Genomic DNA, 56102 nt, shown 5'->3' with positions numbered 1-56102 from the left:
GCATCTTCGTCGGCGGCGAGAGCCCGGCGGTGCCGATCGCTCAGCATATCAACCGGCTCGCGACCTGGGGCTTCGTGATGTTCGGGGCGACCATGGTGCTGTTCGGCGTCGTCCGCGCGAACGGGGCGGTGTGGGGGCCGCTGGTCATCCTGTTCGTGTCGATGTTCCCTATCCGCCTCGGGCTGGCGGTCGGGCTCCAGCCCTGGCTGGGGCAGGACGCCTTGTGGTGGAGCTTTCCGATCGGATCGGCGGCGAACCTGATCGGGGCCGCGCTCTATTATCGCTACGGCCCGTGGCGTGGGTCCGGCGCGGCGCTGCCGAGCCGTGGCGAATGCGAGCAGCGCGCCAACAGCGTCGCCGAGCCGACGGGGACGCTGCGCCCCGCCACCTAGGGCGCGGGCGCCATCACCCGGATGATCCCCGCCGCGATCTTCGCGGTCACCGGCGTATGCGCCAGCACCTCGCCGTCGATCGAGATGGGCAGGCGCGGCACCGTGTCGAGCCGGAGCGACCGCCCCCGGAATTCGCGCACCTCGTCATGGCGCGACGAGTGGCGGAACGTGCCCGCGACCCAATTGTGGATCAGCCGCCGCTTCACATGGCCGAGCACCGCCTGGACGACAATCTCGCCCGAATCGACGCTGGCCGACTCCACCAGCTCGGTGCCGCCATGATAGGAGCCGTTGGAGATGCGCACCTCGACGACGCGCAGCCGCTCCGCCGTGGCGCCCTCGCCGACGATCAGCGTGAAGGGCCGGAAGCGCAGGAACTGCCACGCCGCCCAGCCCAGATAGCCCGCGCGGCCCAGCAGCTTCTTGAGGTTGTGCGGCACCGTCTCCGCGATCTGCGGCGACAGGCCCATGGCGGCGCAATTGGCGTAATAATCCTTGTCGATCATCCCCAGGTCGATGCGGCGCTGATGCCCCCGCGCGATCACCTGCACCGCGCCTGGCACGTCGAGCGGGATGCCCAGCGAGCGCGCGAAGCTGTTGGCGGTGCCCAGCGGCAGCACGCCCAGCGCGACGTCGTGCCCGACCATCAGGTCGACGAGCCCGCTGATCGTGCCGTCGCCCCCGCCCAGGATCAGCAGGTCGGGCTTCTTGGCCAGCGCGCGGCGGACGGTCGCCTCCAGCTCGCGCGGATGTTCGACGGCGTGCGCGTCGACGGGATAGGGCAGCGCGTCCATCGCCGCGCAAGCCTGTTTGAAGGTGCGTTGCCCCCGGCGCGAGCGCGCGTTGACCACGAGGGCGGCGGTCTTGATCTCACGCATACTCGTCCCCGATGATGACGCACCCTGACACCCCGTTTCCTAGCGCTTGGCAAGCCGGGCGTGATCCCGCATGGACCAGCCGATGTCCGCTGCCTACCCCGCGCTCCGTCTTCGTCGCACCCGCGCCCATGGCTGGAGCCGACGGCTCCACGGCGAAACCGTGCTGACCCCGGCCGACCTGATCTGGCCGCTGTTCATCGCGGAAGGCGAGGGGGTGGAGGAGCCGATCGCCAGCCTGCCCGGCGTATCGCGCTGGTCGGTCGACGGCATCGTCGCGCGCGCCAGGGAGGCCCGCGATCTGGGCATTCCCTGCCTCGCGCTGTTCCCGAACACGCCGGCGGGCTTGCGCACCGACGACGGGCGCGAGGCGCTCAACCCCGACAATCTGATGTGCCGCGCGATCCGCGCGCTCAAGGACGCGGTGCCCGACATGGGCGTGCTGACCGACGTGGCGCTCGATCCCTACACGTCCCACGGGCATGACGGGCTGGTCGACCGCCAGGGCTATGTGCTGAACGACGCCACCGCGGCGGTGCTGGTCGGTCAGGCGCTGGTCCAGGCGGAGGCGGGCGCCGACATCATCGCCCCGTCCGACATGATGGACGGCCGGGTCGGGCTGATCCGTGCCGCGCTGGAGGCGGGCGGGCACCACAATGTGCAGATCATGGCCTATGCCGCGAAATACGCCAGCGGCTTCTATGGCCCGTTCCGCGACGCGGTCGGCTCGCGCGGGTTGCTGAAAGGCGACAAGAAGACCTATCAGATGGATCCCGCCAATGCCGAGGAGGCGCTGCGCGAGGTCGCCGCCGACCTGGCGGAGGGCGCCGACAGCGTCATGGTCAAACCCGGCCTGCCCTATCTGGACATCATCCTGCGCGTGAAGCGCGAGTTCCGGATCCCGGTCTTCGCGTACCAGGTATCCGGCGAATATGCGATGATCGAGGCATCGGTCGCGGCCGGCGCGGGCGAGCGCGACGGGCTGGTGCTGGAAACGCTGCTCGCCTTCAAGCGCGCGGGCTGCTCGGGCGTGCTGACCTATCATGCGGCCCATGCGGCGCGGTTGCTGGGCGCTTGATCGGGACCGGGCGCCTGATCCTGCGCGAATGGCGGGACCATGATCTCGCGCCCTTTCACCTGATGGGTCAGGATGCGGAGGTGATGCGCTTCATCGGCGACGCGCCGGGCATCGACGCGGTACGCGAACAGATGGCGCGACAACGGCGCCTGCAGGCCGAGCATGGGCATTGTTTCTGGGCGGTCGAGCGGCGCGACACGGGCGCGTTCATCGGCTTTTGCGGGCTCAAGCCGGGACCGGGCGACACGCCGATCGCGGGCGAGACGGAAATCGGCTGGCGCATCGCGCGCGCGCACTGGCGGCGGGGATTCGCCGAGGAGGCCGCGCGGGCGAGCCTGGACCGGGCCTGGGCCAACAGCGACGCGGCGTTCGTGGCGGCCATCACCGTGCCCGACAACGTCGCGAGCCGGGGTCTGATGGAGAAATTGGGAATGTGCCGGGTTGCGGGCGGTGATTTCGACCATCCGGCGCTCCCCGACGGACATCGCCTCCGTCACCATATCCAATACCGCATCGCGAGGCCGCGTCCGTGATCCACGCCTTTGCCGCCCGTCCGCCGCGCCGGGCCTTGTTCATCCTGACGGTGCTGACCGGGTCCTTCCTGCTGTTCCTCGTCCAGCCCATGGTCGCGCGCATGGCGTTGCCGCGACTGGGCGGGGCGCCCGCCGTGTGGAATTCGGCGATGCTCGTCTATCAGGCGCTGCTGCTGGGCGGATACGCCTATGCCCATGCGATCGGGCGGTTGCGGCCGCGCACCCAGGCGATGGTGCATCTGGGGCTGCTGGCGGTGGCGGCCTTGTGGTTGCCGATCGGGCTGCTGGGCGTCCAGCCGCCGCCCGACGCGCATCCGGCCCTGTGGGTGCCGTGGCTGCTCGGCGCGTCGATCGGCCCCTTGTTCCTGGCGGTGTCGGCGCAGGCGCCGCTGATCCAGCGCTGGTTCAGCGAGGCGAGCGACGGCGCGGACCCGTACGCGCTTTACGCGGCGTCGAACCTGGGGAGTTTCGGCGGGCTCCTCGCCTATCCGCTGCTCGTCGAGCCGTTCACGCCGCTGCGGGAGCAGAGTTGGTTGTGGAGCGCGGGTTATGTGCTGCTCGCCTTGCTGGTGCTCGCCTGCGCCACCTCGCTGCCGCAGGTCGCCCGGGCAGAGCGTGGCCCGATCACGAGTCCCGCGCCCGCACGCGGCACCGTCGCGCGGTGGATCGCGCTGGCCTTCGTGCCGTCGGGGCTGATGCTCGCGACCTCGACCTATCTGACCACCGACATCGTCGCCGGGCCGCTTTTATGGGTATTGCCGCTCGGGCTCTACCTGCTCAGCTTCACCGTCGCCTTTGCGGCCAATCGGGCCTTGGCGGAGATCCTGACGCGCATCGCGCCGATCACAATCCTGCTGTTCGGCGGGGTGATGATCGGCGGCTACAACGCGCAGCCGCTACTGAACGCGGGCATCGCGCTCGTGCTGCTGTTCATGACCTCGGTCGCGCTCCACACCGCGATGTACGAGTCGCGGCCCGAGCCGGATCGGCTGACCGGTTTCTATCTGGCGATGTCGGTCGGCGGGGCGCTGGGCGGCGTGTTTGCGGGGCTGCTCGCGCCGGTGCTGTTCGACTGGACCTATGAATATCCGCTGTTGATCCTGGCGGCGGGGCTGATGGCGCCGCAGCTCTATCTGACCGAGGGGATCAAGGCGGTCTGGACGCGACATCGCTGGCTCGCGCTGGCGGGGATAGCCGTCGCGGTCGCCCTGCTGTTCGTGCTCCGGCTCCACGGCCCCGACCGGCTGTTCGGCGAGAACCGTCCGGGGCTGCTGTTCGTGGTGGTGGCGGCGGTCGGGCTGTTCGCGGTGGGTGCGCGCGTCGGCTATATGCTGCTGCTGGCGGCGGCGTTGATGCTGTTCGGCGGCTATCGATCGCTGGAGATGTCGCTGGCGGGCGACGTGCGGACGCGCAGCTATTTCGGCGTCTACACGGTACAGGAACGCAGCCGCTCGCGCGAGCTCGACCATGGCACCACCGTTCACGGCGTCCAGCTCACCGGCTCGCCCGAGCGCGAGCGGACGCCCACCACCTACTACGCAAAAGGGGCGGGCGTGGGCCAGGCGATGCTGCTGGCGCCGCGCCTCTACGGCCCGGACGCGCGCATCGGCGTGGTGGGGCTGGGGACGGGTACGCTCGCCTGCTATGCGCGGCCCGGCCAGCGCTGGCGTTTCTACGAGATCGATCCCGCGATCGTGCGGATCGCGCGCGACACGGGGCAGTTCACGTACCTGCGCCGCTGCCTGCCCGATCCCGCGATCAGCCTGGGCGATGCGCGGTTGAGCCTCGCGCGCGAGGCGCCGGGCAATCTCGACCTGCTCGCGCTCGACGCCTTCTCGTCGGACGCGGTGCCGGCGCATCTGCTGACGCGCGAGGCGTTCGCGACCTATGCGCGCGTGCTCGATCGACGCGGGCTGTTGTTGGTCCATATCTCCAATCGCTATCTCGACCTGGAGCCGGTCGTCGCGGGCGCGGCGAAGGCGGGGGGCTGGAGCGCGTCGATCTTCGTCTACGATCCCTCGCGCCTGGACGAGGCCGCCTCCGGTTCGGCCTGGATCGCGCTGTCCCGCGACCGGGGAACGCTGGACGCGCTGACGGGGCGAGCGGAGGGGTGGCGTATGCTTCGGGCCCCGCGCGGCTTTCGGCCCTGGACCGACGATTACCACTCGATCCTGCCGCTGCTCAAACGCCCCGGTTGAGGGATCAGGCGGGCGCCAGACCCGATCCGATCCGCCCGATCGCGGATTCCTGCCGCTCCAGCTCGGCACGAAGGCGCGCGCGGGTCGCCTCCAACGCGGGATAGTCCGGGGCGAGCGTGGCGGCGCGCGCGACCGCGAGATCGTCCAGGTTCGAAAGCACCTCCGACACTTCCGCGCGCAGCCCGTCGAGCCCGGCGAGCGCGATCTGCGCGGCGATCCAATTCTCGGACCCGGCAGCCGCGCCCCGCGCGCGCCGGGCCGCCGCCTCCACCCCGATCAAAGCGCGCGTGAAATCGCCCGACGCCTTGTCGAGCCGCGCGCCCGCCGCGGCGACCTCCACGTCGAGTTCGGGATCGGCGACCAGCGGAACGGGCGCCGGCGCGTCGGGCTCGTCGAAACCGAGCTTCTCGATCGCGCGCGGGGCCAGCGACGGATAGGGTCCGTCGTCGCGCGCGCACCCGCCGCAAGCCAGGATCAGGAACAGCGAGGCGAGGAGGCTACGGGTCATCGTCCCATCGTCTATGGCGCGCACGATATCCGCACAACAGCCTTGCAAGAGCCCGCGACCCCGTCTAACGACGCGCTTCGGATGCGCCCGTAGCTCAGCTGGATAGAGCATCAGACTACGAATCTGAGGGCCGGACGTTCGAATCGTTCCGGGCGCACCATTTTTCTCCGTTCCGCCTTGCGGCCGTCCTGAGGGGCCGCCAACAGGGCGGACGTGAGTTCTTCCCGACCAGAATCGCTGACCTTGGCGGCCGCGCGGCGCGTGGTTCTCGCCGCGCAGGGGTTCGGCCCGGCGAGGCCGGCGGTGGTCGATGCCGGGCATCTGCGCCGCACCGTCGCACGGCTCGGGCTGCACCAGATCGACAGCGTCAACGTCGTCGCGCGTGCCCATTATCTGCCCGCCTTCTCGCGGCTGGGCCCTTATGATCGAACGCTGCTCGACCGGGCGGCCTGGGGGCCGCGTCGCGAGCGCCGGTTATTCGAATATTGGGCGCACGAGGCGTCGCTGCTGCCCCTGTCCATGCACCCGCTGCTCCGCTGGCGCATGGCGCGCGCCGACCGTGGCGAGGCGGGCTATGGATCGATGCGCCTGTTCGCGACCGAGCGCCGGGGCGCGGCGATGGCGCTGCTCGACCGCATCCGCGCCGACGGCCCGCTGGCTGCGTCGGACATCGAGGGCGGCCGCACGGGCTGGTGGGCGTGGAGCGACGCCAAGCGCGCGCTCGAATGGCTTTTCTATGCCGGGCACATCACGACCCTGACGCGAAGGCGGGGGTTCGAGCGCGTCTACGACCTGACCGAACGCGTGATCCCGCCGGCGATCCTGGCCCAGTCGACCCCCGACGAGCGGGACGCGCAGATGGCGCTGGTCGATCACGCCGCCCGTGCGCTCGGCGTCGCCACGGCGGGCGAGTTGCGCGACTATTTCCGTCTGTCCCCAGTCGACGGCGCAGCCGCGATCACGGCGCTGGTCGAGCGGGAGATACTTCGCCCGGTCGCGATACCGGGCTGGCCCGTCGCCTATCTGCACCGCGACGCGCGCCGGCCGCGCCGGATCGGGGGCCGCGCGCTCCTCGCCCCCTTCGACCCGCTGATCTGGGAGCGCGACCGGACGGAGCGGCTGTTCGGTTTCCGCTACCGCATCGAGATCTATACCCCCGCCGCCAGGCGCGTGCACGGCTATTACGTGCTGCCCTTCCTGCTCGGCGAGCGGCTGGTGGCGCGGGTCGACGTCAAGGCGGACCGCGCGGCGTCGCGGCTGCTGGTCCACGCCGTCCATCTCGAACCGGCTGCGCCGCCCGAGACCCTGGACGAGCTGACCGCCGAACTGGCCGAGATGGCGCGCTGGCTCTCGCTCGACGACCTGCGGATGCCGGGACATATTCGCACCCCGCCGCGTTCGACCGGACATGCCTGACCTTCATCCCGTTCTCGCCCATTGGGCCGAGTCCCCACGTGTCCGCGGGCTCAACGACGCGCCGCTCCGGCCCGGTGGTCGGTACGTGCTGTGCTGGCTGCAGCAGGCGCTGCGCGCGCGCGACAATCCGGTGATCGACGCGGCGATCCGGCTCGGCAACGCGCTGGGCCTGCCCGTGCTCGTCTATCACGGGCTGCGCGAGGATTACCCCTTCGCCTCCGACCGGCTCCACCGCTTCGTCCTCGGCGCGAGCCGCGACTTGGCGACCGGGTGCGCGCAGCGCGGGCTCGCCTGCGTGCAGTATGTCGACCGGGCCGCGAAGCGGGAGAAGGGGCTGGTCTACCGGCTTGCGGCCGACGCGGGGGCGGTGGTCTTGGAGGACCAGCCCGCCTTCGTCGCGCAGTGGCAGGCGGAGCGCGTCGCGGCCAAGACGGATGCGGCGGTGATCGCGGTCAATGCCGCCTGCCTGGTGCCCCCGGCCGCGCTCGATCAGGGGGTGGGCACCACCTCCGCCTTTCGCCGTCGCCACGAAAAAGCGCGCGGCGACTGGTATGCCTGGCGCGAGGAGGAGCCCGAGCTGCCGCCCTATGACGGCCCGCTCGCCTATGAGCCCGACCGGCTGGGCGGCCTGTCCGACGCGGAGCTCGACGCGCTGGTGGCGTCGCTCGCCATCGACCATGCATTGCCGCCCAGCGCGATGCTGCCGGGGTCGCGCCACGAGGTGCTGGTGCGCCTGCGCCGCCTGACCGAGGAGGTGCTGCCCGCCTATGCCGAGGCGCGCGGCAATGCCAGCCGGCCCGAGGGGGCGAGCACCTTGTCGCCTTATCTCCATTTCGGCGTCTGCGGCCCGCGCGAGGTGATGGCGGCGATCCAGGCCGCCGAAATCCCCCAAGAGCAGCGTGACAAGTTCGCGGACGAACTGCTCACCTGGCGCGAATGGTTCCACTACAAGGCGCGCACCATGCGCGTGCCCGAAAGCTATGCGCGCGTCCCGCGCTATGCGCAGGGGCAGCTCGCCGCCCATGCCGACGACCCGCGGCCCGAGCTGGAGAGTCTGTCCGCGCTGCTCCACGGCAAGACCGCCGACGAGACGTGGAACGCCTGCCAGAAGCAATATCTGATCGACGGCTGGATGCACAACAACCTGCGCATGTACTGGGCCAAGCGGTTGATCGCGATGACGCCCGATCCGCGCACGGGCTGGGCGACCGCCTGCTACTTGAACGACCGGCTGAGCCTCGATGGGCGCGACCCGTCGACCTATGGCAACCTCGCCTGGGCGTGGGGGGATTCGTCCCCAGGCTACCGCGACAATCCGATCTACGGCCTGGTCCAGACGCGCACCGACAAGGCGATACGGGGACGTCCCGGCGGCCCCGAATGGCTGAAGCGCGCCGCCGCGCGTCCGGCGCCGCGACTGTCGGTCCCCGACGCGCCGCCGGTCGATCCCTATCTGTCGGAGCAATTGCCCATCTGATCAGCCGGGCGCGCGGATCAGGTCCAGCACCCGCGTGGCGATATCGGGATGGCAGATGAGCAGATCGGGCAGGCGCGGGTCGGGGCGGTTGTAGACGAGCGGCGATCCGTCGATCCGGCTGGCGTGGAGCCCGTACGCCAGCGCGACGGCGGCGGGCGCGCAATTGTCCCATTCATACTGGCCGCCGTCATGGAGGTAGATGTCCGCCCGACCCTCGACGACCGCCATCGCCTTGGCGCCCGCCGATCCCATCGCGATCGTCTCCGCACCCAGCGCCTGCGCCACCGCCGTGGCGATCGCGGGCGGGCGCGATCGGCTGACGACCATGCGCGGCCGGGGCGGGAGCGGGGCGGGGACGGTCGGCGCGTCGCTGGTCAGCACGCGGCCGAGCGCCGGTAGCGCGACGGCGCCGATCGCGGGTGCTCCATCGACCGCCAGCGCGACATGGACGGCCCAGTCGTCGCGCCCCTCGCGATATTCGCGCGTGCCGTCGAGCGGGTCGACGATCCACACCCGCGAGGTCGCGCAGCGCGCCCGGTCGTCGAGCGACTCCTCCGACAATATGGCGTCGGCCGGCCGCGCGGCGGCGAGGCGGCGCAGGATCAGCGCGTTCGCCTGCGCGTCGCCCTCGTCGCCGAGCGCCGTCCCCGACGACCCGCCGGCCGCGCGTATCCGCAGGAGCAGGTCCCCGGCCTCCCGGGCGATCGATCGGGCGAGCTCGGCATCGGTCATCGACCCGGTCTAGGTCGCGCGAACGCCGCTCGCTAGCCCTGAGCCCGTTCGCGCTCGATCGAATCGAGGATGCGCGCGCCCGCCATGAACACCGCCAGCGGACAGGCCGCGAACAGCAGCCAGCCGCCGGTGCCCGGATATTGCTGGAGATAATGGACGCCCCGCTCGGTCGCGCCGGTCGCGAGGCCGTAGAGGACGAGGAACGCCTCGAACTTGGTCTTGATGACGAACAGGCGGGCAAATCGGGTGAACATGCCCGTCACGGAGCAAGCACCGGGCCAGTCGTGGATTTCCGCCGTTTCCGCCCGGCGCGACATGGTTACTTGTCAGTTAACTCGACAAGATCGAGCCCGTGCAGAAGCGCGGCGTGCGCGCCTTCGATGCGGGCGAGCAGATCGGGGTCGCCGATCGCGTCCGCTTCGATCGCCTCGGGCCAGTGGGTCGCGACCACGTCGGCGATCCGGTCGAGCCTCGCCTCGTCGACCAGGAAGCGCGGGTCGATGGTGGCGGGATCGGCGACGACGCGCAGGCGCAGGCAGGCGGGGCCACCGCCATTGGCCATCGATTCGCGGACATCGACCACCTCGACGCGGCGGATCGGGCCGTCGCCGGCGAGCATCCCGGTCAACCACGCCCAGACCCGCTGGTGGTCGCGCGTCTCGCCTGGGACGATCAGTGTCATCGTGCCGTCCGGGACCGTCACGAGCTGCGCGTTGAACAGGTAGCTCGACACCGCGTCGGCCAGGCTGACGCGGTCCGCGGGCACTTCGACGACCGCGGCCTCGGGCATCAGGCGGCGAAGGTCGGCATGAACCTCGTCGCGCTGCTCGAATGCCTGTTCATGCGCGAACAGCACCGAACCGTTGGCGACCGCGACCACGTCGTTGTGGAACGCGCCCGCCGCGATCGCCGCCTGCGACTGCCGGACGAACAGCGTGCGCGCGGGATCGAGCCGGTGGGCGCGCGCGACCGCCTCGGACGCGTCGCGGTGCTGGCGCGCGGGAAAGGGACCGCCCCGCTCGCCATAGACGAACAGCTCGACGCCGGGCGCGTCATACGCCGCGGCGAGGCGCAGGTGGTTCGCCGCGCCCTCGTCGCCGAAGGGGGCGGGGACGGGCGGGTGCACCGCGAAGGCGGGGTGGGCGAAGGCCAGGCGCAGCTGGGCCAGCGTTTCGGGCCATTCGTGGCTGCGGTGCGGCATGGTCAGCAGGTTGGCGACGGTCAGATGGCATCGCCCGTCCGCGGTGTCAGGCGCTGGTGAGACCGTGGCCGCGTTCGCCGCCCACATCGCCGACGCGGACAACGCCTGGGCGCGCAGGTGCGGCGGCGCCTGCTCATAGCCGACCGACAGCTTGTCCAGCCAGCGCCGGTCCGGGCGGGGGTGCGGCAGCAGCACGCCCTGGAGCAGCCCGAGCCGCAGATTGGCGCGCATCTTGGCGATCCCCTGCAACGCCGCCGCGCGTGGGCGCGAGACCGCGCCCGCGCTGCGCGTCGCCGCCAGATTGCCGGGGCTGAGCCCGGCATAATTGTGGCTCGGCCCGACGATGCCGTCGAAATTTATCTCGCGCAGCATCACCACCGGCCGACATGCCAGACGCGCGCATCCTCCGCGACGCGTAGCGCGCGAGCAGTATCGCGGGCCAGGACGATCCCGTCCCCCGCCTCGCGCACGAGCCCGACGGTGCAGCGAAACCCTTGCATGTTGCCCGTCGCGACCAGTGCCTCGTCGCCGCCATCCTCGTCGATCGCCGCCACCCGTTGTTCACGCGCGTCGCGGATCGACCGCACCTGGTCGGTCATCGCGGTCATGGTCGGCCCGCCGTCGAAGATGTCGACGTAATTGGCGTAGCGGAATCCCTCGCGCTCCAGCATCCGCATCGCGGCCCGGCCGCTGGGATGGGGCAGGCCGATCGCGGCGCGCGCGCCGTCGGTCAGCATGGCGGTGTAGATGGGGTGCTTGGGCATCAGGTCGGCGATGAACTGGTGGCCGTTGGTCGCGTTGAACTGGTCGGCGTCCTGGAAATTCATCCCGAAGAAGCGCCCGGCCAATCCGTCCCAGAAGGGCGATCCGCCCGCCTCGTCGATCACCCCGCGCAATTCGGCGAGGATGCGGTCGGCGAAGCGCGCGCGGTGCATGCGGATGAACAGGTAGCGGCTTCGCGCCAGCAGCATCCCCAGCCCGCCCGCGCGCTCGCCGGGATGCAGGAACAGCCCGCCCACCTCGCTCGCACCCTCCAGGTCGGTGGTCAGCGTCAGCATCTCGGCGCGGAAGGTGCGCGCCAGCTCGCGGCTATGCTGGGTCAGCGTGCCCAGGCGATAGCTGTAAAATGGGTGTTTCTGCCCGACATGGGTGAAGAGCTGGCAGGTGCCGCGCACCTCGCCCGTGTCGACATTCTCCAGCACCAGCACGAACAGCTCCTCGGCAAAGGCGTCGTCGGTGCGCGTGAACGCCTCCTCGCTGCGGTCGAGCTTGGCCTGGAGCGCGTCGCGGTCGGGGGGCAAATTCGTGAAGCCGCCGCCGGTCAGCTTCGCCATTTCGTACAGATGCTTCAGGTCGCCGGGCCGGGCGGGGCGGATGACGTGCGTCACAGGCGGCCCCGATCGGCGATGCGCAGCACCGTCACCGCCGACAGCGCGGCGCGTTCGGCGAGGCTGTCGACGATCATGAACTCGTCGGGCGAATGGATCGCGCCGCCGCGCACGCCCATCGTGTCGACCACGGGCACGCCGGCGGCGGCGATGTTGTTGCCGTCGCACACCCCGCCCGTCGCGCGGCGCGCGATGGTCAGGCCGAGCGCCGCGCCCGCTTCGCCGACCAGCGCGAACAGCGCTTCCGCGCCCGCGTCGACCGGCTTGGGCGGGCGGTTGAAGCCGCCATGGATCCGGACGGCGACGTCGTGCGCCCGCGCGACCGCGTCGGCCGCATCGTCGATCGCCCCGCGCGCACGGGCGATCGCTTCGGCGTCGGCCGGGCGGAAGTTGACGCGCAGCACCGCGCGGTCCGGGACGACGTTGTTGGGCCCGCCGCCGTCGATCCGCGCGGGGTTGACCGTCAGCCCGACCGACCGGGCCGCCGCCAGTCTGAGCGTCAGGTCAGCGGCGGCGACCAGGGCGTTGCGGCCCTCCTCCGGGTTGCGCCCGGCATGGGCCGCGCGACCTTCGACGACGATCGAGAAATTGCCGGTGCCCCCGCGCGCGCCGGCCAGCGTGCCGTCGGGCAGCGCGGGCTCGTAGGTCAGCGCGGCGACCTTGCCGCGCGCCAGCGCCGCGATGAGCGGTGCCGACGAGAGCGAGCCGGTCTCCTCGTCTGAGTTGATCATGACGTCATAACCGATCCGCGCGGCGGGCGGGCTCGCCTCGACCGCGCGCAGGGCGGCGAGCATGACCGCCAGCCCGCCCTTCATGTCGGCGGTGCCGGGCCCGTGGATCGTGCCGTCACCCCGGTCGACGACCCGCTGGAACGGGTGATCGGCCGGGTAGACCGTGTCCATATGCCCGGTGAACAGCATCCGCGTCGACGCCTCGGGCCGGACCGACAGCCGCAGATGGCGCCCATGCGCGACCGGGACGACGCGCCCGTCCGCCTCGACGCGCTCCGCCGGGGCGGGTTCCACGAGCGACAGGTCGCCGGGGAACACGGAAAAGGCGTCGCCGAGCAGCGCCGCCATCCGCGCGAGACCCGCCGAATTGCCCGTTCCGCTGTTGACCGCGCTCCAGTCCGTCACTTGGTCCAGCATCGCGACGGCGTCGATCCGCGCGACCGCGTCCCGCTCGATGTTCGTCAGCTCCCCCATGGCCGGGGCTTAGCCGCGCCGGTCGCGGAGCGCTAGAAGCTGTACACCAGCGACGCCCGGCTGGTCGTGTCGGTCGAGCGGCGGCCCTCGGTCGGCATGCTCTCATATTGCACGGCATAGGATAGCTGCGCCGACAACGGCCCGAACAGCCGGGCGTTGAGCGCGGTGGTGCTGGCGACCGTGCTGTTCATCTGCTGCAGATAGGCGGACGCGTCCTGGCGCAGCGTGATGGCGGGCGTCAGCTTCCACCCCAGGTCCATCCGGCCGCGTGCCGCCAGACTGGTTTCGCTCCGATCGTCGGTGAAGTCGGTCTGGCGGAAGGCGGGGCCCAGCTCCAGGTCGAGCGTCACCGCGGGGGATCGGATCGCGCCGTACCCCCCGCCCGCCGATGCCGAGAAGCGGCTGTCATAACCCAGGAAAGGGTCGCTTTCCGCCTGGGCCGCACCGTAGAGATAGGCGCGGTCGTCGATCTTGTAATTGGGTTCGAAGGCGAAGAGATAGCGTTCGCGCGAAACCCGACCGTCCGACTCCTGATAATCGGCCTGGACTCGCACCTTGTTGCGCCAGCGCACGCCTTCGCGCGTGACGTCGACGATCGCCGCCAGCCCGGTCACGTCGCTATTCCCGCTGGAGACGAAGCCGCCCAGCTCGGCGCGGCCCTTCCACAGTTCGATGATGGAGGCGTCGGCGAGCGCGGCCTGCTGCGCCTCGCGCCGCTTCGCGCGCCAGGCGTCCGCCTCGCTGGCGATCGCGTCCGCCGCATCGGGCGCCGCGGCGCGCGCATATTTCACCAGAGTCGCGACCTCGCCTTCGTTGCCCGAGGCATAGGCCGCGTCGAGCATCCGTCGAACCGCGTCGGGCAGGTCGACATTCCCGATCAGCATCGACGCGGCCGCGATTAACAGGATCGATCGCATCGCTTCCGGCTAGGGCAGACGCCGGGCCGGCGAAACTAGCCGTGCGGCAGATGGGGCCGAAACATCGCCAGAACGTCCTCGTACAGCGCCCGCTTGAACGGAACCGCGACCGCGGGCAGCTCGGCCGGGTCGGCCCAGCGCCAGGCGCGGAACTCGGGATGCGCGGTGTCGAGCCGCACATCGGCGTCCCGGCCGGTGAAGCGGAACAGGAACCACCATTGGCGTTGCCCGCGCCACTTGCCCTTCCACACCTTGCCGATCATCTCGGGCGGCAGGTCGTAGAACAGCTCGCGCGACGCGCGGGCGACCAGCGCGACATGCTCGGGGCGGATGCCGGTCTCCTCCTCCAGCTCGCGGAGGGCCGCGGCCTGGGCGTCCTCGCCCGGATCGATCCCGCCCTGGGGCATCTGCCATGCCTCCAGCACGGTATCGATCCGCTGGCCGACGAAGACGCGGCCGGCCGCGTCGACGAGCATTACCCCCGCGCAGGGGCGGTAGGGAAGGGAAGCCGGATCGCTCACCCGGCGGCCGCCTGCGCCATGACCTGCTGGCCCTGGACCTCGTTGATCATCGCCCGCACCGCCGACAGATAACCCGCGACATCGCCGACGCTCGACGGCACCGCTTTCCGGAGCGTCACGAACCCGTGAATGTTGCCCACCGCCTCGCGGTAGACGACGGGCACGCCCGCGCGGATCAGCGCGGCGGCATAGGCGCGGCCCTGGTCGCGGATCGGGTCCAGGCTGGCGGTGATGACGACGGCGGGCGGCAGGCCGGCCAGCGATCCCGCCGTCGGGTTGCCCGCCATGTGCGTCAGGTCGGCGGCATAGGCGTCGGCGAACCAGTTCATCGTGTCGCGCGTCAGCAGATATCCTTCGGCGAACTCGTCGAACGAGGGATGCTCGCTCGCCATGTCGGCGGCCGGGTAGATCGGCGCCTGGACGATCACCGGCACCGCGGCGGGCCGGTCGCGCAGCGCCATGGCGGTGGTGATCGTCAGCGTTCCGCCCGCCGAGTCGCCCGACAGCACCAGGCCCGTCACCTTGCGCCCCAGTTCCGCCGGGCTTTCCGCCACCCAGCGCGCCGCCGCCTCGCAATCGTCGGGCGCGGCGGGCCAGGGATGTTCGGGGGCGAGCCGGTAATCGACCGACACGACCGGGAGCCCCAGAGTCCGCGACATCTCCGCGCAGAAGCTCGCATGGGTGTCGAGATCGCCGATGACGAAGCCGCCGCCATGGAAGAACACCACCGCCGGCCCAGGCTCGCGCGTGGCGCGTACGTCGAACAGGCGGGCGGGGATGTTTCCCGCGGGGCCGGGAATGACCAGGTCGATCACCGCGCCCAGCTCGCCAACGGGCGGGTCGGCGATGTCCTTCATCGCGCGGTAGACAGCCCGCGCGCCGGCCGCGTCCATCTGATGCGTCCTGGGGCCGGGCAGCGCGTTCAGATAATCGAGGAAGCCGCGCACGTCGGGCCGTACATAGGGCTCCGCCTTGGGCATCGTATCGGTCATTCGCCTCTCCCGTCCATCGCGTGTCGCGCCTACCTAGCCCCGAGTGATCCACGTCGTCCATCACCCCGCCTATGTCGCACCGGGTCCCGCGCGCTCGGCCTATCGCTGGAACAAGAACGGGCTGATCCGCGACCTGCTCCGCGCTGAGGGCGAGCGGATCGCGTGGCATCGGCCCGATCCGACCCCGCCGGCGGCGCTGGAGGCGGTGCACGATCCCGATTATGTCGCCGAGGTGCTGGAGGCGCGCGTCCCCGCCGCCAAGGCGCGTCGCATCGGCTTCCCGGTCACGCCGGAGGTGGCGGCGCGGGCGGCGGTCGTGCCCGGCGGCACCTGGCTCGCGGCGCGGCTGGCGTTGGACCATGGGTTCGCGGCCAACACGGCCGGTGGCAGCCATCACGCGCTCCACGACACGGGTGCGGGCTATTGCGTGTTCAACGACCTGGCGATCGCGGCGGTCCGGCTGGTCGACGAGGGCGCGGTCGCCCGCATCGCGATCGTCGATGTCGACGTGCACCAGGGCGACGGCACCGCCGCCCTGCTCGCCGGTCGGCCGGGGATCGCGACCTATTCGATCCATGCGGAGAAGAACTTCCCCGTCCGCAAGGCGCGCTCGACGCTCGACGTCCCGCTTGCCGACGGGACCGGCGACGACGAGTATCTGACCGTGCTGGAGGCCACGCTCGCCCCGTTTCTGGACGCGCATGAACCCGACCTCATTCTCTACCAGGCGGGCGTGGACCCCTATGCCGGCGACCGCCTCGGCCGGCTGGCGCTGACCCGCGACGGGTTGCGCGCCCGCGAACGCCTCGTCGCGCGCCTCGTCCGCGCGCGGGGGCTGTCACTGGCGAGCACGGTCGGCGGCGGCTATGGCGACGACGCGCTCGCCATCGCCCGGCGCCATGTCGACGCGATCCTGACCTTGGGCGAGGCGTTGTCGGGGTAGGGGAGCTTGCCGCCCCCGCCGCTCATTCTACATTGGCGAACCGGGGACTCTGGGCATAGAGAGCCCGCAATCGACCCAGCAATCGACATCGTACAGGAACGCCCAATGGCCACCGCCATCCACCAGACGACGCCAGCCGAGGCGTCCGCGCATCCCGCCCTGGAGTCGGTGGTGGTCCGCTTCGCCGGGGATTCGGGCGACGGGATGCAGCTGACGGGCGGCCAGTTCACCCTGTCGACCGCCCTGGCGGGCAACGACCTGGCGACCTTTCCCGACTTCCCCGCCGAGATCCGCGCGCCGCAGGGGACGTTGTTCGGGGTGTCGGCTTTCCAGATCAATTTCGGATCGACCGACATCGAGACGGCGGGCGACCAGCCCGACGTGCTGATCGCGATGAACCCGGCGGGACTGAAGGTGAATGTCGACGCGCTAAAGGCGGGCGGGCTCATCATCGCCGACGAAGGCGAGTTCACCGAGCGCAACCTCGCCAAGGCCAAATACGACGCCAACCCGCTGACCGACGGCAGCCTGGCGCGCTGGCAGCTCATGTCGTTCAACATCTCGCAGCTGACCCTCGACGCGGTGAAGCCGTTCGGGCTGGGCAACAAGGAGGCGCTGCGCTGCAAGAACATGTGGACGCTGGGGCTGGCGCTCTGGATGTTCGATCGCGACCGCCAGCCGATCGTCGACTGGCTCAAGACCAAGTTCGCCAAGATGCCGCTGCTCGCGGAGGCGAACATCGCCGCGCTCAACGCCGGCCACGCCTATGGCGAGACCGCCGAGCTGGCCGGGCCGATGAAGCAGCACGCCATCGCCGCCGCGCCGGTCGAGCCCGGCCTTTACCGCACCGTCACGGGCGCGGAGGCGATCAGCATGGGGCTGGTCTCGGGGGCGCAGCTGGCCGAGTTGCCGATGTTCTTCGGCGGCTATCCGATCACCCCGGCCTCGGCGATCCTCCACTATCTGGCGCGGCTGAAGGAGTTCGGGGTCACGACCTTCCAGGCGGAGGACGAGATCGCCGCCATCGCGAGCGCCATCGGCGCCTCCTATGCGGGGCAGCTGGGCGTCACCTCCTCCTCGGGCCCCGGCATCGCGCTGAAGGGCGAGGCGATGGGGCTGGCGATCATGACCGAGCTGCCGCTCGTCATCGTCAATTCGCAGCGCGGCGGGCCGTCGACCGGGCTGCCGACCAAGACCGAGCAGTCCGATCTCTACCAGGCCGTCTATGGTCGCAACGGCGACGCGCCCATGCCCGTCATCGCGTCGCGCTCGCCGTCGGACTGTTTCGAGGTCGCGATCGAGGCGGTGCGGATCGCCGTCACCTACATGACCCCCGTCATGATCCTGACCGACGGTTACATCGCCAATGCCGCCGAGCCGTGGAAGGTGCCCGACATGAGCGGCTATGCGCCTTTCCCCGTGCAATTCTACGACGAGCAGGAGGCCATGGTGGACAGGCTGGCGGCACCGGACCCGAGCCTGTGGAAGTTTCAGCCCTATGGTCGCGATGAGAACGGCAAGCGGCCTTGGGCCAAACCCGGCACCCCCGGCCTGCTGCACCGCATCGGCGGTATCGAAAAGGCGCAAGGGACGGGCAATATCGACTATTCGCCCGCCAACCACCAGGCGATGACCGACATCCGCAAGGACAAGATCGATAACATCGCCGTCCCCGACCAGCGGGTCGAGCTGGGCGAGGCGTCGGGCAGGCTCGCCATCGTCGGCTGGGGATCGACCTTCGGCCCGATCCACCAGGCGGTCCGCCGCGCGCGGCGCCGCGGGCTCGACGTGGCGCATATCCACATCCGCCATATCCACCCGATGCCTGCCAATCTGGGTCCGCTGCTGCGCGGCTACGACCGGATCGTCGTGCCCGAGATGAACACCGGCCAGCTCAAGACGCTGCTGCGCGACCAGTTCCTCGTCGACGCCAGGCCGCTCAACAAGGTATCGGGCCAACCCTTCCGCATTTCCGAGATCGAGGAAGCGATCGACCGCGCGCTCGGCGGCGATGCGGGCGGCGAGGTCCGCGCGGATCGGACCCAGCTGCCCGAGCCCGTTTCCGGCCATGACGACGGCCATCTGCGCGGCGCCTTTTCGCCGCAGTCCGCTTGAAATCAGGACCCGTTCGATGAACGACATGACCCCTTTCATCACCAAGCCCAAGGACTGGGAGACCGACCAGGAGGTGCGCTGGTGCCCGGGCTGCGGCGACTATGCCGTGCTGAAAGCCGTGCAGCGGACCATGCCGGAGATCGGCGCGCGGCCGGAAAATACGGTGTTCGTGTCGGGCATCGGCTGCTCGTCGCGCTTTCCTTATTACATGGAGACCTATGGCTTCCACACCATCCACGGCCGCGCGCCGGCGGTGGCGACGGGGGTCAAGCTCGCCAATCCGGACCTGGACGTATGGATCATCACCGGCGACGGCGACGCGTTGTCGATCGGCGGCAACCACACGATGCACCTGCTCCGGCGTAACCTGAACTGCCAGGTGCTGCTGTTCAACAACGAGATATACGGGCTGACCAAGGGCCAATATTCCCCCACGTCGCGCGTCGGGACGCGCACGCCCTCGACGCCGCTCGGCTCGGTCGACACGCCGGCGAACCCTTGCGCCTTCGCGCTGGGGTCGGGCGCGCGGTTCGTCGCGCGGGGGATCGACGTCCACAAGAACCTGGTGGCGGTGCTCAAGGCCGCCTATGCCCACCAGGGCGCGGCGTTCGTCGAGATTTTCCAGAACTGCATCGTCTATAATGACGACGTGTTCGCGCCCTTCACCGAAAAGCCCAACGCCGCCGCCGCGCAGATGTGGGTCGCGCACGGCGAGCCGCTGCTGTTCGACGGCGGGCGGAAGGGGCTGGCGCTGGACGTCGACGCGCTCAAGCTGAAGGTCGTCGACATCGGCCCCGACGGCTGGGAAGCGGCGGGGGTACTGGTCCACGACCAGTCCAATCGCAGCCTGGCGCATATGTTGGTCGAAATGCCCTTCGGGCCGTTCCCGATGGCGCTGGGCGTGTTGCTCGACGACCCCGCTCCGACCTTCGAATCGGCGGTCGTCCGCCAGAACGCGCAGGCGAGCGAGGGCAAGGCCGCCAACCTCCAGAAGCTGCTCAGCCAGGGCCAGACCTGGATGGTCGACAAGCAACCCCACGCCATCTGACCCGGTGAACGCCGGTTTCACGCCGGAGCGCGTCCCGCTCCGGTCACGGATATTCGCCGGGCCGTTCCACCGCCTGCTCGACCGGATCGACGCCGGGCTGGAGGCGGGCGGGATCAACGCGACGCTGCCCGACGGCACACGGCGGCTGCTCGGCGGCCGCGCCGACGGACCGGTGCCGATCGTGCATCTCCGCCGCTGGCGCGCGCTGGTCCGGCTGGCGCTGCGCGGGTCGGTCGGCTGGTACGAGGGCTGGGCGGCGGGCGACTGGTCGAGCCCCGACCCGGTGCCGCTGTTCGACCTGTTCATGCGCAACCGCGTCGCGCTGGGCTCCGCGGCCCGCGCCGAAGGACCGGTGCGGCGGGCCTTGCGCCGGTGGCATCGGCGTCGCGCGAACAGCCCCGCCAATGCGCGGCGCAACATCGCCGCGCATTACGACCTGGGCAACGACTTCTATCGGCTCTGGCTCGACCCGACCAAGACCTATTCCAGCGCGATGTTCGAGGCGCCGGGCGAGCCGCTGGAGCGGGCGCAGCGGCGCAAGCTCCAGGCGATCCTCGACCGGACGGCGACGGCGCCGGGCGACCGCATCCTCGAGATCGGGTGCGGCTGGGGCTCCTTCGCCGAACTGGCGAGCGGGCAGGGCAGGGTCGTACACGCGCTGACGCTGTCGACCGAGCAGAAGGCCCATGTCGACGCCCGCGCGCTGCCGGGCGTGACGGTGGCGCTGACCGATTATCGCGACGTCGCGGGCAGCTATGACGCGGTCGCCAGTATCGAGATGGTCGAGGCGGTTGGGCAGGAATATTGGCCCGCCTATCTCGACACGATCGCCCGCGTGCTGAAGCCCGGCGGGCGGGCGGCGATCCAGTATATCTCGATCGCGGACGACGTGTTCCCGGCCTATGCCGACAGCGTCGATTTCATCCAGCGCTACGTCTTTCCGGGCGGAATGCTCCTGTCCGACAGCCGCTTCCGCGCGCTGGCCGAGGCGCGCGGGCTTCGCTGGACCGATCACCGCGCCTTCGGGCTCGACTATGCCGAAACGCTCCGCCGCTGGCGCGAGGCGTTCGACGCGGCCGAGCTGCCGCCGCGTTGTGACGAGCGCTTCCGCCGGCTCTGGCGTTATTATCTCCATTATTGCGAGGGCGGCTTTCGCGGCGGCGGGATCGACGTCGCCCAGGTAACGCTGGTCCGGTGACGCCGATCAGGGATCGATGCGCTCGCGGTGTCCCTGCCCGAACCCCGACACCGCCAGCTCCGCGATACGCGCGGCGACGACGGCCGGCTCCTTCACGGACAAGGGATCCTCGCCCGGAAAGGCGCGCTCGCGCATCTTGGTCCGGGTGGCGCCGGGGTCGAGGATCATGGTGCGTACCGGCCCGATTTCTGCCAGTTCGTCGCCATAGGCGAGCACGATATTCTCGAACGCGGCCTTCGACGCGCCATACGCCCCCCAATAGGCGCGAGGGGAACGCGCGACGGAGGATGTGACCCCGATCACCCGCGCGCCGGCCGATCGCCGCAGCATCGGGTCGAACGCGGTCAGGAGCGCCACCTGCGCGCTGACGTTGAGCGTCAGCAGCTGGGCCAGTTCCTTGGGATCAATCGACGGCACGGGCGTCAGCGAGCCGAGCGTCGCGGCGTTGAGCACCATCACGTCGAGCGCCTGCCAGCGCTCGCCCACCGCCGCCGCCAGCCGGGCGATCGCGTCGGTCTGGGTAAGGTCGAGGGGCGCGATCGTCGCCGATCCCCCCGCGTCGAAGATGCCCTGCTCCACTTTCTCCAGCCCCGCCGCCGTGCGGGCGGTCAGCACCACATGGGCACCGAGCGCGCCTAGCGCCGTCGCGGTCGCCGCGCCGATGCCCCGGCTCGCCCCGGTGACGAGCGCGAGCTTGCCGTCGAGCATTCCGGCCACCTCAGTTCACCCGCTCGGCGAGCATCGCGAACTGGTCGACCTCGGCGGTCTCGTCATAGTCGGTCAGCGTCGTCGGATAATCGCCGGTGAAGCAGGCGTCGCAATATTTGGGCCGGACCTCCGCGCGCCGCGCCTCGCCCAGCGCCTTGTACAGCCCGTCGATCGACACGAAGGCCAGGCTGTCGGCATGGATGAAGTCGGTCATCCCGCACACGTCGTGCTTGGCGGCGAGCAGGCCCGCCCGCTCGGGCGTGTCGACCCCGTAGAAGCAGGAATGGGCGGTCGGGGGCGAGGCGATGCGCATATGCACCTCCGCCGCGCCCGCCTCGCGCATCATCTGCACGATCTTGAGGCTGGTCGTGCCGCGCACGATCGAATCGTCGACCAGGATCACCCGCTTGCCCTTGATCAGCGCGCGGTTGGCGTTGTGCTTGAGCTTGACGCCAAGGTGTCGGACCTTGTCGCTCGGCTGGATGAAGGTGCGCCCGACATAGTGCGAGCGGATGATGCCCAATTCGAACGGGATGCCCGACGCCTGGGCGTAACCGATCGCGGCGGGCACGCCCGAATCGGGGACGGGAATGACGAGGTCGGCATCGACGCCCGATTCGGCGGCGAGCTGCGCGCCGATCTCCTTGCGGACGGTGTAGATCGACTGGTCGTCGACGATCGAATCGGGGCGGGAGAAATACACCCACTCGAAGATGCACGGCCGCGGCGCCATGGGCGCGAAGGGGCGGATCGAGCGGACCTCGGACCCTTGCACGATGACGAGCTCGCCCGGCTCGATCGCGCGTTCGAAGGTCGCGCCGCACACGTCGAGGGCGACCGTCTCCGACGCGAAGATGACCGCGTCGTCGAGTCGCCCCATGACGAGCGGACGGATGCCGAGCGGGTCGCGGCAGGCGATCATGCCCTCGGGCGTCATCACCACGAGCGAATAGGCGCCTTCCACCTGCTTGAGCGCGTCGATGAAGCGGTCGAGCAGGGTGCGGTAGCTGGAGGTCGCGACCAGGTGGATGATGACCTCGGTGTCGCTGGTCGACTGGAAGATCGCGCCGCGTCGGACGAGCTCGCGACGCAGCCGCGTGGCGTTGGACAGATTGCCGTTATGCGCGATCGCGAAGCCGCCGCTCTGGAGTTCGGCATAAAGCGGCTGGACATTGCGGAGCGCCGTGTCCCCCGTGGTCGCATAGCGGACATGGCCGGTGGCGACCTCGCCCGTCAGCGACCGGATCACGTCGTCCCGGTCGAAATTGCCCGCGACATGACCCATCGCCCGGTGGGTGTGGAAATTACGGCCGTCGAAGCTGGTGATCCCCACCGCCTCCTGACCCCGGTGCTGGAGCGCATGGAGGCCGAGCGCCACGAGCGCGGCGGCGCTGGGACTGCCGGAAACCCCGAACACCCCGCACTCTTCGTGCAGCTTGTCATCATCGAACGGATGTGTGGTAAGCATATGGCCCTGCCCGGAGGATGGCGGGCATATAGGCGGGGCGGGTCCGCTTGTCGCCTGTTTGTAACCGATGTTTATGGAACGGCTCGTCGCATGAGGATATCGACCCGGCATGGCTGACCCTCGCGAGACCGGCCTCGACCTCGATCCGCGCTATGACGCGGCGGGCCTGATCACCGCGGTGGTCACCGACAGCGCGACCGGCGAGCTGCTGATGGTCGCGCATATGAACGCCGACGCGCTCGCCGCCACCCGCGCGACGGGGGAGGCGGTGTTCTGGTCGCGCAGCCGGAGGCGGCTGTGGCGCAAGGGCGAGACGTCGGGGAACGTGCTCAGGGTGCGCGAGATGCGCGTCGACTGCGACCAGGACGCGCTGTGGCTGATGGTCGAGCCGACCGGTCCGGCCTGTCACACGGGCGTGCGGAGCTGCTTTTATCGCCGGATCGAGGGCGACGGACTGGCGCGGGTGGCGTGAAGCGCGCGCTGGTGCTGACGTTGCTGCTCGGCGGCTGCGACGGGGGCAGCCCGCCCGCCGCCGCCAGCGCGGGCGGGGAGCTGGAGCGGGCGGCGGTCGCGGCCGGGCTGGTGCCCGATCCCGCCCGCGTCTCCATCGTCGGCGCCTGGGCGCGCGACAGCGACCGGGTGTGCGTCGTGCCCGGCGGGGGCGGGCGGGAGCGGATCGGCGTCGTGATCGACTATGGCGAGGGGAATGGCTGCGTCGGCGCCGGCACCGTCCGGCGGTCGGGCGACCGGCTGGCCATCGATCTCGGCGCCTGCCGCATCGACGCGCGGTTCGACGGCGAGCGCATCGTCTTTCCCGCCGAGGTCGACGCCGCGTGCGCACGGTCGTGCCGCGGCAATGCCAGCCTGGCCGCGCTGTCCGTCGAGCGGGTGAGCGGCTCGGCCGCCGAGGCCGCGACGCTTCGCGCACCATCGGGACGACTGCTCTGCGCAGGTTGACGTTGACGTAAGGGGCACCTATCTGGATCGGCGATGTCGACCGCCGCCCTGTCCGCCGCCTATGCCGCAATCGAGCCGCGCTCGGACCGCGACCATTATTCGATCACCGACCTGTGCGCCGAGTTCGGGGTCACGCCGCGGGCGCTGCGCTTCTACGAGGACGAAGGGCTGATCGCGCCCGAGCGGCGTGGCACCACGCGCATCTATTCGCACCGCGACCGCGCCCGGCTGGCCTGGATCCTGCGCGGCAAGCGCGTCGGCTTCTCGCTGGGCGAGATCCGCGAGATGATCGACCTCTACGACCTGGGCGACGGCCGCCGCGTCCAGCGCGCGGTCACTGCCGATCGCTGCCGCGACCGCATCGCCGCGCTCGAGGCGCAGAAGCGCGACATCGACGCCGCGATCGGCGAGCTGAACGACTTTCTCGACACCATCGAAGCCGACATTCCGAAGGATTGAACCGATGCCGACCTATACGCCCCCCGTCCGCGACACCCGCTTCGTGCTCGACCATGTGGTCGGGCTCGATCGCTATTCGAACCTGCCCGGTTTCGAGGCGGCGACCCCCGACGTCGTCGACGCCGTGCTGGAGGAGGGCGGCCGCTTCGTCGCCGAGGTGCTGTTCCCGCTGAACCAGGTCGGCGACCGCGAGGGCTGCACCCGCCATGCCGACGGATCCGTGACCACCCCGAGCGGGTTCAAGGAAGCCTATCGCCAGTTCGTCGAGAGCGGCTGGGCGACCCTGGGCAACCAGCCCAAATATGGCGGGCAGGGGATGCCGCACGTCGTGTCGACCGCGTTCCAGGAATATATGATCTCGTCCAACATGGCCTTCGCCATGTATCCCGGCCTGACGCATGGCGCGATCGCGGCGCTGATCGCCAAGGGCACGCCCGAGCAGCAGGCGATGTACGTGCCCAAGCTCGTCTCGGGCGAATGGGGCGGCACCATGAACCTGACGGAGCCACAATGCGGGACCGATCTGGGGCTGATCCGCACCCGCGCGGTGCCGAACGCGGACGGATCCTACGCGATCACGGGCACCAAGATCTTCATCTCGTCGGGCGAGCACGACCTGACGGAGAACATCATCCACCTGGTGCTGGCCAAGACGCCGGGCGCCCCCGACAGCTCCAAGGGCATTTCGCTGTTCGTGGTGCCCAAGTTCATCGTCGAGCAGGACGGATCGCTGGGCGCGCGCAACGCGGTGTCGTGCGGGTCGATCGAGCACAAGATGGGCATTCACGGCAATTCGACCTGCCTGATGAACTATGACGGTGCGACCGGCTGGCTGGTCGGCGAGGAGATGAAGGGGCTGGCCGCGATGTTCATCATGATGAACGCGGCGCGGCTGGGCGTCGGGCTTCAGGGGCTGGGCGTCGCCGAGACCGCGTATCAGAACGCGGTCGCCTATGCCCGCGACCGGCGCCAGGGGCGCGCGCTGACCGGCGCGGCCGAGCCGGGCCAGGGTGCCGACACCTTGTTCGTCCACCCCGACGTGCGCCGGATGCTGATGGGGATGAAGGCGCTGACCGAGGGCTTGCGCGCATTGTGCCTGTGGGGGGCGCTCCAGGTCGACCTGGAGCATCTCGGCGTGACCGAGGAGGACCGGCAGCTGGCGGGCGACTTGATCGGGCTACTGACCCCGGTCATCAAGGGTTACGGCACCGACATGGGCTATCAGATCGCGACCGACGCGCAGCAGGTCTATGGCGGCCATGGCTATGTCGCCGAATGGGGCATGGAGCAATATGTCCGCGATGCCCGGATCGCGATGATCTATGAAGGCACCAACGGCATCCAGGCGATGGACCTGGTCGGGCGCAAGCTGATGCAGAATGGCGGGCGCGCGGCGCAGTCGATGCTCAAGATGGTCGCCGACGAGATCACCGCGGGCAAGGCCGACCCCGCCACCGCCGACATCGCCGCGCGGCTGGAGAAGTCGCTGGGCGACCTGCAGGCGGCGAGCCTGTGGTTCATGGCGAACGGCACGAAGAACCCGAACCATGTCGGCGCGGGCGCGGTGCCCTATATGCATCTGATGGGCATCGTCGGGGTCGGTTACATGTGGCTGCGCATGGCCGCCGCCGCCGCGCGGCTGAAGGCGGCCGGCGAGGAATCCGGTCAGTTCGGGGCCGCGTTCCTCGACGCCAAGCTCGTCACCGCGCGCTTCTACGCCGAGCGCATCCTGCCCGAGACGGGCTCGCTCCGCCGCAAGATCGAGGGCGGGGCGGACGCGATCATGGCGTTGCCGCCGGAGATGTTCCTGGCGGCGTGATCGGCCGCGCGCCCTCGCTCGCTTTCGGGGCGGGCGAGGGCGGCTGGCCTGCCGACTCCGACGCCTTGCGGCGGACGCCACCCAGCGCCTCGGGACCCCGCGCCGGGACCGCCGCGGCGGGTGGCGGAAGTGCTTCCCCGGCCGGGATATAGGCCTGCATCTTCATGCACTGCGCCGGCACGGGCCGCTTCGTCTCGCGGCAGTTCCACAACCTGCGCTCGACACCCGTCTGGCGGTCGCGCAGATAGCTGAAGCTCATGCCCGCCACCTGGGCCGTGTTGAGCGGCAGCCGCGCCGGGGTGCGGGCTGCGTCGGTCCAGCCCAGCACCTTGCAATAGGCGCGTTCCCCGCACGTCTTGCTGGCGAGCGCGGGCCAGAGCTGGGGCGGGATATTGGCCGGCAGCGTCAGGAGGAAGCTGTCGCGGTCGGGGGTCAGTTCCGGGTCCGGCAGCGGTCCCGCCGGCGCGGCCCCGCCGCCGGCGATGATCGCGTCCATGATCGCGGTCTCGTCCGCGCTGGTGATCGCGCCTTCCGGCAGGAGCGGCATCGCGTCGCCCGATGCGCTGCCATGGACGGGCGACAGATAGGCGATCTTGCTCACCACCGGCTCGTTCGGCTGGGGACGGCGGTTGAAGGCCGGCGGGGTGCCCCACCAGCCGGTCCAGCGAAAGAACAGATGCGTGCCGACCTTGGTGATCTTGTCGAGGCTGGACGACCAATAGGGCACGACCCAGTCGGTGTGGTAATGCGTCGCGTGGCCGACCGGCTTGTACACCGACCCGGCCAGCGCCGCGGCCGCGATCGCGCGCGCGCGCCGCCATCCGCCCTCCGAAGGCTGGCGCCGGAGCGCGCCGTCGCAGGTGAAGGTGAACTGGCAGCCCGTGCTGCGCTCCTGCCCCTGGAACACGACGCCGCAGACCGTCTTCGGGAAGGCCGGATGGCGCAGGCGGTTGAGCACGACCTGCGCCACCGCGCGCTCGCCGATCGCGTCGTCGCCCGCTTCGTACAGCACCCCCGCCGCGAGACAGTCGGTGGCGCGCGCCAGATCGTCTGGCCCGCCGCCGAAGCGGAACGGCCGCGCCGCCGGATTGGGTGCGGTCGAGAAGGGCACGGTGGCGTTGAAGCTCTGCGCGTCCTCCCGCGCGATCGCGACGAATGCGGTCGGCTCGACGGGCGGCAGCTCGGCCGCCGGCACCACGCGCTGCGGGCGCTGGGCGAGGCGGGCCGTCGCCGGGCGTACCGGTGGCGCGGTGGCCACGATCAGCGCGGGCAGGCCGACCGCGACCGCGGCGATCCCGGCGAGCACCAAGTGGAGGGAATGCCTGGGCGCGCGGCTCGCCTCGACCGGCGAGCCGCTATCGTTCGGGATCGTCACTCGGGCAGGAAGTCCGGGACGGAGAGGTAACGCTCGCCGGTGTCGTAGTTGAAACCGAGCACGCGGACATTGTCGGGCAGGTCGGGCAGCTTCTGCAGGATCGCGGCCAGCGTCGCGCCCGAGCTGATGCCGACCAGCATCCCCTCCTCGCTCGCGGCCCGCCGGGCCATGTCCTTGGCGACGGCCGCATCGACCTCGATCACCCCGTCGAGCGCGGCGGTGTGGAGGTTCGCGGGGATGAAACCCGCGCCGATGCCCTGGATCGGGTGGGGGCCGGGCTGGCCGCCGCCGATCACCGGCGAGGCGGCGGGCTCGACCGCGAACGCCTTCAGATGCGGCCAGACCTTTTTCAGCGTCTCGGCGACGGCGGTGATGTGGCCACCGGTGCCCACGCCGGTGATGAGCACGTCGATCGGGGCGTCGGCGAAATCGCTCAGGATCTCCTGCGCGGTGGTGCGGACATGGACGTCGATATTGGCCGGGTTCTCGAACTGTTGCGGCATCCACGATCCCGGCGTCTGGCCGACCAGCTCCAGCGCGCGTTCGATCGCGCCCTTCATGCCCTTTTCGCGCGGGGTCAGGTCGAACGTCGCGCCATAGGCGAGCATCAGCCGGCGCCGCTCCAGCGACATGGATTCGGGCATGACGAGCACGAGCTTATAGCCCTTGACCGCCGCGACCATGGCTAGGCCGACGCCGGTATTGCCGCTGGTCGGCTCGATGATCGTGCCGCCGGGCTGGAGCTGGCCCGACGCCTCCGCCGCTTCGACCATCGCCATGGCGATGCGGTCCTTGATCGATCCGCCGGGGTTGGACCGCTCGGACTTGATCCACACTTCGGAGCCCGGAAACAGCCGCTGCATGCGGATGTGCGGCGTGTTCCCGACGGTGTCGAGGATCGTTTGGGCCTTCATGTCTGAACAACTCCATCTGGTCGGGGCACGATCTCGGGGGGATCGAAGCTCTTTGCAAGCTTGAGTTCGGGATAGAGCCGCGCCCAGAGCAAGGTCACCGCGATCGCGCCGACCCCGCCCAACACGACCGCCCCGACCGGGCCGAGCAGCGCCGCGAGCAGCCCGCTCTCCGCTTCGCCGAGCTCGTTGGACGCGGAAATGGTGAGCTGCGACACCGCGCTGACCCGCCCGCGCATCGCGTCGGGGGTGTGGAGCTGGATCAGCGAGGAGCGGATATAGACCGACACCATGTCGGCCGCGCCCGCGACCACCAGCGCGCCGATGCTCAGCCAGAGCTGGCGCGACAGACCGAAAACGATGGTCGCGACGCCGAACACGATCACCGCGAGCAGCATCTTGCGCCCGACATCGTGCTTCATCGGCCGGAACGAGAACCAGATCGCCATGGCGGCCGCCCCGACGCCCGCGCTGGCGGCGAGAAAGCCGAGCTCCGCCTCGCCCACATGGAGCACGTCGCGCGCGAAGACGGGAAGGAGCGCGGTCGCCCCGGCGAGCAGCACCGCGAACAGGTCGAGCGTGATCGTCGCCAGCACCAGCCGGTTGTGGCGAACATAGCTGAATCCCTCGACGATGCGCGCGAGCGGGCGGTGGTCCTTCTGCGCGGGCGGCTGGGGCACGGGGCCGATCAGGAAGACGCCGCCCAGCGCGACCGCGAACAGCGCGGCGGCCGCGGCGTAGGCGGCGACCGGGCTGATATCGAGCAGCAGCCCGCCGACGCCCGGTCCCGCGATCGAGCCGACCTGCCACGCGATCGAGCTAACCGCGATGGCGGTGGGCAGCACTTCGCGCGGAATGAGATTGGGCGCGAGCGCGGAATAGGCCGGACCCGAAAAGGCGCGGGCGACCCCGATCAACACCGCCGCTGCGAACAGGGCGGGCAAGCCGAGCGCGCCGGTCCAGGTCAGCAAGCCCAGCCCGCCCGCGACCAGCACCAGCAGCGTCGTCGTCGCGCGCACGATCCAGCGCCGGTCGACGCTGTCCGCGACGAGGCCGACGACCGGGGTCAGGAGGAACAGCGGAACGAACTGCGCCAGCCCGATCATGCCGAGCAGAAAGGCCGCCTCCCGCACGTCCATCGTCGCGCGCGCGATGGTGTAGACCTGCCAGCCGACGATCAGCGCCATCGCGCCGGTCGCGATCGTGCCCGCGAGGCGCGACGCCCAATAGGCGCGGAAGTTGGCGATCCGGAACGGATGCGGGGCCGTGGTCATCGCCGGGCGGCTTAGGGAAGGGTCGGGGAGATTGAAAGCGCCGGGACTTCCCGCCTATAGGCCGGGCATCATCTTCCTCCCCGGACGAGGTTTTACCCCGATGGCTCCAGCCCCCGTCAAAGCGGCGCCCCGCGCGTCCGCCATCCCGCCCACGCCCAATCGCGAGCGGCCCACCGAACCGACGCCCTATGCGGCGAGCAGGGAGGAGCTGCTGCAATTCTACCGCGACATGCTGCTGATCCGCCGTTTCGAGGAAAAGGCCGGACAACTTTACGGGCTCGGGCTGATCGGCGGATTCTGCCATCTGTACATCGGCCAGGAGGCGGTCGCGGTCGGGTTGCAATCGGCGCTGTCCGACAAGGATTCGGTCATCACCGGCTACCGCGACCATGGCCATATGCTCCTGTGCGGCATCCCGCCCAAGGACGTGATGGCCGAGCTGACCGGGCGCCAGGCCGGCATCTCCAAGGGCAAGGGCGGCTCGATGCACATGTTTTCGGTCGAGCATAAGTTCTACGGCGGACACGGCATCGTCGGGGCGCAGGTGTCGCTGGGCACCGGGCTCGCCTGGGCGCATAAGTACCGCAAGGACGGGGGTGTCGCGCTGGCCTATTTCGGCGACGGCGCGGCCAATCAGGGGCAGGTGTACGAGAGCTTCAACATGGCCGAGCTGTGGAAGCTGCCGATCATCTACGTGATCGAGAACAACCAGTACGCGATGGGCACCAGCGTCAACCGCGCCTCCGCCGAGGACCAGCTCTATCGCCGGGGCGAGAGCTTCCGCATCCCCGGCCTTCAGGTCGACGGGATGGACGTGCTCGAATGCCGGGGCGCGGCCGAGACCGCGCTTGAGTGGGTGCGGGCGGGCAAGGGGCCGATCATCCTGGAGATGAAGACCTATCGCTACCGCGGCCATTCCATGTCCGACCCCGCTAAGTACCGCAGCCGCGAGGAAGTCCAGGCGGTGCGCGAGAAGTCCGATCCGATCGAGCGTATGAAGGCGCTGCTGGCCGAGCAGGGGATCAAGGAGGACGCGCTGAAATCGATCGAGCAGGAGACGCGGCGCGCGGTCAACGAAGCCGCCGACTTCTCCGAGAGCACGCCCGAGCCCGATCCGGCCGAACTCTATACCGACGTGCTGGTGGAGCGTTATTGATGCCCGTTCAGATCAAGATGCCGGCCCTGTCGCCGACGATGGAGGAGGGCACGCTCGCCAAATGGCTGGTCAAGGCGGGCGACAGCGTGAAATCGGGCGACATCCTCGCCGAGATCGAGACCGACAAGGCGACGATGGAGTTCGAAGCGGTCGACGAAGGCGTGATCGGCTCGATCGACGTCGCCGAGGGCACCGACAACGTAAAGGTCGGCACCGTCATCGCCACCATGGCGGGCGAAGGGGCGGCGGAGACGCCCGCCGCGCCCGAGAGCGAGGCGACGGTCGAGACCCCGTCCGATCAGAAGACCGAGGACGCGGCGGCGCCCCAGGCGCAGGAAACGGGCACCACGCAGCTCGTCCAGGCGGCCGAGCGCGCGCCGATCGCCGATCCCGAGGTGCCGGCGGGCACCGAGATGGTCAAGCTCACCGTCCGCGAGGCGTTGCGCGACGCGATGGCGGAGGAGATGCGCCGCGACGACCGCGTGTTCGTGATGGGCGAGGAGGTCGCGCAATATCAGGGCGCCTACAAGGTCACCCAGGGCTTGCTCGACGAGTTCGGCGACACGCGCGTGATCGACACGCCGATCACCGAATATGGCTTTGCGGGCGTCGGCACCGGCGCGGCGATGGGCGGCCTCAGGCCCATCGTCGAGTTTATGACCTTCAACTTCGCGCTCCAGGCGATCGACCACATCATCAATTCGGCCGCCAAGACCAATTACATGTCGGGCGGGCAGATGCGCTGCCCCATGGTGTTCCGGGGACCCAACGGCGCGGCGACGCGCGTGGCGGCGCAGCATTCGCAGAATTTCGGGCCGTGGTACGCATCCGTCCCCGGCCTGATCGTGATCGCGCCGTACGACGCCGCCGACGCCAAGGGGCTGCTGAAAGCCGCGATCCGCACCGAGGATCCGGTCGTGTTTCTTGAGAACGAGCTGCTCTACGGCCGCAGCTTCGACGTGCCCAAGCTCGACGACCATGTGCTGCCGATCGGCAAGGCGCGGATCGTGCGCGAGGGTGGCGACGTGACGATCGTCAGCTATTCGATCGGCGTCGGCGTCTCGCTGGAAGCGGCGGAGCAATTGGCGGGCGAGGGTATCGAGGCGGAGGTGATCGACCTGCGCACGCTGCGCCCGCTCGACCGCGAGACGGTGCTCAAGTCGCTCGGCAAGACGAACCGCGTCGTCGTCGTCGAGGAGGGGTGGCCCACCTGCTCCATCGCGTCGGAGATCATGGCGGTGTGCATGGAGGACGGCTTCGACGATCTCGACGCGCCCGTCACCCGCGTGTGCGACGAGGACGTGCCGCTACCCTATGCGGCCAATCTCGAGAAGCTGGCGCTGATCGACCCGGCGCGCGTGGTCGCCGCGGTGAAGAAGGTCTGCTACCGGCGATAGACACCGGGGTCGCTCAAAGATCATATCGCCCGCAGGTTCTGCCGATCGTCCCGCTCGGGCCGACGCCCAACGTCTCGGCCGTGCGCTCGCGGACGGTGAAACTGGCCTCGGACCGCATGATCGGCGTTCCGTAGATGGCTTCCGAAACCACGGGCTTGTAGCGATAGGTCACTTCCGCGAACACCATCGCCGAGTTGGTGCTGGCGGCGACGGTACGTGTTGCCGCGCCCATGAAAGGCAGCGTGCCGTCGGTCGCGCCTTTGCCCTGCACGCCGTATCGGGGCACCGACTCGGGTATTTGAAGCGCACCCGCGCAGCGCTGCCACAGGATGGTCTGGCCCGCATTGGTGCCGGTCTGCCCGTTGGGCAGGACATCGGACAGGACGATGCGACCGCGCGCCGCGAAATCCATGCTTTCGCCGACGATCTTGCCGCCGGTCAGCACCTCGTTGACGTCGGCCTCGTTGATGCTGTCGCGCACGCGCGCGGCATTGTCCGCGCTGACCGCGGCGATCTGGTGCACCCGCATCGCCGCGATCACGTAGTTCGCGGTTTCCAGTCCGAACAGCAGCAGCGTGACGATGACCGGCAGCGTGAAGGCGAACTCGATCAGCGCGAGCCCGCCCGTATCGGCCCGAAGCGAGCGGCGCGGCGACCTTATCATCACGGGCACCGGATCGTCGGCTGCGCGCGCGACGTGAAGGGCTGGTTGCGCATCACGGTGCTCGCGACGACCGTTTGGGTATCACCCCAGCCGAGCAGGCGGTTGACCGGAAGGATATTGGGATAGGTGACCGTGACCTTGTAGCGAACGATATCGTCGGCCGTACCAAGTCCGGTCCGTCGAGTGGTGTCGTAGAGCCCGTTATTGTTCACGTCCTCGAAACAATCGGTTGCGTTGTAAATGCCGATCGGGGCGGTGTCGGAGGTGATCTTCTCCGCCTTGTCGACATTGGAGAAGTTAAAATAGGGTTCCTTGACGAATTCGGGATTGTTGCTCGCATCGATCAGCGGCGAGATGCGATAGCGCACCAGCGCGTTCACCTGCGCCTCGGACTTGTCGCCGATACTCGCCTGGCGCGCGGCTTCGAGCAGCGCGCCTTGCAGGACGGCGCTGAGATATGCCCGGTAGCCCAGCTCCAGCCCGCCGATCAGCAGAACCGCCATCACCGGCATGATGAACGCGAATTCGACCACGGTCGTACCATGCATGTCGCGGGCGAGCCGGCGTATCACTGGCTGAGCCTCAACGACCCGATCTTGGAGCCGATCTGCTGAAATTTGGCGACCAGCTGCGCCTGATCCAACGAGGTCGACGCTTGCTCCGGCTTGCTCGCGCAATTCTGCATCTCGGTCGTCAGCGCGGTGGCGAAGGCGACGACCCAGATGTCGATCCCCTTCGCTTTGGCCGCGTTGCACGCCATGCGAAAGCGTTGCAGATGCCGGTTGTACAGAGCGCCGTCGTTGTAAGTCGGCGTGCCCATCACACGTCCGTCGAGCGCCTCGATACCGTAGCTGCTATAGGTTAGGCTTTGCGGTGCGAGCTGCCCATCGGTCATGAAGATCATGTACTTCTTGACACTAAATCCCCGAATCTTCTTTGGATTATCGGGATCGTTCTGGTTGTTCGTCTCGGGCGTCGCGGACCGAAATATACCGTCGGGAGACAGGAACCGGGCGCCCCAGATGATGCCCAGATCGTGATAGGTGCCGCCGCGCGCGCGCAGGCTGTCGACATAGGCGTTGAACCCGGTCTGGTTCGCATAATATTCGGCCAGCCGAACCGACTGGGTCGGACAGGCATAGGACACATTCAGCGCCTTCTTGCCTGCCAGCACGCTTTGGTAGCTGGCATCGTTGATGCCGCTCATTGATGCCGGCTTGACAAGCGGCCAGTACACGATCGCGGGCCACATCGGGCGCCATCTCGTGTCGTCGCTATTCGGGATCAGGTCGACGTCGAGATCGAATGCGTCGCTCGGGGCGGCGGTGGCGGTCCCTCCGTCGATCGCGGTGGCATTGGTCGCGCGTTCCTCGATACACCCGTCCCAGAATGTCGGCTGCGGCTCGGGCACCTCGGACCCGTCGGTGGGCCCGATGAACAACGAAGCATCGGCAGCGGACGAGCTAGTGCCGCTGTCGGAGGTCAGAAAGCGCCGGACATCGACGGGGAAGGTCGTTCTCGCATAGGTATAGGTATTCGCATCCGCCGTGCCGTCGCGCTGAGCATAGACAAGGCAAGTATAGGCATTGCCCCGGAACGACCGGACCCAATATCCTGCAGCCACTCCCGACAGGCCGAGCAACTGTGCGTCTGCGTCGCGCGTATAGGCTTGGTTGCACGATTCTTGCGTGATCAGTCCGAACCCGCCGGCGTCGGCCGGTTCTCGGGCCCATCGGCTCTGATAGTTCCAGTCCTGAACGAGATAGTCACTGTTCTTCGCATAAACGATTTTGCCGACGTTGATCGTGCTGTTGTAGTTCACAAAACCGTAGCGCAAACGCAAGCTGTTCACATGAAGCTGATCCTGAGCCGTCTGAAGCGAAACATAGAAGGCCTTGGCTGCGGTACGCAGGGCGCCGATCTTGGAATCCGTCTGTTCGATCTCGTTGCAATTGCTCGTCGCCGGGGCGCTGGGGGCGCAGTTCATCGACCCCGACAGATCGAACACCATCGCGATATCGGTGTTGACGAAATCCTGGGTCGCCGAGCAGGAGGCGGTAAGGGGCAGGTTGTCGAATCCGAACACCTTCATGACCGTGGTCGGAATTGTGGTGCTGGCCTCGACCCGCAGCGTGCCGGTCGCCGGGGCGGTGATCGACAGATCATAGGCCGCGGTCTGAAACTCACCCTGGGGAAAGTTGAACGCGAAATATTTGGTCGTCTCCGCACGGATCGCATCGGTGATGTCGGTGCCGGCGAGAAGCCGCCGGCCGGCGAGCGAACCCGCGTCGCAGGCCTGGCGAAGGCGATTCTGCGCCATATAGGCGCGGCTCATGTCGACGCCCGAACCGATCATGCCGAGTAACGGAAACAGGGCCGCGGTCATGATCACCAGCGTATTGCCGCGCCGATCACGCGCCAACCTGCCGAGGAAGGTCCGCGCTTTCTGGCCCGAGCCGGGTTTCGAGCCTGCGTTCGGTGAGTTCATGCGTTCGTGACTAATGCGCGTCCGATAATGGACGCTCAAAGAACATGGTTAACCAAACCTTGCCGCCGACCGAGGTGAAGGTTGCTGCGCCGGGTGAAGCAGGGCATGAGGATCAGATCGGTGGTCCGCACCGGGCGATCGGGAAAACATGCGGCGGCGGAACGCGTGATCGCGACCATTCTCCGAATCCCCGCAACGCGCCATCATCATGCCCCGGTTCGGTCTCGACCGCTGCCGGATGATCTCTGCGAGCCCGAGCTTCGCCGGATGCAGAAAGAACGGGGAATCCCATATGGGACCGGACGGTCTTGTGGTGAGGACGGCCAGCGTATCCGGCGGAAAGATCAAGCATCCGTCGGCGTTCGAAGCTTTGTTTGCGCTCGATACCCGGTTGGGAAGCGTTCTCAGAACCACCAGAGAGCCGATGATCGGGCAAATCCGTCTTGCATGGTGGGCGGAAGAACTCGCGCGACTTGAAGTGGCGGCTCCGGCCGCTCAGCCGGAATTGATCGCGATCGCGACGCACTTGCTGCCGCTCGGCATCAGGGGCGAGCAGCTCGCGACCATGATCGACGGATGGGAAGCGTTGCTGGCAAGCACGGCGCTGAGCGACGACGATCTCGATCGGTTCGCGCGTGCGCGGGGCGGGACCCTGTTCCAACTCGCCGCTACCGTGCTCGGGGCCGAGGACGCCCAAGTCGCGGTGGCCGGGGAGGGTTGGGCATTGGCCGACCTGTCGCGCAACCTGTCGGATGCGGGGATCGTGCCCCGAGTTCGCCAAATGGCGTTGCGGCGTCTGGACCCGGCGATGGCGTGTCGCTGGTCGCGAGCGGGACGACCGCTCGGCCGACTTGCGCTCACGGCCCGGCTCGACCTGGAGGCGGTCGGCCCGGCCATGCGGGCGGCGCGGTTGCTCCGCTACCGCGCGACCGGTCGATAGGGGTTGCGGGCGAGCGATGTGCTTGTAGCTTGGCCCGGCGATGAGGGGAGGCGGATGCGATGTGGCGATATCTGGCGGGCGGTGCGGCGGCGCTGGCGATGGGTGGGGCGGGAATGCTGGCATTCTGCGGCGCCGCGCGGCCCGGGCCCTTATTGCCGGCGCGACCGGCCCAGGTCGCCGCCGCTCAGGAGGCCGAGGCGAGGCCCGCGCGACTGCCGGAAGCGACGCCCGCCACGCGCGAGGAGAAGCGTTTCGGGCGGTACGACAAGAATGATGACGGGGCGATCACCCGCGAGGAATATCTCGCCAACCGGCGCAAGGCCTATGCCCGGCTGGACAAGGACGGGGACGGGCGGCTGTCGTTCGACGAATGGTCGGCCAAGACGAGCGCCAAATTCGCCGGTGCCGATCGCGACAGATCGGGATCGATGAACGCCGCCGAGTTCGCGACCACCGCCGTCAAGCGACGACCGGCGCCGAAACGGGCGGACTGTCCGCCTCCTCAAACGGACGAGGGGTGATCCATTCGCCCAGCGCGGCGCGCGCGCGGTCGGTGTAGAGGCGCTTGCGGTCGCCCTTCCTGGAGCGGCCGGGAATGGGCGGGAACAGCCCGAAATTGACGTTCATCGGCTGATAGGTCTCGGCCACCGCCGCGCCGGTGATGTGGTTGAGAAGCGCGCCCAGCGCGGTCTCGACCGGCGGCGATGCCATGGTCTCGCCCCGAAGCTCGGCGGCGGCGAAACGGCCCGCGAGCAGGCCGATCGCCGCGCTTTCGATATAGCCCTCGCACCCCGTGATCTGGCCGGCGAAGCGGACATGGGGGCGGTTCTTCAGCCGCAAGGTTCCGTCGAGCAATTCGGGCGAACGGATGAAGGTGTTGCGATGCAACCCGCCCAGCCGCGCGAATTCGGCATTCTGCAGGCCGGGGATGGTACGGAACAGCCGCACCTGATCGGCATGTTTCAGCTTGGTCTGGAAGCCCACGATGTTCCACAGGGTCGCCGAGGCGTTGTCCTGGCGTAGCTGCACCACCGCATGGGGCCAGCGCCCGGTTTTCGGATCGTCGAGGCCGACCGGCTTCATCGGGCCGTAGCGCAGCGTGTCGACGCCGCGTTCGGCCATGACCTCGATCGGCATGCAGCCCTCGAAATAGGGCGTGTCCTTCTCCCATTCCTTGAAGGGCGTCTTCTCGCCCTCGATCAGGCCCTGGTGAAAGGCGAGATACTGCTCCTTGTCCATCGGGCAGTTGATGTAGTCCTTGGTCTCCCCCTTGTCCCAGCGCGAGGCGAACCAGGCGGTGTCGAGATCGATCGAATCGCGGTGGACGATCGGCGCCAGCGCGTCGAAAAAGGCGAGCGCGTCGCGCCCCGTCGCCTGCCCGATGCTGTCGGCCAGTCCCGGCGCGGTCAGCGGGCCCGTGGCGACGATCGCCGGGCCGTCGGGGAGCAGGTCCACCCGCTCGCGGACCAGGGTGATGTTGGGATGCGCGCCCAGCGCGGCGGTAACGCCCGCCGAATAGCCGTCCCGGTCGACGGCGAGCGCCGAGCCGGCGGGCACGCGGTGCCTGTCCGCCTCGCGCAGGATCAGCGAGCCGAGCGTGCGCATCTCCTGGTGGAGCAGCCCGACCGCGTTCGCCTCGGCATCGTCGGAGCGGAAGCTGTTGGAACACACCAGTTCGGCGAGCCCGTCGGTCTGGTGCGCCGCCGTCGTCTCGCCCGATCCGCGCATCTCCGACAGGCGGACGCGGAAACCGGCCTCGGCGAGCTGCCACGCGGCCTCCGACCCGGCGAGCCCGCCGCCGACGACATGGATGTCATGCGCCATCGTCACCCCGTCACGGGCAGCTGGACCCGCCCGTCCGCGTCGCGGTGGAGCGGGCCATAGGCGACCACGGCCTCCAGCAGCATCGGGCCATAGAGGTGCGGGAAGAGCGCACCGCCGCGCGACGTCTCCCACCGCACCTTGTCGCCATGCGCGTCGAGATCGACCGCGACGACATGGAGGTCGCCGCCCTTCGCGAAATGCCGGTCGACCGTCCCGGTGAGCTGGTCGGCGGTGGACAGGTGGATGTACCCGTCCGCACGGTCGACCGCCGATCCGTCGAAGCGACCATCGCGTTCCAGCGCGGCCATCTCGTCGCCGAGCAGCACCTTGTACGCGGTGGTCGGGGTCATGCCGCGTTCCCGGTGTCTGAGTCGTCCGATTCGTCGACCTTCTCGGCCATCGTGCGGATGCCGGTGCCGTCGTCGACCTGCAGCTGCTTGTCGGGATCGATCGGCACGGCGAGCTCGACCCGTTCGATCGCCACGACCTCCTCCGCCTCGTTCTCGGGCTCGTCCGCCTCGTCGATGCGCGCGGCGGAGACGACATGCTCGTCGGCGGCGACGTGGAACAAGCGCGATCCGGCGCTGGTCCGTCCGATCACGCGCGTGTCGCCCACCGATTGCCGGATCAGCTTGGCCTGGTCGGTGACCAGCATCAGCTGCTCGCCCGAATGCGCGGGAAAGCTGGCGATCACCGGGCCGTTGCGTTCACGGAACTTGGGCGACAGGTCTATATTGGTGATCCCGCGCCCGCCGCGCCCGATGCGGCGATATTCATAGGCCGAACTGCGCTTGCCGTAACCGTTCGCGCAGATCGTCATCACGAACTCCTCCGCGTCGGCGAACTCGGCCATCCGCTCGGGCGACAGCGTCGCCTCCGCCTGGTCGTTCTCCTTCCACGGCGCCGCGCGCAGATAGGCCTCGCGATCCTCGGTGGACGCATCGAACCCGCGCAGGACAGACAGCGAGATCACCTCGTCCCCCTCGTCGAGCCGCGCGCCGCGTACGCCGGTCGAATCGCGGCTCTGGAATTCGCGCACATCGGTCGCGGCGAAGCGCACGGCGCGTCCCTCGCGCGTGGCGAGCAGCACGTCGTCGGTCTCGGTCAGAAGCGACACGCCGATCAGGCGATCCTGCGACCCCTCGTCGAAGCGCATCGCCAGCTTGCCGGCCGTGCGCACATTGGTGAACGCATCCATCGAGTTGCGGCGGACCAGTCCCTTGGCGGTCGCGAACATCACATGGAGCTTGGCCCATTCGGCCTCGTCTTCCGGCAGCGGGAGCACGGTCGAGATCGTCTCGCCCTCGGCCAGCGGCAACAGGTTCACCATCGGCCGCCCGCGCGTCGCGGGACCGCCCTCCGGCAGGCGCCAGACCTTCAGGCGGTACGCCTTGCCATGGGTCGAAAAGAACAGGACGGGCGTGTGCGTGGAGGTGACGAACAGGCTGGTGATCGCGTCCTCGTCCTTGGTCGCCATGCCCGACCGCCCCTTGCCGCCGCGGGTCTGGGTGCGGAACGTCGCGAGCGGTGTGCGCTTGATGTAGCCGCCAAGCGTCACGGTCACGACCATGTCCTCGCGCTCGATCAGATCCTCGTCGTCGATGCCGTCGGCGGCGCTCGCGATCTCCGTTCGGCGGGGCGTCGCGAATTCGGTGCGGATCGCCGCCAGCTCCTCGCGCATCACCGCGTAGAGCTTGACCCGGTCCGCCAGGATCGCGAGCAGCTCGGCGATCGAGCCGGCCAGCGTCTCCAGCTCGGCGCCGATCTCGTCGCGGCCAAGCGCCGTCAGCCGGTGGAGCCTGAGGTCGAGAATGGCGCGGACCTGGAGATCGGACAGGCGATAGGTGTCGCCGGTCACCTCATTCTCGACCGCCTCGACGAGGCGCAGATAGCCCGCGATCTCGGCGACCGGCCATTCGCGCATCAGCAGCGCGTGTCGCGCCTCGGTCGCGTTGGCGGAACCGCGGATGACGCGCACCACTTCGTCCAGATTGGTGACCGCGACGACCAGCCCGAGCAACAGATGCGCGCGCTCGCGCGCCTTGTTGAGCTCGAACTTCGAGCGGCGGGTGATGACCTGCTCGCGGAACTGGACGAACGCGCCGATGATGTCGCGCAGGTTCAGCAGCTCGGGGCGTCCGCCGCGGATGGCGAGCATGTTCGCGGGGAAGGACCCCTGCGCGGGCGTGTGTCGCCAGAGCTGGTTGAGCACGACCTCGGGCGTGGCGTCGCGCTTCAGGTCGATGACGATGCGCACGCCCTCGCGGTTCGACTCGTCGCGGATGTCCGACACGCCCTCGACCCGCTTGTCCTTGGCGGCCTCGGCGATCCGCTCGACCAGCGCGTTCTTGCCCTGCTGATAGGGGATTTCGGTCAGCACGATCGAGCGCCGGTCGCCGCGCCCTTCCTCGACGACGTAGCGCGAGCGGATGATGATGGAGCCGCGCCCGGTCTGATAGGCGGAGCGCGCGCCCGCCTTGCCCAGGATGATCGCGCCCGTCGGGAAATCCGGGCCGGGAACGATCTCGTTCAGCTCCTCGACGGTGATCGCGCCGTTTTCTATGTACGCCAGGCAGGCGTCGATGACCTCGCCCAGATTGTGCGGGGGCACGTTGGTCGCCATGCCCACCGCGATCCCGCCCGCGCCATTGACGAGCAGGTTGGGGACCCGCGCGGGCAGCACCGACGGCTCGCGCTCCGACCCGTCATAATTGGGGACGAAGTCGACCGTATCCTTGTCGAGATCGCCGAGCAGCGAGTTGGCGACCTTTGCGAGCCGCGCCTCGGTGTAGCGCATGGCGGCGGCCTTGTCGGGGTCCATCGACCCGAAATTGCCCTGGCCGTCGATCAGCGGCACGCGCATCGACCAGTCCTGGCTCATCCGGACCAGCGCCTCGTAGATCGAGCTGTCGCCGTGCGGATGGTATTTACCCATCACGTCGCCGACGATGCGCGCCGACTTGCGATAAGGCTTGCCCGCGACGAAGCCGCTTTCGGCGGCGGAGAACAGGATGCGGCGGTGGACCGGCTTCAACCCGTCGCGCACGTCGGGCAATGCGCGGGCGACGATGACGCTCATCGCATAGTCGAGATAGCTCGACTTCATCTCGTCGACGATGGAGATGGACTGGATCGGGTCGTCGAGCAGCGTGTCGTCGGCCAATTTATCGCTTTCGGCAGGGGAATGTCACAAGGGTGATGTAGGTGTTCGCCGCCGCATTGTCACGCGCGCCCACGCCCACGCGCGAGGAGCGGTGGTCCGCTCAGGGACTGACCTCCTTGCCTTCCCAGTCGAACAGCTTGCCGCTGTCGACCGGACGGAGGCCGTCGAGCACGTCGAGCAGCTGCACCGCCGCGCGGTCCGGAGCGAAGAGGTGACCGGGCTGGACATTGCCCTGGAAGGGTCGCGACAGGCCCGTGTCGACCGTGCCGGGGTGAAGCGCGACGACGATGCCCTGCGGGTTGCGCCGGCGTTCCTCGACCGCCAGCGTTCGGATCAGCTGGTTGAGCGCCGCCTTGGAGGCGCGATAGCCGTACCAGCCGCCGAGCTTGTTGTCCGAGATGCTACCGACCCGCGCCGACAGTGCCGCGAACACGCCGCGCCGATCGCGCGGCAGGAGCGGCAGGAAATGCTTGGCGACCAAAGCGGGGCCGACCGCGTTGACCAGGAAGTTGCGCTGCAACCAGTCGCCGTCGAGGTCGCGCCACGTCTTCTCGGGGCCGCGATCGCCCTCGTGGAGCAGGCCGGTCGCGACGAACACCAGGTCCACCCCCGGCGAGACGCGCGCGGCGGCAGCGGCGATGCTCGCCTCGTCGGTCAGGTCGAGCCGGCGGTCGCCGTCGAAGGAGCGCGCGAAGGCATGGACCTCGGCATCCTCCTCGCGCAGCACGTCGACCAGGGCCGCGCCGATCCCGCCCGCCGCGCCGATGACGACCGCCCTCATGCCCGGACGAACCGGAGGCGGTCGGGGGTGCCGGCGTCCGCGTCGAAGCGATAACCGTCGCGGTCGAAGCCGGGCAGGGCGGCGGGATCGTCGACGCGGTGGTCGATCATCCAGCGCGCCATGCTGCCGCGCGCCCGCTTGGCGTGAAAGCTGACGAACCGCGCGTCCGGGCCTTCGCGGAACTCGGCCGTGACGACGCGGACGCCCAGGGGCAGGTGATCCGCGACCGATGCCCAATATTCGTTGCTGGCGAGGTTGAGGATCGTGGTCGATCCGGCGGCTTCCAGCTCGTCGCCGAGCGCCCTGGCGATGCGGTCGCCCCACCAGTCGGTCAGTTTGGCGTGCCGGGGCGCCCAGCGCGTTCCCATCTCCAGCCGATGCGCGCGGATCGCATCGAGCGGGCGGAGCAGGCCGTAGAGCCCCGACAACATGCGAAGCCGCCGCTGCGCGTGCGCCAGCGCCGCCGCGTCCAGGCTATGCGCGTCCAGGCCGACATAGACGTCGCCCGCAAAGGCGAACAAAGCGGGCCGCTCGGGCGCGGTCGCGAAGCCCCGGTAGCGATCGATGTTGAGCGCGGCGAGCGCGGGGGAGATGCGCATCAGCTCGCTCAGCCGCTTGCGCGACAGCCGGGCGGCGGACCGGGCCAGCGTCTCTGCCTCGCCCGCGAAACGCGGCATGGTGGGCGAGCAGGGCGGGGCCGGGCGCTCGAAATCGAGCGACTTGGCGGGGGAAAGCAGGGCGATCATGGGCCGGTGCGACTAGCCGCGCCGGCCCGCGCGTTCAATCGCGGTTCAGTGGGCGGGTCGCAGGAAGCCGTCGGGCCTCGCTTGAACGGAACGCCGCGCCCCGGTACGGGTTCGAGCGTGGTTGAAGGCCGATGCCGCCATGATGGAGATCCGCATGAAGACCCTTTCCCGCGCCCTGCTTTCGGCGCTGTTGCTGACCGGCGTCGCCGGCGGCGCGATCGTCGCCCAGCCCGCCGTCGCGCAGAAGAAGAAGGAAACCGGCCCCAAGCTCAGCCCGGAGGCACTGAAAGCGGCGCAGGCCGCGCAGACGGCGATCGCCGCCAGCGACTTCGCGACCGCGCAGACCGCCCTCACGCAGCTCGATACCGCGGCCAAGACCGATCAGGACCGGTATTTCGCCGCCGCGCTTCGGCTTGAAATGGAGCAGGGGCGGATCCGGGTCGCGCGCCAGGCGAACCCCAACGCGCCCGTCGACCAGAGCCGTCTCGCCGCGCCGCTCGACGCGCTGCTCGCCAGCCCACTGACCGAGCCGTCCAGGAAGGGCCAGATGGCCTATATCCGCGGGCAGCTGGCCTATGAAGCCAAGCAATACCCGCAGACGCTGCAATATTGGAATCAGGCCAAGCAGTTCGGCTACAACGATCCGAATTTCGGCCTGAACATGATGCGCGTGAAGGAGCAGTCGGGCGACACGCAAGGCGCGCTCGCCGATCTCAACGCCGAGCTTCAGCGCACCACGGCCGCCGGCCAGAAGCCCACGGAGGAGCTGTACCGGTACGGCCTGGCGCGCGGCATCAAGCAGCCGGGTCAGGCCCTGCCCTGGATGCAGCGGCTGCTGGTCGCCTATCCGACGGCGAAGAACTGGCGCGACGTGGCGGTGCTCTATGGCCTGCAGCAGGGGTCCGTCGCGACGCTCGACACGCCGCAGAAGATCGACCTGTTCCGCCTGATGCACCACACGCGCTCGCTCGCCGATCAATATGATTATGGCGAATATGCCCAGAAGACCTTCGATCGCGGCCTGCCCGAGGAAGCCAAGCGCATCCTGAACGAGGGGATCGCGGCGGGGAAGATTCCGGCCGCCAACCGTGAATACAAAGCGATGCAGACGGAGATCGGCAAAGCGATCGCCAATGAAAGCCCGCTCGGCCCGCTCGAGACCAAGGCCAAGTCGGCCGGCGACGGCAAGCTCGCGGCGCAGACCGCCGAGGCGTATCTGAGTCAGAACAACAACGCGAAGGCGGCCGAACTCTACCGGATCGCGCTCCAGAAGGGCAACGTCAACGCCGACGAGGTCAATACGCGGCTGGGCATCGCGCTCGCGCGGCAGGGCGACAAGGAAGGCGCTCGCGCGGCCTTCACCGCCGTCAAGGGCACCCCGCGCGCCGATCTGGCACAGCTCTGGATCACCTCGCTCGACGCGCCCGTCACGGCCTGAACCGAGGTTTCGCCTGTGGAGAAGGGCGGTCGCACGGCCGCCCTTTTCTAGTCGGCCCTTTTCTAGTCGGACAGGATCGGGATGCCCGATTCCGACTTGGCGGTCCGGATCGTCAGCGATGTCTTGACGCTCGCGACATTGGGTGCGGGGGTCAGGTGGGTGGTCAAAATCTCCTGGAACGCGCGCAGGTCGGGCGCGACGATCTTGAGAATGAAGTCGATCTCACCGTTGAGCATGTGGCATTCGCGCACTTCGGCGATCTGGGCGACATGGGCCTCGAAGGCGGACAGGTCATGTTCGGCCTGGCTCTTCAGGCTGACCATCGCGAAGACGGTGATCGGATAGCCCAGCCGCGTGCCGTCCAGTTCGGCATGATAGCCCCGAATGGCGCCCGCCTCCTCCAGCGCGCGGACGCGGCGCAGGCAGGGCGGGGCGGTCAGCCCCACGCGTTCGGCCAGATCGACATTCGTCATCCGACCGTCGGATTGCAGCAGCGCCAGGATCTGTCGATCGATACGGTCCAACGTCGTCCAACCTCCACAACAACCCAAAGCGGGCGCAGCAGGCTTTACGTACGTAATAACATTGCGTGCAAGCGCAATTGTCCCACAATGCGACGTGCCGAAACGGACTCTTTGATCAGCTGATTCACGAGGTTAAGGAATCGTTGACGAGGGGCATTCGCCGGCTCGCCCAAGGTCCCATATAGTGCGCTTCGACGACAGTCTCAAAACGGTGCTCAATTCCGATATGGCGGCCGGACATGGTGCGCAGGCGGCCTGGCGGCAGCTTGTCGACCTTGCCGGGCGTGGACGCGTGGCGACCGACGAGCCCGTGCTCGCCCGGCTGCGGATGCTTCGCCAGGCGGTGCCCGTGGCGGTCAGGGCGGCGAGCGCGCGCGCATTGGCCTATGCGCGTCCCGACGCGCTGCTCGTCTCGCTGTTCGCCGAGGACGAACTGGCCGTCGCGGCTCCGGTGCTGCGAACGGCCGAACTCGACGTCGAGGAATGGATCGCCCTGCTCCCGCGTCTCTCGCCCGCGCTGCGCTCGGTGCTGCGCCAGCGCCGCGACCTGGCCCCCCCGGTCGTCCGAGCGCTCGAGAGCCTCGGGTCGGTCGACTTCACCTTACCCCGACCCGAGAGTATCGGGGTCGCGGAGGCGCTGAGCCTGGATGCGGCGATGATCGCAGCGCCCGAGCCCGAGCCGGAGCCCGCGCGGGAGTGCGCTGCGGTTCCCCCGATCGATACGCCGCTCAGCGAGAGTCCGTTCGTGGCACTGGGCGATATCGCGCGCGGGCTGCCCGTCGTCGCCCAAGCGCTTGCCCGGGGCGAGCCCGATGCGCCCCCGCCGCCCGCGCCGGCCGACGGTTTCGCCATCTCGGACCTGGTGGCCCGGATCGAGGCGTTCCGCCGCCGTCGCGACGAGGCGCCGCGCACCGCCCGCGCCGTTCCCGACGCGGTCGCCGCGGCGCTGGGCGAGCATTTTCACTTCGAGACCGATGCGACCGGCATCGTAACCGGAGTGGAGGGCGTGGCGCGCGGCGCCTTGGTCGGGATGTCGATCGCCCATGCGGGCGTTCAGGGCATCGCGCAGGTCGACGGCGTGGCGGCGGGCGGGTTGCGCCGTCGATCGCGCTTCGACGATGCGCGGCTGGAAGTGGGTGGAACCTCCAGCGCGGCGGGATCGTGGCGGCTGACCGGCATTCCCGCCTTTGACGAGCTGAGCGGCCGTTTCATCGGTTTCCGTGGCGCCGGGCGTCGTCCGCGCGCCGACGAAAGCGCCGCGCCGGCGAGATCGGCTGCCGCGCCTAGCCCGGACTCGCTGCGGCAACTCGTCCACGAACTGCGCACGCCGACCAATGCGATCGCGGGCTTCGCCGAGCTGATCGAGACCGAGCTTCTCGGCCCCGTTTCCGCCACCTATCGCGACCGTGCGGCGTCGATCCGGGCGCGTGCGGGCGAGCTGCTGGCCGCGATCGAGGATCTGGATACCGCCGCGCGGATCGAGGTGGGCGCGCTGGAGCTGCGGCCCGGCCCGGTCCCCGTGCAGCCGATGATCGAACGCGTGGTCGCTGATCTGGCGCCGCTGGCGGGCCTGCGCGGGCTGCGGATACTCGTGGATGGCGATACCGATGCGTATGTGGTCGCCGACGACCGCGCGGCGGAGCGTCTGCTGGGCCGCCTGTTCGCCACCCTGGTCGCGGCCGGCGCGGCGGGCGAGACGTTGCGCGCCTCGGTCTACGCCAATCCGTCGACGGTCGAGATCGCGGTCGATCGGCCGCGCAGCCTGGTCGGGCTCGACGGTGAAGCGCTGCTGGCGCTCGATGGCGGCGACGATGCGCCCGACGGGACCCCGTTGCTGGGCACCGGCTTCGCCATCCGCGTCGCGCGCAACCTCGCCGCGGAACTGGGCGGCGCGCTCGAACTCGGGCCCGCGCGCCTGACGTTGCGGCTCCCGACCAGCGTGGATCGGGTGATCGAGCACGCGACGACGATCTGAGGTGGTCGCGGCGGCGGAACGGGGACGCGCCTCGAACGCTGTGTCTGCATGGTCCACGGTTGTTTCGATCCTTGGCGACGGCACGGCCCGTCATGAGCGTCGCGTTCCGCCGCGAGAGCGACGAGGAGCATCTGGAACCTCGCTTCGAACTGCCGATCCCGACGGGTCCGAATCTGGTGACCGCGCGCGGCCTGGCGCTGCTCGCCCGGCGCGTGGCGGATCTGGAAGCGCGGCTGGCGGCAGGGTCGGACGAGGAGCGGAAAGCGGTGGCGCGCGACCTGCGCTATTGGCGCACGCGGTCGATGACCGCGACGCTCGCGCCCCCGCCGCCTGCCGACGAGATCGCCTTCGGCTCGCGCGTGCGGGTACGGGTCAAGGGCGAGGCAAGGGAGATCGAGATCGTCGGCGACGACGAGGCCGAGCCCGCGACGGGCCGCATCGCCTTTTCCTCGCCGCTCGCACGCGCACTGATGGGCGCGATGGCCGGCGAGCATGTCGCGTTCGGCGATGGCGTGGAGGTGATCGAGATCGTCGTGCCACCATCAAAGTGACGATGGTCGGGGAGACAGGATTCGAACCTGCGACCCCCTGGTCCCAAACCAGGTGCGCTACCAGCCTGCGCCACTCCCCGGCACGTTGCCGACGCGCATAGCGAAGCTATGCACGACAAGCAACGTGCCCGGCCGGCCTTGCCAAGCAAAGGCTCACGGATGCTTTTCGGGCCCCGCGCCGCGGCGAACCCGTGTCGTCGAACTGCGCCTGCGCGCCATCGGCCGCGCGGGCCGGTGTCGCTGGGCGGCTTCGCCGCGCCGCGACACCGGCGGGCGGTTGGTGGGCCCGGCAGGACTCGAACCCGCAACCTAGCCGTTATGAGCGGCCAGCTCTAACCATTGAGCTACAGGCCCCACCAAGGCCCGGTTAGCCGAGAACGCCGCATGAAAAAAGGGCGCCCCTGCCATGGCGGGAGCGCCCTTTATCCATCGGAGCCGCGTCATGGCGAAGCCATGCCGTCGGATGCTGCCGGAGGCAGCGCCGGCCGACCTCGGACGTGGCGAACCCCTACAGGTTCTCCGCCACGTCTTCGGCCTGATCGCGGACATTGTCCGCGTCGGCTTCCAGATTCTCCGAAGCGCTCTCGATCGCGGCGGCCGCGTCGGCGTCCGCGACATTCTCCGCCAGGGCTTCCATATTGTCCGCCTGGGCTTCCAGGTCGTCGGCCAGCATGTCGGCGTTCACCTCCACCGCGGTCGCCTCGGGCGATTGCGAGCAGGCGGCGAGCGGCGCGAGGCCGATCGCGGCGAGAAGAAGAAAGCGCTTCACCGAGCCCGGTCGATCAGTTGACGTCGGTCTGGTTGTCGGCATTCTCTTCGACATTGTCGGCCATCGCCTCGGTGTTCTCGGCGGCGTTCTCGAGCGCGTCCTCGGCATTCTCCGTGGTCGCGGCTTCCGACGCGTCCTCGAGATTGTCGGCGGCCGAATGCAGGTTGTCGGCGCGCGCCTCGGCATTGGCTTCGGCGTTCTCGGCCTGCTGCGAGTTGCAGGCGGCGAGCGACAGCAGGCCGGCGGCCGCGATGGCGAAACTGATCTTCTTCATGATGAAACTCCCAAACAGATGCTTCGCAAGCAGCCCCGCTCCCTACGAAGCGTTCTAAATACCCGACCAAATTAGTAGGTCAATAGCGGCCGCCACTTTTCTGCCGCAATTGGAAGCGGTCAGCGCGGCGTCACCGGCCCCAGTTCCTCGGGCGCATAGGCGACGACCGCCAGCATCGCGGTCCAGGCGGCGACGTTCTGCCGCATCTGTTCCGGGTCGACGCGCTCCAGCGTGTCGTCGGGCGTGTGGTGGATGTCGAAATAGCGGTCGCCCGACTGGTTGAGGTCGATCGCGCCCACGCCGAGCTTGAACATCGGCCCCACATCGGCGCCGTCGCCCGCCTTGGCGGTCCCGCGCGGGATCCCGAGCGGCGCGAGGGCAGCGCCGAGCCGGTTGACGACCGCGGCGGCGTTCGCGGGCAGGTTGGTCTCGAACCGCCAGATGCGGTCGGCGCCGAAATCCGATTCGGCGGCGACGGCATGGCGCTCGGTCGCATGGGCCTCGCCGTAAGCGCGGCCGCCGAACACGCCGACCTCCTCCGCGCCGAACCACACCACGCGGATCGTGCGGCGGGGACGTTTGCCCGAATCCATGATGCGCTTGGCGGCCGCGGTGGTGATCGCCACGCCCGACGCGTCGTCGATCGCGCCGGTGCCCAGGTCCCAGCTGTCGAGATGCCCGCCGATCAGGACGATGCCCGCGTCGCGATCGGTGCCGGGCACCTCGGCGATGACGTTGCCCGACATTCCCTGGCCCAGCGTCCGCGGCGTGAGCACCAGCCGCATGGTGACGGGCTTGCCGCGGGCCTCGACGCGCTCGAGCTGCTCGGCGTCGGAATGGGAGAGCGCCGCCGCCGGGATCGGCGTGACATCGGCCGGGAAGTTGGTGCCCCCGGTGTGCGGCAGCCGGTGCTTGTCGGTGCCGATCGATCGGATCACCACGGCGACGGCACCTTTACGCGCCGCCAGCGCCGGCCCGACCCGCCGCGCGACGCCGTAGGCGCCGTAGCTCGATCCGTCCTGCGTGGGCGCCATGGCATGGCCGATATAGGCGATCTTGCCGCGCAGCGACCCGTCGGGCGCGGCGAGCAGGTCGTTATAGTCGCGGAACACCACCACCGGCGCCGTGATCCCGGCGGGCGGGGTCGCGGCCGAATTGCCCAGCGCGGTCAGCGCCAGCTTCTGCGGGTATGGCGCGGTGATCTCCGCCGTTTCGGTCCCGCGTACCCAGACGGGCAGCGCGAACGGCTCCACGCGCACGTTGCGGAACCCGAGCGCCTTGAGCTTGGCGACCGCCCAGGTCCGCCCGCGCGCCTCCGCCTCGGTGCCCGCCAGCCGCTGGCCGACCTCGGTCGTCAGCCCCTCGGTGATCTCATAGGCCAGGTCGTCCTTCAGCGCCGCGTCGCGCAGCCGCGCGATCTCGGGCGGGAGCGTCACCGGCCGCGCGGGCGGGGCGGGGGCCGCCGGCTGGGTGATGACGGGCGTCTGGGCCAGCGCCGGCGCGGCGAGGAGGGTGGAGAGCAGGATGGTTTTGATCATGAGCGGCAGGCTAGGGCGCCCCGCCGCGTTTGCCAACGGCGGGGCCGGCGATTACATGGCGGTCAACCTTCCCGATCCCCTGCCCACAATCCTAGCACGGAGCGCGAGCCGCATCATGGCCGTCCAGTATACCTACGTCATGAAGGGTCTGACCAAGACCTTCCCCGGCGCCAACAAGCCCGTTCTCAACAACATCCACCTGCAGTTCATCCCTTCGGCCAAGATCGCGATCATCGGCCCCAACGGCTCGGGCAAGTCGACGCTGATGAAGGTGATGGCGGGGATGGACCCCGACTTCACCGGCGAGGCCTGGGCCGCCGACGGCATCCGCGTCGGCTATCTGGCGCAGGAGCCGCAGCTCGACCCGACCAAGGACGTGATGGGCAATGTGCGCGACGGCGTGGGCGAGACGGCAGTGCTCGTCGACCGCTTCAACGCGATCTCGGCCGAGATGGGCGATCCCACGGACGCCACCGATTTCGACGCGCTGATGGAGGAGATGGGTGACCTCCAGGCGAAGATCGACGCGGTCGACGGCTGGGCGCTCGACAGCCAGCTAGAACAGGCGATGGAGGCGTTGCGCTGCCCGCCGGGCGACGCCGACGTGACGTTGCTGTCGGGCGGCGAGAAGCGTCGCGTCGCATTGTGCAAGTTGCTGCTCGAAAAGCCCGACATCCTGCTGCTCGACGAGCCGACCAATCACCTCGATGCGGAAAGCGTCGGCTGGCTGGAGAATTTCCTGAAGGAATATGCCGGCAACGTCATCCTCGTCACCCATGACCGGTACTTCCTCGACAACGTCGTCAACTGGGTGCTCGAGCTCGATCGCGGGCGTTACTACACCTATGAGTCCAATTATTCGGGCTATCTCGAAAAGAAGATCAAGCGACTGGAGCAGGAGGAGCGCGAGGAGGCCGGGCGCCAAAAGGCGATCTCCGACGAGCTCGCGTGGATGCGCCAGACCCCCAAGGCCCGGCAGACCAAGTCCAAGGCCCGCATCCGCGCCTTCGACGAGCTGATGGAGAAGCAGGAGAACCGCGTCGCGGGCAAGGCGCAGATCCTGATCCAGCTCCCCGAGCGCCTCGGCGGCAAGGTGATCGAGGCCAAGGGCCTGTCCAAATCCTATGGTGACAAGTTGCTGTTCGAGGGGCTGGACTTCACGCTTCCGCCCGGCGGCATCGTCGGGGTGATCGGCCCCAATGGCGCCGGCAAGTCGACGCTGTTCAAGCTCATCACCGGCAAGGAACAGCCCGACGCCGGCACGATCGAGATGGGCTCCACCGTCAAGCTCGGCTATGTCGACCAGTCGCGCGACGATCTCGATCCCAACAAGAATGTCTGGGAAGAGATCAGCGACAAGCTGGAGATATTCCGCTTCGGCAAGCAGGAGATCGGCACGCGCGCCTATGTCGGCGCGTTCAACTTCAAGGGCGCGGACCAGCAGAAGAAGGTCGGCCAGCTATCGGGCGGCGAACGCAACCGCGTTCACATGGCCAAGATGCTGAAGGAAGGCGGCAACGTCCTGCTCCTCGACGAGCCCACCAACGACCTCGACGTCGAGACGCTCCGCGCCCTCGAAGAAGCGCTGGAAAGCTTCGCGGGCTGCGCGGTCGTCATCAGCCATGACCGCTTCTTCCTCGACCGGCTGTGCACCCACATCCTGGCCTTCGAAGGCGACAGCCATGTGGAATGGTTCGAGGGCAATTTCGAATCCTATGAGGAGGACAAGCGGCGGCGCATGGGCGACGCGGCGGATCGGCCGACGCGATTGGCGTATAAGAAGCTGACGCGGTGAGTGATCTCGAACGGCGGACGCTTGATCGATTGGTGGGGATGACGTCAATCGAAGAGCTTCGCCGTACGATGAAGAACGCGAAAGGCGTATCCGATCTTGTCTACCGCGCCGCGTTTGCACGTCTTGTAGTCGTGTGCGCAAGCGACCACACCGATCCCGTTGCCCGGTCTTGTTGGTCCATGGTCCACACGATTGAGGAGATCAGGCGCGAGGCTGGACGAAAGGCGTGGCGGATGCATCGGCTCCGCCCCAAGATCGGCAGGGAAGGCTAGCGAGCCGCGCTGGAGTATTGCGCTCGCAATCGAACGGACGGCCTCGACGAAGTGCTGGGCTATGGTCTGCCGGAGTATACAGCCGAGGCCATCGTGCTTCGACATCCCGAGGCGTTCTCAGCCGAAACGCGGGATATTGCGCGCGAGCGGCTATCCGGATTCGGTATCGATGTGGATAAGCTCTTGGATCGTCATAAGGCTACCAACATGGGCGAACTCGGATGGGCGGCGTTCAAAGCACATCTGTGTCGATAATTATGTCGTCCAGCGTGGCCGCGCTTATTGATTGTCCGAAGATGGTCTTGTCGTGTCGCTGATAGATCTCCCCCGAGGGCGACCACATCCGATGAATCACGCGCCCATTCACGTCCGCTACCCAATATTCGGGGACACCGGCGGCCGCATAGATGCGCTGCTTGCTGCCAAGGTCCACAGGCAACGTCGTGTCGGATACTTCGAGGGCCAGCCTGATCTTCTGAACCGGAAGCAGGCCTCCATCGTTCGGAGGACCGACTGCTAGGTTCGGCTCGACACGCGACCGGTTCTCGATAACGACTGTCGGCGTTACGTAGGTCCGCAGACTACTTCCCGCCGCTCGCAATGCGGCCCACAACCGCCCTTGCAGTTCCGCTTGGGCCGCCGCGTGCCGACTGTGGATGGCGTTCAAAACCCAGATTTCCCCATCCAATAACTCCGCCCGGGCATAGTCGACGAACGCGCCGCTCTCCTCCAGCACCAGAAAATCCTGAACGCGGACTTTCCATACCTTCTGCTCAACCGGAATTGCGATCACTTCGTGAACGGTCATGTCTTCGCCTCCAACGGGCAACCCGACGCGATCCTACAGCGCCCGAACCTGCCGGTCCACGAGCCCATCACCGCACCCGCTTCACCCACAACGCATTCTCCCGCCGGTCCACCTGGAACTCCGGAACCGACTCGATCAGGTCGCTCAATCGCTTGAACCCGTAATTGCGCGCGTCGAAGCTGGAGCGGTTGCCGGCGAGCTGGCCCATGACCGACAAATTGGCGAAGCCCTTGGCGTCCTTCTTCACCGAGTCGTACGCGTCGACCAGCAGCTTGAGCAAAGCGGGGTCGACCTTGGCACCCTTGCCGGAGCGGATGGCCGGGGGGAGCGCGTCGAAGATGGGGACGGGTTCGGCGTCAATGTCGGACGGGGCCGACGCGCGTTCGGCGGGCTGGTCGAGGGGCGGCTCGGGCTCGTCGACGGTGATCGCGCCGACATCGATGAAGCGGGTGCACGCCGCCCGGAACGCGGCGGGGGCGCGGCTGGAGCCGAAGCCGTACACCTCCAGCCCGTCCTGGCGCAGCCGGGTCGCCAGCGGCATGAAGTCGCTGTCCGACGACATGATCCCGAACGCGCTGATCCGGCCGCGAAAGGCCAGGTCCATCGCGTCGATCGTCATCTTCATGTCGGTGGCGTTCTTGCCCTTGGTCAGGTCGAACTGCTGCTGCGGCTCGATGGCGTAGCGCAGCGCCACGTCGCGCCAGCCCTTCAGCCCGGGCTTGGACCAGTTTCCATAGGCGCGGCGGACATTGACCGTCCCCAGCTCGGCCAGGACGGTCAGCACGGGGTCGATCGCCGAGGGCTGGGCGTTGTCGGCGTCGATCAGCAGGGCGACGTTGCGGGTGGGCTCGTTCATGGAACCCACCCTGTAACGATCGCCGGGACAGGGCAAGGTCAGCCCGTCATGTCGCGCGGCTTGCCCGTCCTGAATGCCTGGTTGTTGTGGATATCGTCCTCCTTTTGCGGGCGGACCAGCGCGTCGGGCTCGCTGACCGCCACCTCCTCTGACTGGCTGGCGACGTCGCGCTGCAGGTTGCCGCCGCTCGTGCCACCCTGGCCGGGGGTGGGATCGGCGGCGGCTGCGTCGATGATCTCGTGATCGTCGTGATCGCGGGCCGAAGTCGTGCGGGGATTTTCCATGATGCTTCTCCTTCTCGCCCGCAGAACGGCCGGGGGAAGGCGGGCGTTCCTCATCCCGCCGGGTAGGACAGGGCGATCACCTCATATTCGCGCTCGCCCGTCGGCAACTCGACGCGCCTCACGTCGCCGACCGCCGCGCCGCGCAGGGCCCGCGCGATCGGCGAATTCCAGCCGACCCGGCCCGTGCCCGCGTCGGTCTCGTCGTCGCCGACCAGTGTCAGCACGCGTTCGCGATCATCTGCGTCGGCGACGGTGACGGTCGCGCCGAACCACACCCGCGACCGGTCTTCCTGCGCGGCGGGATCGACCAGCTTGGCCGCCTTCATCCGCCGGGACAGGAAGCCGAGCCGCCGGTCGATCTCGCGCAGCCGCTTGCGACCATAGATATAGTCGCCATTCTCCGACCGGTCGCCATTGCCCGCCGCCCAGGCGATCGTCTCGACCAGCTTGGGCCGTTCGTCGCCGAGCAGCTGGTCATATTCGCGGCGAAGCGCGCTGTACCCTGCCGGCGTGATATAGTTCGGGCGATCCATGCGGGCCGCTCAGCCCACCCGCGCGCCCCGACCCAGATACCAGCTCAACCGCGTGTCGCCCCGGCTGCGCGCGCGCGCCGGGTTGAGCAGGTCGTACACCACCGCGTTCTCCAGCACCCGCTGGACATAGTTGCGCGTCTCGGTGAACGGGATCGCCTCGACCCAATCGACCGTGTCGACCGCGCCGGTGCGCGGGTCGCCGTTGAGGCGCAGCCATTTGTTCACATTGCCCGGCCCGGCATTATAGGCCGCGATGGCGAGCGGATAGCTGCCGTAATTGGCGTACATCCGGTCGAAATAGCTCGACCCGAGCATGATCGACAGGTTCGGATCGGCGGTCAGGCTGTCGAGCCCGGTGAAGCTGACCCCGATCTTCCCCGCCTGCTCGCGCGCGGTGCCCGGCATCAGCTGCATCAACCCGCGCGCGCCGGCCGAGCTCATCGCGGTGCGGTCGAACTGCGATTCCTGGCGCGTGATGGCATGGATCACGACCCAGTTGCGCTCGTAGCCCGTCGGCACGGGCACCGTCGGAAAGCCCGCGGCGGAATAGGTGGTGAGGCCGTTCTGCGCGGCCGTCCGGCTCGCCATCACCGCCAGGTCGGGCCGTGCCAGGCTGCGCGAGAGCTCGACCGCGAGAAGCTGGTCGGTGTCCGTCTCGATCCCCTCGGCGATCCGGCGGATGAACGCCGTCTGGTCCTGCCGCGCCCCGATCTGCCCCAGGAAACGCGCCGCGCGCACCAGCTCACGCGCGTCCCAGGCCGCGCGCGTGGCGGGCGGGACGGGCACGCCGACCGGCGCCGCCGGCGGCTGAAGCGGGCGGCCGAGCCGTTCCAGCGCGAGTTGGCCATAATATTGCTCGCGATACCCGGCCGTGCGCTCGAACAGCGGCGTCGCCTCGGCCATGCGTCCTGCCTGCGCGGCGGCGCGCGCGGCCCAGTAGAAGCCCTTGGCGCGCGTCTGGGGCGATTTGACGCCGCGACCATAGCGGTCGAACATCACCGACGCGTCGGCGGGACGGCCGATCTTCATCGCCGACTGGCCCGCCAGCCAGGCCAGGCTCGTATAATCGTCCCGCTCGCCATAGGGCTTGGACGAGATGTCGGTGCCGACCGGATAGGCGTCGTCGATCTGGCGCGCGATGTCATAGGCGAGCTGGTGCTGCCCGTCGGCCGATGCCGCGCGCGCATTGGTCAGCAGCACCTCGTACCAGCGCTCGACATTGCCGGGCCGCTGGACGAGCTGGCGCGGGCGGGCGAGCCAGGTCCGCGCGCTCGGCCCCGCGCCGTTGTCGCGCAGCCAGGTCGCGCGATCGGCGACATAGCCCGCGTCGCTCCGGTATAGCTCGGCGGTATTCGTCGCCAGCTCGGCGGCGTTCGCGGCGTTGCTCCGCAATGCCAGCCGCGCCTCCAACACGGGCCGCCGCGCGGGCGAGGTGAGCGGCATCGCCCGCGCGGCGGCGCTCGTCGACCCGGCCCAGAGCAGCGCGTCGACCCGCGCGTCGTGATCCTCCGGGGTCAGCGCGAAACCGAAGGTCGACAGGACGAGGCTTTCGTCGGCGGCGGGCAGCGCGCCCATCCGCCACGCCCGCCGCGCCTCGTCACGCGCCCGCGCGGTGTCG

54 protein-coding genes and 3 tRNA genes (2 of these 57 running past the window's edge) are annotated in these 56102 nt (G+C 69.0%); 23 read left to right on the top strand and 34 right to left on the bottom strand.

All coding sequences use genetic code 11. From position 1 onward, the window contains the following. Positions 1 to 392: the 3' portion of an MATE family efflux transporter gene (locus tag VF592_RS14015; protein WP_331006239.1), read on the top strand. Its footprint begins 1081 nt before the window's first position; 392 of the gene's 1473 nt are visible here — the last part of the coding sequence; its start codon lies off the left edge, out of view; it ends in the stop codon at positions 390 to 392. Here VF592_RS14015 and VF592_RS14010 read toward each other — a convergent pair. After that, positions 389 to 1270, bottom strand: a complete 882-nt coding sequence (locus VF592_RS14010; protein WP_331006238.1) for a diacylglycerol/lipid kinase family protein — start codon at positions 1268 to 1270, stop codon at positions 389 to 391. The two genes, VF592_RS14015 and VF592_RS14010, sit on opposite strands and share 4 nt — an antisense overlap. Before the next feature lie 82 nt (positions 1271 to 1352). Between VF592_RS14010 and hemB the strand changes: the two genes are divergently transcribed. Genes hemB through VF592_RS13995 form a run of 3 tightly spaced genes read left to right on the top strand, consistent with a single transcriptional unit; the run spans position 1353 to position 5076 of the window. Further along, on the top strand, positions 1353 to 2345 hold the full coding sequence (hemB, locus tag VF592_RS14005; protein ID WP_331006237.1) for a porphobilinogen synthase: 993 nt from the start codon (positions 1353 to 1355) through the stop codon (positions 2343 to 2345). Beyond that, complete coding sequence (locus VF592_RS14000) at positions 2342 to 2878, top strand: GNAT family N-acetyltransferase (RefSeq protein ID WP_331006236.1); 537 nt, start codon at positions 2342 to 2344, stop codon at positions 2876 to 2878. Before hemB ends, VF592_RS14000 begins: the two co-directional genes overlap by 4 nt. Continuing rightward, on the top strand, positions 2875 to 5076 hold the full coding sequence (locus tag VF592_RS13995; protein WP_331006235.1) for a hypothetical protein: 2202 nt from the start codon (positions 2875 to 2877) through the stop codon (positions 5074 to 5076). The genes VF592_RS14000 and VF592_RS13995 overlap by 4 nt, the downstream gene beginning before the upstream one ends. Positions 5077 to 5080: 4 nt before the next feature. Here the strand turns inward: VF592_RS13995 and VF592_RS13990 are convergent, their stop codons facing one another. Further along, the gene (locus tag VF592_RS13990) at positions 5081 to 5584 is read right to left on the bottom strand and encodes a hypothetical protein (protein WP_331006234.1); all 504 of its coding nucleotides are present in this window, start codon (positions 5582 to 5584) and stop codon (positions 5081 to 5083) included. 83 nt (positions 5585 to 5667) lie between these two features. Between VF592_RS13990 and VF592_RS13985 the strand changes: the two genes are divergently transcribed. The 3 genes from VF592_RS13985 (at position 5668) to VF592_RS13975 (ending at position 8477) form a co-directional block, all read left to right on the top strand. Next, positions 5668 to 5744 (top strand) — tRNA-Arg (locus tag VF592_RS13985). 53 nt (positions 5745 to 5797) lie between these two features. Continuing rightward, a complete protein-coding gene (locus tag VF592_RS13980) occupies positions 5798 to 7000 on the top strand; it encodes a winged helix-turn-helix domain-containing protein (RefSeq protein ID WP_331006233.1) in 1203 nt (400 codons plus the stop codon). Beyond that, positions 6993 to 8477 carry a deoxyribodipyrimidine photo-lyase gene (locus tag VF592_RS13975; RefSeq protein ID WP_331006232.1) on the top strand — a complete coding sequence of 495 codons (1485 nt, stop codon included), beginning with the start codon at positions 6993 to 6995 and terminating at the stop codon, positions 8475 to 8477. The genes VF592_RS13980 and VF592_RS13975 overlap by 8 nt, the downstream gene beginning before the upstream one ends. On the opposite strand, the gene VF592_RS13970 is transcribed toward VF592_RS13975, so the two are convergent. The 8 genes from VF592_RS13970 to VF592_RS13935 all read right to left on the bottom strand — a co-directional run bounded on the left by VF592_RS13970 (position 8478) and on the right by VF592_RS13935 (position 15433). After that, on the bottom strand, positions 8478 to 9209 hold the full coding sequence (locus VF592_RS13970; protein WP_331006231.1) for a 3'(2'),5'-bisphosphate nucleotidase CysQ: 732 nt from the start codon (positions 9207 to 9209) through the stop codon (positions 8478 to 8480). It abuts the gene before it with no gap. 32 nt (positions 9210 to 9241) lie between these two features. Next, the gene (locus VF592_RS13965; protein ID WP_331006230.1) at positions 9242 to 9463 is read right to left on the bottom strand and encodes a hypothetical protein; all 222 of its coding nucleotides are present in this window, start codon (positions 9461 to 9463) and stop codon (positions 9242 to 9244) included. 65 nt (positions 9464 to 9528) lie between these two features. Continuing rightward, on the bottom strand, positions 9529 to 10782 hold the full coding sequence (locus VF592_RS13960; RefSeq protein WP_331006229.1) for an N-succinylarginine dihydrolase: 1254 nt from the start codon (positions 10780 to 10782) through the stop codon (positions 9529 to 9531). Next, a complete protein-coding gene (locus VF592_RS13955) occupies positions 10782 to 11798 on the bottom strand; it encodes an arginine N-succinyltransferase (RefSeq protein ID WP_331006228.1) in 1017 nt (338 codons plus the stop codon). Before VF592_RS13955 ends, VF592_RS13960 begins: the two co-directional genes overlap by 1 nt. Next, complete coding sequence (locus VF592_RS13950) at positions 11795 to 13003, bottom strand: hydrolase (RefSeq protein WP_331006227.1); 1209 nt, start codon at positions 13001 to 13003, stop codon at positions 11795 to 11797. Before VF592_RS13950 ends, VF592_RS13955 begins: the two co-directional genes overlap by 4 nt. A gap of 32 nt (positions 13004 to 13035) precedes the next feature. Beyond that, entirely contained in the window at positions 13036 to 13920 is an 885-nt protein-coding gene (locus tag VF592_RS13945) for a DUF481 domain-containing protein (RefSeq protein WP_331006226.1), read from the bottom strand. A gap of 35 nt (positions 13921 to 13955) precedes the next feature. Further along, a complete protein-coding gene (locus VF592_RS13940; protein ID WP_331006225.1) occupies positions 13956 to 14441 on the bottom strand; it encodes an RNA pyrophosphohydrolase in 486 nt (161 codons plus the stop codon). Continuing rightward, on the bottom strand, positions 14438 to 15433 hold the full coding sequence (locus tag VF592_RS13935; RefSeq protein ID WP_331006224.1) for an alpha/beta hydrolase: 996 nt from the start codon (positions 15431 to 15433) through the stop codon (positions 14438 to 14440). Before VF592_RS13935 ends, VF592_RS13940 begins: the two co-directional genes overlap by 4 nt. Before the next feature lie 43 nt (positions 15434 to 15476). Between VF592_RS13935 and VF592_RS13930 the strand changes: the two genes are divergently transcribed. The 4 genes from VF592_RS13930 to VF592_RS13915 all read left to right on the top strand — a co-directional run bounded on the left by VF592_RS13930 (position 15477) and on the right by VF592_RS13915 (position 20737). Further along, on the top strand, positions 15477 to 16376 hold the full coding sequence (locus tag VF592_RS13930) for a histone deacetylase (RefSeq protein WP_331006223.1): 900 nt from the start codon (positions 15477 to 15479) through the stop codon (positions 16374 to 16376). Positions 16377 to 16481: 105 nt separating this feature from the next. Continuing rightward, the gene (locus VF592_RS13925) at positions 16482 to 18491 is read left to right on the top strand and encodes a 2-oxoacid:acceptor oxidoreductase subunit alpha (protein WP_331006222.1); all 2010 of its coding nucleotides are present in this window, start codon (positions 16482 to 16484) and stop codon (positions 18489 to 18491) included. Between the two features lie 16 nt (positions 18492 to 18507). Next, positions 18508 to 19539, top strand: a complete 1032-nt coding sequence (locus VF592_RS13920; RefSeq protein ID WP_331006221.1) for a 2-oxoacid:ferredoxin oxidoreductase subunit beta — start codon at positions 18508 to 18510, stop codon at positions 19537 to 19539. A gap of 4 nt (positions 19540 to 19543) precedes the next feature. Beyond that, positions 19544 to 20737, top strand: coding sequence for a cyclopropane-fatty-acyl-phospholipid synthase family protein (locus tag VF592_RS13915; RefSeq protein ID WP_331006220.1), 1194 nt, complete (start codon positions 19544 to 19546; stop codon positions 20735 to 20737). A gap of 6 nt (positions 20738 to 20743) precedes the next feature. Here the strand turns inward: VF592_RS13915 and VF592_RS13910 are convergent, their stop codons facing one another. Continuing rightward, complete coding sequence (locus VF592_RS13910; RefSeq protein ID WP_331006219.1) at positions 20744 to 21445, bottom strand: SDR family NAD(P)-dependent oxidoreductase; 702 nt, start codon at positions 21443 to 21445, stop codon at positions 20744 to 20746. Positions 21446 to 21455: 10 nt separating this feature from the next. Further along, positions 21456 to 22913, bottom strand: coding sequence for an amidophosphoribosyltransferase (gene purF, locus VF592_RS13905; RefSeq protein WP_331006218.1), 1458 nt, complete (start codon positions 22911 to 22913; stop codon positions 21456 to 21458). Between the two features lie 109 nt (positions 22914 to 23022). On the opposite strand from purF, the gene hisI reads away from it, so the two are divergent. From hisI to VF592_RS13885, 4 genes are read left to right on the top strand one after another with little or no spacing between them, the layout of a single operon-like run. Beyond that, the gene (gene hisI / locus VF592_RS13900) at positions 23023 to 23385 is read left to right on the top strand and encodes a phosphoribosyl-AMP cyclohydrolase (protein ID WP_331006217.1); all 363 of its coding nucleotides are present in this window, start codon (positions 23023 to 23025) and stop codon (positions 23383 to 23385) included. Further along, positions 23382 to 23870 carry a hypothetical protein gene (locus VF592_RS13895; RefSeq protein WP_331006216.1) on the top strand — a complete coding sequence of 163 codons (489 nt, stop codon included), beginning with the start codon at positions 23382 to 23384 and terminating at the stop codon, positions 23868 to 23870. The genes hisI and VF592_RS13895 overlap by 4 nt, the downstream gene beginning before the upstream one ends. 33 nt (positions 23871 to 23903) lie before the next feature. After that, entirely contained in the window at positions 23904 to 24329 is a 426-nt protein-coding gene (locus VF592_RS13890; RefSeq protein WP_331006215.1) for a MerR family DNA-binding transcriptional regulator, read from the top strand. Positions 24330 to 24333: 4 nt separating this feature from the next. Then, complete coding sequence (locus tag VF592_RS13885) at positions 24334 to 26148, top strand: acyl-CoA dehydrogenase C-terminal domain-containing protein (RefSeq protein WP_331006214.1); 1815 nt, start codon at positions 24334 to 24336, stop codon at positions 26146 to 26148. Here the strand turns inward: VF592_RS13885 and VF592_RS13880 are convergent. Genes VF592_RS13880 through VF592_RS13870 form a run of 3 tightly spaced genes read right to left on the bottom strand, consistent with a single transcriptional unit; the run spans position 26111 to position 29708 of the window. Beyond that, a complete protein-coding gene (locus tag VF592_RS13880) occupies positions 26111 to 27523 on the bottom strand; it encodes a cell wall hydrolase (RefSeq protein WP_331006213.1) in 1413 nt (470 codons plus the stop codon). The genes VF592_RS13885 and VF592_RS13880 overlap by 38 nt on opposite strands. Further along, positions 27520 to 28437 carry a cysteine synthase A gene (gene cysK, locus VF592_RS13875; RefSeq protein WP_331006212.1) on the bottom strand — a complete coding sequence of 306 codons (918 nt, stop codon included), beginning with the start codon at positions 28435 to 28437 and terminating at the stop codon, positions 27520 to 27522. Before cysK ends, VF592_RS13880 begins: the two co-directional genes overlap by 4 nt. Beyond that, positions 28434 to 29708 carry an MFS transporter gene (locus VF592_RS13870; RefSeq protein WP_331006211.1) on the bottom strand — a complete coding sequence of 425 codons (1275 nt, stop codon included), beginning with the start codon at positions 29706 to 29708 and terminating at the stop codon, positions 28434 to 28436. Before VF592_RS13870 ends, cysK begins: the two co-directional genes overlap by 4 nt. Positions 29709 to 29808: 100 nt before the next feature. On the opposite strand from VF592_RS13870, the gene pdhA reads away from it, so the two are divergent. Further along, entirely contained in the window at positions 29809 to 30864 is a 1056-nt protein-coding gene (gene pdhA, locus VF592_RS13865) for a pyruvate dehydrogenase (acetyl-transferring) E1 component subunit alpha (protein ID WP_331006210.1), read from the top strand. Further along, on the top strand, positions 30864 to 32261 hold the full coding sequence (locus tag VF592_RS13860) for a pyruvate dehydrogenase complex E1 component subunit beta (protein ID WP_331006209.1): 1398 nt from the start codon (positions 30864 to 30866) through the stop codon (positions 32259 to 32261). The genes pdhA and VF592_RS13860 overlap by 1 nt, the downstream gene beginning before the upstream one ends. Before the next feature lie 13 nt (positions 32262 to 32274). Here VF592_RS13860 and VF592_RS13855 read toward each other — a convergent pair whose 3' ends face one another. Genes VF592_RS13855 through VF592_RS13845 form a run of 3 tightly spaced genes read right to left on the bottom strand, consistent with a single transcriptional unit; the run spans position 32275 to position 35413 of the window. After that, positions 32275 to 32925, bottom strand: coding sequence for a TadE family protein (locus VF592_RS13855; protein WP_331006257.1), 651 nt, complete (start codon positions 32923 to 32925; stop codon positions 32275 to 32277). Further along, positions 32925 to 33473 (bottom strand): TadE/TadG family type IV pilus assembly protein, encoded by a 549-nt coding sequence (locus VF592_RS13850; RefSeq protein WP_331006208.1) that lies wholly within the window; start codon positions 33471 to 33473, stop codon positions 32925 to 32927. Before VF592_RS13850 ends, VF592_RS13855 begins: the two co-directional genes overlap by 1 nt. Before the next feature lie 20 nt (positions 33474 to 33493). Then, on the bottom strand, positions 33494 to 35413 hold the full coding sequence (locus tag VF592_RS13845; RefSeq protein WP_331006207.1) for a TadE/TadG family type IV pilus assembly protein: 1920 nt from the start codon (positions 35411 to 35413) through the stop codon (positions 33494 to 33496). A gap of 208 nt (positions 35414 to 35621) precedes the next feature. Between VF592_RS13845 and VF592_RS13840 the strand changes: the two genes are divergently transcribed. Together VF592_RS13840 and VF592_RS13835 are read left to right on the top strand one after the other, a co-directional pair. Next, a complete protein-coding gene (locus VF592_RS13840; protein WP_331006206.1) occupies positions 35622 to 36353 on the top strand; it encodes a squalene/phytoene synthase family protein in 732 nt (243 codons plus the stop codon). Positions 36354 to 36412: 59 nt separating this feature from the next. Beyond that, entirely contained in the window at positions 36413 to 36874 is a 462-nt protein-coding gene (locus VF592_RS13835) for an EF-hand domain-containing protein (protein ID WP_331006205.1), read from the top strand. Here the strand turns inward: VF592_RS13835 and trmFO are convergent. The 5 genes from trmFO to VF592_RS13810 form a co-directional block, all read right to left on the bottom strand. Continuing rightward, entirely contained in the window at positions 36813 to 38177 is a 1365-nt protein-coding gene (trmFO, locus tag VF592_RS13830) for a methylenetetrahydrofolate--tRNA-(uracil(54)-C(5))-methyltransferase (FADH(2)-oxidizing) TrmFO (protein ID WP_331006204.1), read from the bottom strand. The genes VF592_RS13835 and trmFO overlap by 62 nt on opposite strands. 2 nt (positions 38178 to 38179) lie before the next feature. Next, positions 38180 to 38527 carry a DUF952 domain-containing protein gene (locus VF592_RS13825; protein ID WP_331006203.1) on the bottom strand — a complete coding sequence of 116 codons (348 nt, stop codon included), beginning with the start codon at positions 38525 to 38527 and terminating at the stop codon, positions 38180 to 38182. Further along, positions 38524 to 41340: a DNA gyrase subunit A gene (gene gyrA / locus VF592_RS13820; protein WP_331006202.1), complete on the bottom strand. Its 2817-nt coding sequence runs from the start codon at positions 41338 to 41340 to the stop codon at positions 38524 to 38526. Before gyrA ends, VF592_RS13825 begins: the two co-directional genes overlap by 4 nt. Positions 41341 to 41440: 100 nt before the next feature. Continuing rightward, complete coding sequence (locus VF592_RS13815) at positions 41441 to 42121, bottom strand: SDR family NAD(P)-dependent oxidoreductase (RefSeq protein ID WP_331006201.1); 681 nt, start codon at positions 42119 to 42121, stop codon at positions 41441 to 41443. After that, on the bottom strand, positions 42118 to 42867 hold the full coding sequence (locus tag VF592_RS13810; protein WP_331006200.1) for a YaaA family protein: 750 nt from the start codon (positions 42865 to 42867) through the stop codon (positions 42118 to 42120). Before VF592_RS13810 ends, VF592_RS13815 begins: the two co-directional genes overlap by 4 nt. Positions 42868 to 43021: 154 nt before the next feature. On the opposite strand from VF592_RS13810, the gene VF592_RS13805 reads away from it, so the two are divergent. Next, positions 43022 to 44305, top strand: a complete 1284-nt coding sequence (locus tag VF592_RS13805; protein WP_331006199.1) for a hypothetical protein — start codon at positions 43022 to 43024, stop codon at positions 44303 to 44305. Between the two features lie 62 nt (positions 44306 to 44367). Here the strand turns inward: VF592_RS13805 and VF592_RS13800 are convergent, their stop codons facing one another. After that, entirely contained in the window at positions 44368 to 44829 is a 462-nt protein-coding gene (locus tag VF592_RS13800) for an Lrp/AsnC family transcriptional regulator (protein ID WP_331006198.1), read from the bottom strand. Positions 44830 to 45040: 211 nt separating this feature from the next. Here VF592_RS13800 and VF592_RS13795 point away from each other — a divergent pair, with 211 nt between their 5' ends. Both VF592_RS13795 and VF592_RS13790 read left to right on the top strand, forming a co-directional pair. Next, a complete protein-coding gene (locus VF592_RS13795; protein ID WP_331006197.1) occupies positions 45041 to 46804 on the top strand; it encodes a HAMP domain-containing sensor histidine kinase in 1764 nt (587 codons plus the stop codon). A gap of 92 nt (positions 46805 to 46896) precedes the next feature. Continuing rightward, positions 46897 to 47355 (top strand): GreA/GreB family elongation factor, encoded by a 459-nt coding sequence (locus VF592_RS13790; RefSeq protein WP_331006196.1) that lies wholly within the window; start codon positions 46897 to 46899, stop codon positions 47353 to 47355. 3 nt (positions 47356 to 47358) lie between these two features. Here the strand turns inward: VF592_RS13790 and VF592_RS13785 are convergent. The 5 genes from VF592_RS13785 to VF592_RS13765 form a co-directional block, all read right to left on the bottom strand. Then, positions 47359 to 47435, bottom strand: a tRNA-Pro gene (locus VF592_RS13785). A 198-nt stretch (positions 47436 to 47633) separates the two neighbouring features. Then, positions 47634 to 47709 (bottom strand) — tRNA-Ile (locus VF592_RS13780). 154 nt (positions 47710 to 47863) lie between these two features. Next, positions 47864 to 48124 (bottom strand): hypothetical protein, encoded by a 261-nt coding sequence (locus VF592_RS13775; RefSeq protein ID WP_331006195.1) that lies wholly within the window; start codon positions 48122 to 48124, stop codon positions 47864 to 47866. A 13-nt stretch (positions 48125 to 48137) separates the two neighbouring features. Continuing rightward, entirely contained in the window at positions 48138 to 48398 is a 261-nt protein-coding gene (locus VF592_RS13770; protein ID WP_331006194.1) for a hypothetical protein, read from the bottom strand. Between the two features lie 119 nt (positions 48399 to 48517). Beyond that, entirely contained in the window at positions 48518 to 49936 is a 1419-nt protein-coding gene (locus tag VF592_RS13765) for a M20/M25/M40 family metallo-hydrolase (RefSeq protein WP_331006193.1), read from the bottom strand. A gap of 115 nt (positions 49937 to 50051) precedes the next feature. On the opposite strand from VF592_RS13765, the gene ettA reads away from it, so the two are divergent. Next, on the top strand, positions 50052 to 51731 hold the full coding sequence (gene ettA, locus VF592_RS13760) for an energy-dependent translational throttle protein EttA (RefSeq protein WP_331006256.1): 1680 nt from the start codon (positions 50052 to 50054) through the stop codon (positions 51729 to 51731). A 504-nt stretch (positions 51732 to 52235) separates the two neighbouring features. On the opposite strand, the gene VF592_RS13755 is transcribed toward ettA, so the two are convergent. The 5 genes from VF592_RS13755 to VF592_RS13735 form a co-directional block, all read right to left on the bottom strand. Then, positions 52236 to 52811: a Uma2 family endonuclease gene (locus VF592_RS13755; protein WP_331006192.1), complete on the bottom strand. Its 576-nt coding sequence runs from the start codon at positions 52809 to 52811 to the stop codon at positions 52236 to 52238. 67 nt (positions 52812 to 52878) lie between these two features. Then, positions 52879 to 53667, bottom strand: coding sequence for an NYN domain-containing protein (locus tag VF592_RS13750; RefSeq protein ID WP_331006191.1), 789 nt, complete (start codon positions 53665 to 53667; stop codon positions 52879 to 52881). Between the two features lie 38 nt (positions 53668 to 53705). Further along, positions 53706 to 53951: a hypothetical protein gene (locus tag VF592_RS13745; protein WP_331006190.1), complete on the bottom strand. Its 246-nt coding sequence runs from the start codon at positions 53949 to 53951 to the stop codon at positions 53706 to 53708. A 50-nt stretch (positions 53952 to 54001) separates the two neighbouring features. After that, positions 54002 to 54484, bottom strand: coding sequence for a transcription elongation factor GreB (gene greB, locus VF592_RS13740; protein WP_331006189.1), 483 nt, complete (start codon positions 54482 to 54484; stop codon positions 54002 to 54004). Between the two features lie 9 nt (positions 54485 to 54493). Next, positions 54494 to 56102, bottom strand: the 3' portion of a protein-coding gene (locus VF592_RS13735) for a lytic transglycosylase domain-containing protein (protein WP_331006188.1). Its footprint extends 377 nt past the window's final position; the window shows 1609 of its 1986 coding nt (coding positions 378-1986); its start codon lies beyond the right edge, outside the window — the gene reads right to left on this strand; it ends in the stop codon at positions 54494 to 54496.

Source organism: Sphingomonas sp. (assembly GCF_036388435.1).
Taxonomy (GTDB): domain Bacteria; phylum Pseudomonadota; class Alphaproteobacteria; order Sphingomonadales; family Sphingomonadaceae; genus Sphingomonas.
The sequence above is the reverse complement of the archived record's forward strand: the minus strand, read 5'-3'. Positions and strand labels throughout refer to the sequence as shown.

Excerpts from the sequence above, each read along its gene's own strand:
- VF592_RS14010 (WP_331006238.1), bottom strand. The coding sequence starts at position 1,270 with ATGCGTGAGATCAAGACCGCCGCCCTCGTGGTCAACGCGCGCTCGCGC.
- hemB (WP_331006237.1), top strand. The coding sequence starts at position 1,353 with ATGTCCGCTGCCTACCCCGCGCTCCGTCTTCGTCGCACCCGCGCCCAT.
- VF592_RS13990 (WP_331006234.1), bottom strand. The coding sequence starts at position 5,584 with ATGACCCGTAGCCTCCTCGCCTCGCTGTTCCTGATCCTGGCTTGCGGC.
- VF592_RS13975 (WP_331006232.1), top strand. The coding sequence starts at position 6,993 with ATGCCTGACCTTCATCCCGTTCTCGCCCATTGGGCCGAGTCCCCACGT.
- VF592_RS13970 (WP_331006231.1), bottom strand. The coding sequence starts at position 9,209 with ATGACCGATGCCGAGCTCGCCCGATCGATCGCCCGGGAGGCCGGGGAC.
- VF592_RS13965 (WP_331006230.1), bottom strand. The coding sequence starts at position 9,463 with ATGTTCACCCGATTTGCCCGCCTGTTCGTCATCAAGACCAAGTTCGAG.
- VF592_RS13960 (WP_331006229.1), bottom strand. The coding sequence starts at position 10,782 with ATGCTGCGCGAGATAAATTTCGACGGCATCGTCGGGCCGAGCCACAAT.
- VF592_RS13950 (WP_331006227.1), bottom strand. The coding sequence starts at position 13,003 with ATGGGGGAGCTGACGAACATCGAGCGGGACGCGGTCGCGCGGATCGAC.
- VF592_RS13945 (WP_331006226.1), bottom strand. The coding sequence starts at position 13,920 with ATGCGATCGATCCTGTTAATCGCGGCCGCGTCGATGCTGATCGGGAAT.
- VF592_RS13935 (WP_331006224.1), bottom strand. The coding sequence starts at position 15,433 with ATGACCGATACGATGCCCAAGGCGGAGCCCTATGTACGGCCCGACGTG.
- VF592_RS13925 (WP_331006222.1), top strand. The coding sequence starts at position 16,482 with ATGGCCACCGCCATCCACCAGACGACGCCAGCCGAGGCGTCCGCGCAT.
- VF592_RS13920 (WP_331006221.1), top strand. The coding sequence starts at position 18,508 with ATGAACGACATGACCCCTTTCATCACCAAGCCCAAGGACTGGGAGACC.
- VF592_RS13910 (WP_331006219.1), bottom strand. The coding sequence starts at position 21,445 with ATGCTCGACGGCAAGCTCGCGCTCGTCACCGGGGCGAGCCGGGGCATC.
- purF (WP_331006218.1), bottom strand. The coding sequence starts at position 22,913 with ATGCTTACCACACATCCGTTCGATGATGACAAGCTGCACGAAGAGTGC.
- hisI (WP_331006217.1), top strand. The coding sequence starts at position 23,023 with ATGGCTGACCCTCGCGAGACCGGCCTCGACCTCGATCCGCGCTATGAC.
- VF592_RS13890 (WP_331006215.1), top strand. The coding sequence starts at position 23,904 with ATGTCGACCGCCGCCCTGTCCGCCGCCTATGCCGCAATCGAGCCGCGC.
- VF592_RS13885 (WP_331006214.1), top strand. The coding sequence starts at position 24,334 with ATGCCGACCTATACGCCCCCCGTCCGCGACACCCGCTTCGTGCTCGAC.
- cysK (WP_331006212.1), bottom strand. The coding sequence starts at position 28,437 with ATGAAGGCCCAAACGATCCTCGACACCGTCGGGAACACGCCGCACATC.
- VF592_RS13870 (WP_331006211.1), bottom strand. The coding sequence starts at position 29,708 with ATGACCACGGCCCCGCATCCGTTCCGGATCGCCAACTTCCGCGCCTAT.
- pdhA (WP_331006210.1), top strand. The coding sequence starts at position 29,809 with ATGGCTCCAGCCCCCGTCAAAGCGGCGCCCCGCGCGTCCGCCATCCCG.
- VF592_RS13860 (WP_331006209.1), top strand. The coding sequence starts at position 30,864 with ATGCCCGTTCAGATCAAGATGCCGGCCCTGTCGCCGACGATGGAGGAG.
- VF592_RS13855 (WP_331006257.1), bottom strand. The coding sequence starts at position 32,925 with ATGATAAGGTCGCCGCGCCGCTCGCTTCGGGCCGATACGGGCGGGCTC.
- VF592_RS13850 (WP_331006208.1), bottom strand. The coding sequence starts at position 33,473 with ATGCATGGTACGACCGTGGTCGAATTCGCGTTCATCATGCCGGTGATG.
- VF592_RS13845 (WP_331006207.1), bottom strand. The coding sequence starts at position 35,413 with ATGAACTCACCGAACGCAGGCTCGAAACCCGGCTCGGGCCAGAAAGCG.
- VF592_RS13840 (WP_331006206.1), top strand. The coding sequence starts at position 35,622 with ATGCCCCGGTTCGGTCTCGACCGCTGCCGGATGATCTCTGCGAGCCCG.
- VF592_RS13835 (WP_331006205.1), top strand. The coding sequence starts at position 36,413 with ATGTGGCGATATCTGGCGGGCGGTGCGGCGGCGCTGGCGATGGGTGGG.
- trmFO (WP_331006204.1), bottom strand. The coding sequence starts at position 38,177 with ATGGCGCATGACATCCATGTCGTCGGCGGCGGGCTCGCCGGGTCGGAG.
- VF592_RS13825 (WP_331006203.1), bottom strand. The coding sequence starts at position 38,527 with ATGACCCCGACCACCGCGTACAAGGTGCTGCTCGGCGACGAGATGGCC.
- VF592_RS13815 (WP_331006201.1), bottom strand. The coding sequence starts at position 42,121 with ATGAGGGCGGTCGTCATCGGCGCGGCGGGCGGGATCGGCGCGGCCCTG.
- VF592_RS13810 (WP_331006200.1), bottom strand. The coding sequence starts at position 42,867 with ATGATCGCCCTGCTTTCCCCCGCCAAGTCGCTCGATTTCGAGCGCCCG.
- VF592_RS13805 (WP_331006199.1), top strand. The coding sequence starts at position 43,022 with ATGAAGACCCTTTCCCGCGCCCTGCTTTCGGCGCTGTTGCTGACCGGC.
- VF592_RS13790 (WP_331006196.1), top strand. The coding sequence starts at position 46,897 with ATGAGCGTCGCGTTCCGCCGCGAGAGCGACGAGGAGCATCTGGAACCT.
- VF592_RS13770 (WP_331006194.1), bottom strand. The coding sequence starts at position 48,398 with ATGAAGAAGATCAGTTTCGCCATCGCGGCCGCCGGCCTGCTGTCGCTC.
- VF592_RS13765 (WP_331006193.1), bottom strand. The coding sequence starts at position 49,936 with ATGATCAAAACCATCCTGCTCTCCACCCTCCTCGCCGCGCCGGCGCTG.
- ettA (WP_331006256.1), top strand. The coding sequence starts at position 50,052 with ATGGCCGTCCAGTATACCTACGTCATGAAGGGTCTGACCAAGACCTTC.
- VF592_RS13755 (WP_331006192.1), bottom strand. The coding sequence starts at position 52,811 with ATGACCGTTCACGAAGTGATCGCAATTCCGGTTGAGCAGAAGGTATGG.
- VF592_RS13750 (WP_331006191.1), bottom strand. The coding sequence starts at position 53,667 with ATGAACGAGCCCACCCGCAACGTCGCCCTGCTGATCGACGCCGACAAC.
- VF592_RS13745 (WP_331006190.1), bottom strand. The coding sequence starts at position 53,951 with ATGGAAAATCCCCGCACGACTTCGGCCCGCGATCACGACGATCACGAG.
- greB (WP_331006189.1), bottom strand. The coding sequence starts at position 54,484 with ATGGATCGCCCGAACTATATCACGCCGGCAGGGTACAGCGCGCTTCGC.